This window comes from Rhodanobacter sp. ANJX3 (assembly GCF_014200755.1).
GTDB lineage: Bacteria > Pseudomonadota > Gammaproteobacteria > Xanthomonadales > Rhodanobacteraceae > Rhodanobacter.
Window position 1 is genome coordinate 1 of record NZ_JACHCM010000013.1, and the last position, 57,671, is coordinate 57,671.

46 protein-coding genes, 4 tRNA genes and 1 riboswitch (1 of these 51 running past the window's edge) are annotated in these 57,671 nt (G+C 63.1%); of the genes, 25 read left to right on the forward strand and 25 right to left on the reverse strand.

The genetic code is table 11. The features are described from left to right. Positions 1-476: 476 nt before the first annotated feature. The gene (locus HDE76_RS20025) at positions 477-3,389 is read left to right on the forward strand and encodes a response regulator (protein WP_184510137.1); all 2,913 of its coding nucleotides are present in this window, start codon (positions 477-479) and stop codon (positions 3,387-3,389) included. 99 nt (positions 3,390-3,488) lie between these two features. Here HDE76_RS20025 and HDE76_RS20030 read toward each other — a convergent pair whose 3' ends face one another. The 4 genes from HDE76_RS20030 to HDE76_RS20045 form a co-directional block, all read right to left on the reverse strand. Continuing rightward, complete coding sequence (locus HDE76_RS20030) at positions 3,489-5,609, reverse strand: catalase (protein WP_184510139.1); 2,121 nt, start codon at positions 5,607-5,609, stop codon at positions 3,489-3,491. 193 nt (positions 5,610-5,802) lie between these two features. After that, on the reverse strand, positions 5,803-8,679 hold the full coding sequence (gene gcvP, locus HDE76_RS20035; protein ID WP_179482727.1) for an aminomethyl-transferring glycine dehydrogenase: 2,877 nt from the start codon (positions 8,677-8,679) through the stop codon (positions 5,803-5,805). Positions 8,680-8,719: 40 nt separating this feature from the next. Next, a riboswitch (glycine riboswitch) is annotated at positions 8,720-8,847 on the reverse strand. 170 nt (positions 8,848-9,017) lie between these two features. After that, a complete protein-coding gene (locus HDE76_RS20040) occupies positions 9,018-9,482 on the reverse strand; it encodes a nuclear transport factor 2 family protein (RefSeq protein ID WP_179482725.1) in 465 nt (154 codons plus the stop codon). 105 nt (positions 9,483-9,587) lie between these two features. After that, a tRNA-Leu gene (locus tag HDE76_RS20045) sits at positions 9,588-9,674 on the reverse strand. Positions 9,675-9,955: 281 nt separating this feature from the next. On the opposite strand from HDE76_RS20045, the gene rnr reads away from it, so the two are divergent. Genes rnr through HDE76_RS20060 form a run of 3 tightly spaced genes read left to right on the forward strand, consistent with a single transcriptional unit; the run spans position 9,956 to position 13,601 of the window. Next, complete coding sequence (gene rnr / locus HDE76_RS20050) at positions 9,956-12,568, forward strand: ribonuclease R (RefSeq protein WP_184510142.1); 2,613 nt, start codon at positions 9,956-9,958, stop codon at positions 12,566-12,568. Next, the gene (rlmB, locus tag HDE76_RS20055) at positions 12,565-13,311 is read left to right on the forward strand and encodes a 23S rRNA (guanosine(2251)-2'-O)-methyltransferase RlmB (RefSeq protein ID WP_179482721.1); all 747 of its coding nucleotides are present in this window, start codon (positions 12,565-12,567) and stop codon (positions 13,309-13,311) included. Before rnr ends, rlmB begins: the two co-directional genes overlap by 4 nt. Then, complete coding sequence (locus HDE76_RS20060; protein WP_179482718.1) at positions 13,308-13,601, forward strand: hypothetical protein; 294 nt, start codon at positions 13,308-13,310, stop codon at positions 13,599-13,601. The genes rlmB and HDE76_RS20060 overlap by 4 nt, the downstream gene beginning before the upstream one ends. A 111-nt stretch (positions 13,602-13,712) precedes the next feature. On the opposite strand, the gene phoU is transcribed toward HDE76_RS20060, so the two are convergent. The 6 genes from phoU to rnt all read right to left on the reverse strand — a co-directional run bounded on the left by phoU (position 13,713) and on the right by rnt (position 19,240). Beyond that, complete coding sequence (phoU, locus tag HDE76_RS20065) at positions 13,713-14,438, reverse strand: phosphate signaling complex protein PhoU (RefSeq protein WP_179482716.1); 726 nt, start codon at positions 14,436-14,438, stop codon at positions 13,713-13,715. A gap of 90 nt (positions 14,439-14,528) precedes the next feature. Continuing rightward, positions 14,529-15,299 (reverse strand): phosphate ABC transporter ATP-binding protein PstB, encoded by a 771-nt coding sequence (gene pstB, locus HDE76_RS20070; RefSeq protein ID WP_255457926.1) that lies wholly within the window; start codon positions 15,297-15,299, stop codon positions 14,529-14,531. Between the two features lie 31 nt (positions 15,300-15,330). Continuing rightward, positions 15,331-16,197: a phosphate ABC transporter permease PstA gene (pstA, locus tag HDE76_RS20075; protein ID WP_184510143.1), complete on the reverse strand. Its 867-nt coding sequence runs from the start codon at positions 16,195-16,197 to the stop codon at positions 15,331-15,333. After that, positions 16,197-17,216, reverse strand: coding sequence for a phosphate ABC transporter permease subunit PstC (gene pstC / locus HDE76_RS20080; protein ID WP_179482710.1), 1,020 nt, complete (start codon positions 17,214-17,216; stop codon positions 16,197-16,199). Before pstC ends, pstA begins: the two co-directional genes overlap by 1 nt. A gap of 165 nt (positions 17,217-17,381) precedes the next feature. After that, a complete protein-coding gene (gene pstS / locus HDE76_RS20085; protein ID WP_255457925.1) occupies positions 17,382-18,413 on the reverse strand; it encodes a phosphate ABC transporter substrate-binding protein PstS in 1,032 nt (343 codons plus the stop codon). Positions 18,414-18,577: 164 nt separating this feature from the next. Continuing rightward, the gene (rnt, locus tag HDE76_RS20090) at positions 18,578-19,240 is read right to left on the reverse strand and encodes a ribonuclease T (protein WP_179482706.1); all 663 of its coding nucleotides are present in this window, start codon (positions 19,238-19,240) and stop codon (positions 18,578-18,580) included. Between the two features lie 379 nt (positions 19,241-19,619). Between rnt and HDE76_RS20095 the strand changes: the two genes are divergently transcribed. Beyond that, the gene (locus HDE76_RS20095; protein ID WP_179482704.1) at positions 19,620-20,966 is read left to right on the forward strand and encodes a hypothetical protein; all 1,347 of its coding nucleotides are present in this window, start codon (positions 19,620-19,622) and stop codon (positions 20,964-20,966) included. A gap of 177 nt (positions 20,967-21,143) precedes the next feature. Here the strand turns inward: HDE76_RS20095 and HDE76_RS20100 are convergent, their stop codons facing one another. The 9 genes from HDE76_RS20100 to HDE76_RS20140 all read right to left on the reverse strand — a co-directional run bounded on the left by HDE76_RS20100 (position 21,144) and on the right by HDE76_RS20140 (position 32,231). Next, complete coding sequence (locus tag HDE76_RS20100; protein WP_255457922.1) at positions 21,144-22,649, reverse strand: efflux transporter outer membrane subunit; 1,506 nt, start codon at positions 22,647-22,649, stop codon at positions 21,144-21,146. Between the two features lie 4 nt (positions 22,650-22,653). Beyond that, complete coding sequence (locus HDE76_RS20105) at positions 22,654-23,847, reverse strand: efflux RND transporter periplasmic adaptor subunit (RefSeq protein ID WP_179482702.1); 1,194 nt, start codon at positions 23,845-23,847, stop codon at positions 22,654-22,656. After that, positions 23,837-27,079 (reverse strand): efflux RND transporter permease subunit, encoded by a 3,243-nt coding sequence (locus HDE76_RS20110; RefSeq protein WP_184510145.1) that lies wholly within the window; start codon positions 27,077-27,079, stop codon positions 23,837-23,839. The genes HDE76_RS20105 and HDE76_RS20110 overlap by 11 nt, the downstream gene beginning before the upstream one ends. 168 nt (positions 27,080-27,247) lie before the next feature. Further along, the gene (locus tag HDE76_RS20115) at positions 27,248-28,636 is read right to left on the reverse strand and encodes an ATP-binding protein (protein WP_184510147.1); all 1,389 of its coding nucleotides are present in this window, start codon (positions 28,634-28,636) and stop codon (positions 27,248-27,250) included. A gap of 65 nt (positions 28,637-28,701) precedes the next feature. After that, positions 28,702-29,367, reverse strand: coding sequence for a response regulator (locus HDE76_RS20120; protein WP_184510150.1), 666 nt, complete (start codon positions 29,365-29,367; stop codon positions 28,702-28,704). 98 nt (positions 29,368-29,465) lie between these two features. Further along, positions 29,466-29,867, reverse strand: coding sequence for a phosphate-starvation-inducible PsiE family protein (locus tag HDE76_RS20125; RefSeq protein ID WP_179482694.1), 402 nt, complete (start codon positions 29,865-29,867; stop codon positions 29,466-29,468). Between the two features lie 45 nt (positions 29,868-29,912). Continuing rightward, complete coding sequence (hflD, locus tag HDE76_RS20130; RefSeq protein WP_179482781.1) at positions 29,913-30,536, reverse strand: high frequency lysogenization protein HflD; 624 nt, start codon at positions 30,534-30,536, stop codon at positions 29,913-29,915. A 10-nt stretch (positions 30,537-30,546) separates the two neighbouring features. After that, positions 30,547-31,701 (reverse strand): tRNA 2-thiouridine(34) synthase MnmA, encoded by a 1,155-nt coding sequence (gene mnmA, locus HDE76_RS20135; RefSeq protein ID WP_184510152.1) that lies wholly within the window; start codon positions 31,699-31,701, stop codon positions 30,547-30,549. Beyond that, complete coding sequence (locus HDE76_RS20140) at positions 31,698-32,231, reverse strand: NUDIX hydrolase (protein WP_255481707.1); 534 nt, start codon at positions 32,229-32,231, stop codon at positions 31,698-31,700. The genes mnmA and HDE76_RS20140 overlap by 4 nt, the downstream gene beginning before the upstream one ends. 131 nt (positions 32,232-32,362) lie before the next feature. On the opposite strand from HDE76_RS20140, the gene clpS reads away from it, so the two are divergent. After that, entirely contained in the window at positions 32,363-32,689 is a 327-nt protein-coding gene (gene clpS, locus HDE76_RS20145; protein ID WP_184510156.1) for an ATP-dependent Clp protease adapter ClpS, read from the forward strand. Between the two features lie 66 nt (positions 32,690-32,755). Beyond that, entirely contained in the window at positions 32,756-35,032 is a 2,277-nt protein-coding gene (clpA, locus tag HDE76_RS20150; protein ID WP_179482688.1) for an ATP-dependent Clp protease ATP-binding subunit ClpA, read from the forward strand. Between the two features lie 126 nt (positions 35,033-35,158). On the opposite strand, the gene infA is transcribed toward clpA, so the two are convergent. Next, entirely contained in the window at positions 35,159-35,377 is a 219-nt protein-coding gene (infA, locus tag HDE76_RS20155) for a translation initiation factor IF-1 (RefSeq protein WP_007508585.1), read from the reverse strand. A gap of 120 nt (positions 35,378-35,497) precedes the next feature. Continuing rightward, positions 35,498-35,773, reverse strand: coding sequence for a polyhydroxyalkanoic acid system family protein (locus tag HDE76_RS20160; RefSeq protein WP_179482686.1), 276 nt, complete (start codon positions 35,771-35,773; stop codon positions 35,498-35,500). Positions 35,774-35,888: 115 nt separating this feature from the next. Here HDE76_RS20160 and HDE76_RS20165 point away from each other — a divergent pair, with 115 nt between their 5' ends. From HDE76_RS20165 to kdsB, 5 genes are all read left to right on the forward strand, one after another. Continuing rightward, on the forward strand, positions 35,889-36,656 hold the full coding sequence (locus HDE76_RS20165) for an FHA domain-containing protein (protein WP_179482684.1): 768 nt from the start codon (positions 35,889-35,891) through the stop codon (positions 36,654-36,656). A 99-nt stretch (positions 36,657-36,755) separates the two neighbouring features. Continuing rightward, entirely contained in the window at positions 36,756-37,841 is a 1,086-nt protein-coding gene (gene serC / locus HDE76_RS20170; RefSeq protein ID WP_179482682.1) for a 3-phosphoserine/phosphohydroxythreonine transaminase, read from the forward strand. Positions 37,842-37,916: 75 nt separating this feature from the next. After that, positions 37,917-39,005, forward strand: coding sequence for a prephenate dehydratase (gene pheA, locus HDE76_RS20175; RefSeq protein ID WP_179482680.1), 1,089 nt, complete (start codon positions 37,917-37,919; stop codon positions 39,003-39,005). A 60-nt stretch (positions 39,006-39,065) separates the two neighbouring features. Continuing rightward, positions 39,066-40,373 (forward strand): 3-phosphoshikimate 1-carboxyvinyltransferase, encoded by a 1,308-nt coding sequence (aroA, locus tag HDE76_RS20180; protein WP_179482678.1) that lies wholly within the window; start codon positions 39,066-39,068, stop codon positions 40,371-40,373. Positions 40,374-40,435: 62 nt separating this feature from the next. Then, positions 40,436-41,212 (forward strand): 3-deoxy-manno-octulosonate cytidylyltransferase, encoded by a 777-nt coding sequence (kdsB, locus tag HDE76_RS20185; RefSeq protein ID WP_179482676.1) that lies wholly within the window; start codon positions 40,436-40,438, stop codon positions 41,210-41,212. A gap of 87 nt (positions 41,213-41,299) precedes the next feature. Here the strand turns inward: kdsB and fabV are convergent, their stop codons facing one another. Then, positions 41,300-42,502, reverse strand: coding sequence for an enoyl-ACP reductase FabV (fabV, locus tag HDE76_RS20190; RefSeq protein ID WP_179482674.1), 1,203 nt, complete (start codon positions 42,500-42,502; stop codon positions 41,300-41,302). 161 nt (positions 42,503-42,663) lie between these two features. Here fabV and HDE76_RS20195 point away from each other — a divergent pair, with 161 nt between their 5' ends. The 8 genes from HDE76_RS20195 to HDE76_RS20230 all read left to right on the forward strand — a co-directional run bounded on the left by HDE76_RS20195 (position 42,664) and on the right by HDE76_RS20230 (position 50,121). Beyond that, positions 42,664-43,170: a low molecular weight protein-tyrosine-phosphatase gene (locus HDE76_RS20195; protein WP_184510158.1), complete on the forward strand. Its 507-nt coding sequence runs from the start codon at positions 42,664-42,666 to the stop codon at positions 43,168-43,170. An 8-nt stretch (positions 43,171-43,178) separates the two neighbouring features. After that, on the forward strand, positions 43,179-45,023 hold the full coding sequence (uvrC, locus tag HDE76_RS20200; RefSeq protein WP_184510161.1) for an excinuclease ABC subunit UvrC: 1,845 nt from the start codon (positions 43,179-43,181) through the stop codon (positions 45,021-45,023). A 98-nt stretch (positions 45,024-45,121) separates the two neighbouring features. Next, complete coding sequence (pgsA, locus tag HDE76_RS20205; RefSeq protein WP_179482668.1) at positions 45,122-45,742, forward strand: CDP-diacylglycerol--glycerol-3-phosphate 3-phosphatidyltransferase; 621 nt, start codon at positions 45,122-45,124, stop codon at positions 45,740-45,742. A gap of 96 nt (positions 45,743-45,838) precedes the next feature. Continuing rightward, positions 45,839-45,914, forward strand: a tRNA-Gly gene (locus tag HDE76_RS20210). A 147-nt stretch (positions 45,915-46,061) separates the two neighbouring features. Further along, positions 46,062-46,137, forward strand: a tRNA-Gly gene (locus HDE76_RS20215). Between the two features lie 94 nt (positions 46,138-46,231). Then, a tRNA-Cys gene (locus tag HDE76_RS20220) sits at positions 46,232-46,305 on the forward strand. 723 nt (positions 46,306-47,028) lie between these two features. Then, positions 47,029-47,778 (forward strand): hypothetical protein, encoded by a 750-nt coding sequence (locus HDE76_RS20225; protein ID WP_184510163.1) that lies wholly within the window; start codon positions 47,029-47,031, stop codon positions 47,776-47,778. A gap of 204 nt (positions 47,779-47,982) precedes the next feature. Then, positions 47,983-50,121 carry a glycoside hydrolase family 3 protein gene (locus HDE76_RS20230; protein WP_184510165.1) on the forward strand — a complete coding sequence of 713 codons (2,139 nt, stop codon included), beginning with the start codon at positions 47,983-47,985 and terminating at the stop codon, positions 50,119-50,121. Here the strand turns inward: HDE76_RS20230 and HDE76_RS20235 are convergent. Continuing rightward, complete coding sequence (locus tag HDE76_RS20235; RefSeq protein WP_179482664.1) at positions 50,090-50,254, reverse strand: hypothetical protein; 165 nt, start codon at positions 50,252-50,254, stop codon at positions 50,090-50,092. The two genes, HDE76_RS20230 and HDE76_RS20235, sit on opposite strands and share 32 nt — an antisense overlap. Positions 50,255-50,393: 139 nt before the next feature. On the opposite strand from HDE76_RS20235, the gene HDE76_RS20240 reads away from it, so the two are divergent. From HDE76_RS20240 to eat, 5 genes are all read left to right on the forward strand, one after another. Beyond that, positions 50,394-51,275 carry an alpha/beta hydrolase gene (locus HDE76_RS20240; protein ID WP_184510167.1) on the forward strand — a complete coding sequence of 294 codons (882 nt, stop codon included), beginning with the start codon at positions 50,394-50,396 and terminating at the stop codon, positions 51,273-51,275. Between the two features lie 420 nt (positions 51,276-51,695). Continuing rightward, positions 51,696-52,061 carry a hypothetical protein gene (locus tag HDE76_RS20245; protein ID WP_179482660.1) on the forward strand — a complete coding sequence of 122 codons (366 nt, stop codon included), beginning with the start codon at positions 51,696-51,698 and terminating at the stop codon, positions 52,059-52,061. 105 nt (positions 52,062-52,166) lie between these two features. Next, complete coding sequence (locus HDE76_RS20250; protein WP_184510169.1) at positions 52,167-53,558, forward strand: ethanolamine ammonia-lyase subunit EutB; 1,392 nt, start codon at positions 52,167-52,169, stop codon at positions 53,556-53,558. Next, the gene (gene eutC / locus HDE76_RS20255; RefSeq protein ID WP_184510171.1) at positions 53,555-54,373 is read left to right on the forward strand and encodes an ethanolamine ammonia-lyase subunit EutC; all 819 of its coding nucleotides are present in this window, start codon (positions 53,555-53,557) and stop codon (positions 54,371-54,373) included. Before HDE76_RS20250 ends, eutC begins: the two co-directional genes overlap by 4 nt. After that, positions 54,339-55,715, forward strand: a complete 1,377-nt coding sequence (eat, locus tag HDE76_RS20260; RefSeq protein ID WP_184510173.1) for an ethanolamine permease — start codon at positions 54,339-54,341, stop codon at positions 55,713-55,715. The genes eutC and eat overlap by 35 nt, the downstream gene beginning before the upstream one ends. Here the strand turns inward: eat and HDE76_RS20265 are convergent. Next, positions 55,699-57,525, reverse strand: a complete 1,827-nt coding sequence (locus tag HDE76_RS20265) for an alpha/beta fold hydrolase (RefSeq protein WP_255457920.1) — start codon at positions 57,523-57,525, stop codon at positions 55,699-55,701. The genes eat and HDE76_RS20265 overlap by 17 nt on opposite strands. 91 nt (positions 57,526-57,616) lie before the next feature. Beyond that, positions 57,617-57,671, reverse strand: partial view of a hypothetical protein gene (locus HDE76_RS20270; RefSeq protein WP_179482650.1) — the end only. It continues 326 nt past the right edge of the window; only the last 55 of its 381 coding nucleotides appear in the window; its start codon lies off the right edge, out of view; the stop codon is at positions 57,617-57,619.

The following is a 57,671-nucleotide window of genomic DNA, read 5'->3' on the forward strand; positions in this document are numbered from 1 at the left end:
GAAGAACTGCGAGCGCCAGCTCAACACTAGCCTACAGTTCATCCATTTGGCCTTCCTGGCCCTCCTACTCAGAAGATCGTAAACAGGCTCTTAGAGCCTGTTCAAAGTCTCCGCGTGGCCCGCGCAGGGAGCTGTTTGCACGCAGGCCAAGGAAGAACGAGGGAGTGGACGTCCGTCCACGACCGAGTGATGACGCCGGATGGCGGGCAAACAGACCCGGCCCTGCGGGTTGCCGCGCCGTGGCCGCCAGGCGGCAGCGCGCGGTTTAACTTGCCAGCCAGGCAAGTGCTGCACCACGCACCACCATCTGGCGGCCACGGCGAGGCAACGCGAGCTACGTGGAGACTTTGAACAGGCTCTTAGTCGGCTTCGTCGCCATGCGCACGACATCGACGGGCCATCGTGTGTGAAAAGGGATTGACGAATACCCCGCTAGACTAGGGGACAGATCACACCCTGTGGACGAGACCGGATCGATGCACGATGTAAACCCTGAGCTCACCCGCGAGGTGATGTCCGCCATGCTGGCGGCCAGCCCGGACTGCGTGAAAATACTTTCCGCCGAGGGGGAGATTCTGTATGTGAACGCGCGGGGTGCCGAGCTTATGGGGCTGGACTCTGTCGGCGACATCACCGGGCTCCATTACCTCGACCTGTGGCTGGAACAGGACCGTGAGCGGATCGATCACGCGGTGAGGCAGGCGGCGTCCGGGCGAACGGCGCGTTTTGAGGCCTGCTGCAATAACGCAAAGCACGAATTGATGTGCTGGGAAGTGAGCCTGGCGCCGTTTCAGGCCGAAGGGATGCCGGCGCAGATCGTTGGCATTTCCCGCGATATCTCCGAGCATCGGCAGAGCAAAATCGCACTGAGCGCGAGCGAAAGCGAGCGCCAGCAGGCGGAGCTGCGCCACCAAGCACTCAGCGAGTTGAGCACCAGACTGTTCGATCTGGACGACACGTCCGACTTGGCCTACGCCTCGGCCGAAATTCTCGGTCGCACGCTCAACGTCAGCCGGGCCGGCTACGGCACCATCGATCCGATAGCCGAAACGATTACCATCGAACGTGACTGGAATGCGCCGGGCATCCAAACCATCGCCGGCACGCTGCATTTTCGCGACTACGGCTCGTATATCGAAGATCTCAAGCGCGGCAGCACGGTGGTCTTCGCCGACGCGTACAAGGATCCGCGCACGGCTGAAAACGCAGACAAGCTCAAAGCCATCAGTGCCCAGTCGGCGGTCAATATGCCGATTACCGAGCAGGGTGGCTTTGTGGCCATCATCTATACCAATCATGAAAGCGCGCGGGAATGGACCAGCGCGGAGCTGATCTTCATGCGCGATGTCGCCAATCGCACGCGGGTAGCCATCGAGCGGCGTCGCGCCGAGCAGGAACTGCGCGAAGTCGCGGCATCGCTGGAACAGCAGGTGGCGGCGCGTACTATCGAGCGCGACCGCATTTGGCGCCTGTCGATCGACCTGATCCTGATCGTGCAGATCGACGCCCGCATCGTAGCCACCAACCCAGCGTGGACACGCATTCTTGGATGGCACGAAGACGAACTGATCGGCAGCAACCTGTTCGATCTGCTTCATCCCGACGATGTGGAATCGACCCGTAACGAAGTCGGCCGCATGTCGGAAGGGCATGTGGCCATTCAGTTCGAGAACCGCTACCGTCGGCGTGACGGGAGCTACTGCTGGATATCGTGGAACGCGTTTCCGAACGATGGTCTGATCCACGCGGTCGGCCGCGACGTAGGCAGTGAGAAAGAGCATGCCCACGCGCTGGCGCTGGCGCAGGAGCAGCTGCGCCAGGCACAGAAAATGGAAGCTATCGGCAAGCTGACCGGCGGCATCGCACACGACTTCAACAATCTGCTGCAGGTCATCAGCGGTAACCTGCAGCTGCTCAGCAATGACGTGGCCGGCAACGAACGCGCCGAGCGCCGCGTGGTCAACGCCATGGCCGGCGTCTCGCGCGGATCGAAGCTGGCCTCGCAGCTGCTGGCCTTCGGCCGTCGCCAGCCGCTGGCACCCAAAGTGGTGAACCTGGGGCGGTTGATTCGCGATCTGGATGATCTGTTGCGTCGCGCGCTCGGCGAGGCGATCGAAATCGAAACCATTGCCGCCGGCGGCTTATGGAACACCTTGATCGATCCGGCCAACGTGGAAAATGCCTTGCTCAATCTGGCGATCAACGCGCGCGACGCGATGAACGGCCGCGGTCGTTTGACCATCGAGGCAGGCAACGCCTCGCTCGACGATCATTACGTGCAGACTAATCCCGATGCGATGCCGGGTCAGTACGTGATGCTGGCGGTGAGCGACACCGGCTGCGGCATACCCGACGACATCATCAGCCAGGTGTTCGAGCCGTTCTTCACGACCAAGCCGGAAGGCCACGGTACCGGGCTTGGGCTGTCGATGGTCTACGGCTTCGTGAAGCAGTCTGGCGGCCACATCAAGGTGTATAGCGAGCTGGGGCAGGGAACCACGATCAAGCTGTATCTGCCGCGCTCGGTGCAAACCGAGGACGTGATCATCGACCACGATTCGGGTGTCGTGACGGGCGGTACGGAAACCATTCTTGTCGCCGAGGATGACGACGCGGTGCGCGACACCGTCGTCGCGCTGCTGTCCGACCTCGGCTATCGGGTGCTCAAGGCACGCGATGCGCAGGGTGCACTGACCGTCATCGAAAGCGGCATTCCGATCGACCTGCTATTTACCGATGTGGTGATGCCCGGCTCGCTGAAAAGCCCGGAAGTGGCGCGCAAGGCGCGCGAGCGGCTGCCGCATCTGGCGGTGCTGTTTACCTCGGGCTACACGGAAAATTCGATCGTGCACGGTGGGCGCCTCGACGAAGGCGTGGACCTGCTGACCAAACCGTATACGCGTGAGGCGCTGGCGAAAAAGCTGCGTCAGGTGCTGGCCGCCCAGGCGCTGCGCAACGAAAAGGCGACCATGGCGATCGAGTCACCGTTGGCCGTATCCAGCCCTGAGGACGTTTCCGGGTCGACCGGCAAGCGGCGCATTCTGGTGTGCGAGGACGACTGGATGATTCGCGTAAGTATCGTGGATATTCTCGAGGCGAAAGGGTATGCGGTCATCGAATCGGGCGATGCGGCGCAGGCGATCAATGCGTTCGACGAGCACCCGATCGATCTGCTGCTGACCGACGTCGGCCTGCCCGATATGTCCGGTGTCGACTTGGTCAAGGCCCTGCGCGAAAAGCAGCCGCATCTGCCGGTTATTTTCGCGACGGGTAACGACATGGTGAGCGGTATCGATCTGGACGCTCGGACGCGCATTCTGCAGAAGCCGTACGGTTCCGATGCGTTGCATCAGCTGATCGTGCATTCCTTCGAGGAACAGCGGTCGTGAGTTGCGGCTGTTGATGTCTTCGGTCATCGGCAGCCGTCACATCTCGAAAGAAAGGCCGCCCCGTAACGGGCGGCCTTTCTAGTTTCATGCTTCACATGCTCAGGCAAGCGTGCGCAGCTTGGCCTCGCGTTCCCATTGGCGGGTTTTCGCTGCCTTGATAAAGCCCTTGGTGTCGTCGGTATCGACCACGCCCGCATCCTTACCGACGCCACCGGCTGCCAGCACGGCCTGCGCGCCTTCGTCGGCAGCGATGGCCTTGAGATGACCGAACGCTTCACGGGAAAAATCCACGGCGGCCGCCACGCCGGCCAGCTGTTTACCCGCTGCCGGGGACAGCACCAATGCCAGCGCGTCGAATATCAGCGACGGTGTGCCGTCGAGCTGGCCATCGGCTGCGGTGCTTTTTCCGTCGCTGAGCTTGATGCCGCCCACGCGGGTGGCAACGAGTTTCGTCGCGCCTCCCGCAGCTTCGACGGCTTTCTTCACCGATTTGATCGTGGCCGCATCGGAGCCGTCGTGAATGAGGATGCCGACGGTACGGCCTTTGAGCGTGTCCTTCATCTTGCCGATGATCTGCAGCGCCGGCGACACCTTGGTATCCTGCGTTTCCACCGCGGCTGCCGGTAGGGCAGGGAGATCGTCCAGTCCCAGTCCGTCGGCAACGCGGCGGGCAAGGTCTTCGCCGATATGCCGCAGATGGCCGACCACAGCCTCGCGCACATGCTGGGTCTCCACCTTGGACAGTTCGAACACTAGTGCCGAAGCGATATGCGCCTGCTCGTACCTGGTCTGGCTGCGGAAAAACTGGCGCGCCTGGCTGTAGTGGTCGGCGAAGCTTTCCGGGCGAACGCGGCCCTTGGCGCCGTCGGCGTCGGCGACCGCGGCGCTACGAAAACCGGCCAGCGTTTCGCGCGGCGAGGTGGGATCGAGCGAGCTCGGCTCGTAGCTCACGCGGCCCTTCGGTACCTGCATCTGCATATGCCCGTCGCGCTGCTGATTGGCGAACGGGCACTTGGGCGCATTGATCGGCAGTTGATGGAAGTTCGGCGAACCCAGGCGCGATAGTTGGGTATCGAGATACGAGTGCAGGCGACCCTGAAGCAACGGATCGTTGGAGAAGTCGATGCCGGGCACCACGTGCGACGGGCAGAACGCCACCTGCTCGGTTTCGGCGAAGAAATTATCCGGGTAACGATCGAGCACCATGCGGCCGATCACCGTGAGCGGCACCAGCTCCTCCGGAATCAGCTTGGTCGGGTCGAGATGGTCGAATGGGAAGGCATCGGCCTCTTTTTCGGTGAACAGCTGCACCGCCAGTTCCCATTCGGGATACTCGCCGGCCTGGATCGACTCGAACAAATCGCGACGGTGGAAATCCGGATCCGCGCCGGCCAGTTTGACCGCTTCATCCCACACCGTGGACTGCAGGCCGAGCTTGGGCCGCCAGTGAAATTTCACAAAAGTCGATTTGCCTTCGGCGTCGAGCAGACGAAAGCTGTGGATGCCGAAGCCTTCCATCATCCGCAACGAGCGCGGGATCGTGCGGTCGGACATCGCCCACATGATCATATGCATCGATTCGGGCGTGAGCGAAATGAAATCCCAGAACGTGTCGTGTGCCGACGCGGCCTGTGGAAAGCCGCGGTCCGGCTCCATTTTCACGGCGTGGATCAGGTCCGGAAACTTGATCGCGTCCTGGATAAAGAACACCGGGATATTGTTGCCGACCAGATCCCAGTTGCCCTCCTTGGTATAGAACTTCACCGCAAAGCCGCGCACGTCGCGCGGCGTGTCGATCGAGCCCGCACCACCGGCCACAGTGGAGAAGCGCGTGAATAGCGGCGTCTTCTCGCCGACCTCCGTGAGAATTTTTGCCGTGGTGTATTTCTTCAGCGACTTGGTCAGCTCAAAGTAGCCGTGCGCGGCCGAGCCGCGCGCATGCACGATGCGCTCGGGAATGCGCTCATGATCGAAATGGGTAATTTTTTCGCGCAGAATGAAGTCTTCCAACAGCGTCGGACCGCGTGGCGAAGCCTTCAACGAATTCTGATTGTCCGACAGCGGCAGACCTTGATTGGTCGTCAGCAGCGGGTGTTGGCCGCCGGCGAGCTGGTGCAGCTCGTCGCCGTTGCCGCGTCGATCTTTTGACTTGACTGCCGGCTGCCTGCTGGGGACAGATTTTTTAGATGAAGCACTGGAATTTTTTTTGGCGTTGGCCATGGGTTCTCCGAAGCGATCGATGGTGGAGGTCTGAGGACGTCTATCAACGGTGCGCTCCGGCAAGTGAATTGCCCGTGCTTCAAATGTTTGTGAAGAGATCGATGAATGGCGCAATGGTCGATCGCCGCTAAACGATGGCAAAAAAAGCCCCGCGACGCGGGGCTTTTTATCGAGCAATAGTCAGTCGATCAGATCAGGCGTCGGCTTCTTCCTTGTACGCGTCGATCGGAATGCAGGCGCACATGATGTTCTTGTCGCCGTACACGTTGTCCACGCGGGCCACCGGGGACCAGTACTTCTGCAACTTCAGGCTGGGCAGCGGGAAAGCCGCCAGCTCGCGCGGATAAGCATGCTTCCATTCGCTGGCGCTGACCTTGGTCGCCGTGTGCGGTGCGTTTTTCAGCGGGTTGTCTTCGCGATCGAGCTTGCCTTCCTCGACCGCGCGGATTTCCTCGCGGATCTGGATCATCGCGTCGATGAAGCGGTCGAGCTCGTGCTGCGATTCGCTTTCGGTCGGCTCGACCATCAGCGTGCCGGAGACCGGGAAGCTCAGCGTCGGCGCATGGAAGCCGAAATCGATCAGGCGCTTGGCGACGTCCTCGGCACCGATGCCGGTGGCGTCCTTCAACGGGCGCAGGTCGAGAATGCACTCGTGCGCGACCAGGCCGTTGCGTCCGGTATACAGCGTCTTGTAATGCGGCGCCAGCCGCTTGGCCACATAGTTGGCGTTGAGCAGGGCGACCTGGGTCGCCTTGCGCAGGCCTTCGCTGCCCATCAGGGTGATGTACATCCACGAGATCGGCAGGATCGAGGCCGAGCCGTTGCTGGCCGCGCTGACCATGCCGACCGCGCCTTCTTCGCCGAACTTCTTCGGCAGAAACGGGGCGAGATGGGACTTGACCGCGCACGGGCCGACACCCGGTCCGCCGCCGCCGTGCGGAATGCAGAAGGTCTTGTGCAGATTCAGATGCGACACGTCCGAGCCCCACTTGCCGGGCTTTGCCACTCCGACCAGCGCATTCATGTTCGCGCCATCGGTGTAAACCTGGCCGCCGTGCTGATGGATGACGTCGCAGATCGCCACGATGTCTTCCTCGAACACGCCGTGCGTGGACGGGTAGGTGATCATCAGTGCCGCGAGGCGATCGGAATACTTCTCTGCCTTGGCGCGGATGTCGTCGACGTCGACGTTGCCATTGGCGTCGCACTGGGTCACCACGACCGTCATGCCGCACATCTGCGCGGACGCCGGGTTGGTGCCGTGGGCGGATTCGGGAATCAGGCAGATATCGCGATGGCCTTCGTTGCGCGAGCGGTGATACGCGCGGATCGCCAAGAGGCCGGCGTATTCGCCCTGCGCACCGGAGTTGGGCTGCAGGCTCACCGCGTCGTAGCCCGTGCATTCGACCAGCATCGCCTCGAGCGTATCGATCAGCTGGGTGTAGCCCTGCGTCTGCGCCGAAGGCGCCAGCGGGTGGATATTGCCGAACTCCGGCCAGGTCACCGGGATCATCTCGGCGGTGGCGTTGAGCTTCATGGTGCAGCTACCCAGCGGGATCATCGTGCGATCCATCGCCAGATCCTTGTCGGCCAGCGCGCGCATGTAGCGCAGCAGTTCGTGCTCACTGTGATGCGTGTTGAACACCGGATGCGTGAGGAAGGCGCTGGTGCGGCGCAGGCCGGCGGGCAGGGCGTCGTCGGTGCTGGCATCCAGCGCGTCGATGTCGTCGATGGCCACACCGGCGCCGAACAGCTTGGTCAGTGCGATTACGTCCTCGCGCGTGGTGGTTTCATCCAGGCTGATGCCGAGACTCCGGCCGTCGATGCGACGAAGGTTGAGCCGCGCCGATTCGGCCTTGGCGTGGATGGCCTCGGCGTCGATGTCGACCACGTGCAGTGTGTCGAAGAAATCCGGCCCGACGGTGATGCCGGCCTTGCCCAGCGCATTGGCCAGGATCGCGCTGAGGCGGTGCACGCGACGGGCGATGCGGGTCAGGCCTTCGGGACCGTGATACACCGCGTACATGCTGGCCATGACGGCGAGCAGCACCTGCGCGGTGCAGATATTCGACGTGGCCTTCTCGCGGCGGATGTGCTGCTCGCGAGTCTGCAGGGTGAGCCGATACGCCGGCTTGCCTTCCGCATCGATGGATACGCCGATCAGGCGGCCCGGCATCGAGCGCTTGTACGCATCGCGGCAGGCCATGAAGGCCGCATGTGGGCCGCCGTTGCCGAACGGTACGCCGAAGCGCTGCGAGTTGCCGACGACGATGTCGGCGCCCCATTCGCCTGGCGCCGCGATCAGGGTCAGCGCCAGCAGGTCGGTCGCCACCGCGACGAGCGCGCCGCGCGCATGCGCGGCATCAGCCAGCGCCTTGTAGTCATGGATCTGGCCGAAGGTGTTGGGGTACTGCAGCAGCACGCCGAAGCTGTCGACGCTGGCGGCTTCGGCGTCATCGCCGATATGCAGCTGCAGGCCCATCGCTTCGGCGCGGGTGTGCAGCACTTCCAGCGTCTGCGGATGCACGCCGCGCGACACGAAGAAGACATTGGACTTGGACTTGCACGAGCGCTTGGCCAGCGTCATCGCCTCGGCGGCGGCGGTGGCTTCGTCCAGCAGGGACGCGTTGGCGATCTCCATGCCGGTGAGGTCGGCGCATAACGTCTGGAAGTTGATCAGCGCTTCCATGCGGCCCTGCGATATCTCCGCCTGATACGGCGTGTAGGCCGTGTACCAGGCCGGATTCTCGAGGATATTGCGCAGGATCACGTTCGGCGTGTGCGTACCGTAGTAGCCCTGGCCTATAAAACTGCGGAACACCTGGTTCTTGTCGGCGATGGCGCGGATCTTGGCCAGCGCTTCGACCTCGGTGATCGCCTGCGGCAACGCCAGCGGCGCCGACGATTTGATCGAGGCCGGCACGATCGCGTCGGTCATCGTTTCCAGCGACTCATGGCCGATCACGTGCAGCATCTGCGCGATCTCGGCATCGTTCGGGCCGATATGGCGCTCGACGAAGGCGTGGTGATGCTCGAGTTCGCGCAGGGAAGGGGAATGTTTGTGGCTCATGACTGGAGGCATCCAAAGGCAACGTGCCGTGCCGCACGTCGGGCGCCCCTCTGTCCTTTTGCCTGAGAGTTTGGAAACGCGCCAGTCGAGATCAACGTCGATGTCAACAATGTGGCGTTTCGTGCACCTTCGGCGCCGGATCGAACCGGTCTCTCCAGAGTGTTTGCGCGTGGTGGTACAGGAGCCTGAGCGATTACGGGCGTTGCGTCTTCGGCAGCGGAATGGCCGGTCTGGCGCCATCCGCTTCTCCCACCATGCGTTTACCGCCCGAATTATACAGGGAGAGCGACGCGATATTCGTTAGCGCAGCGGATGCTGCGACAGTGTGGCCGGCCGGTTCAAAGCCCCAGATCGCTCAGTTCGGGCGCGTCATCGGGCCGGCGACCCAGCGGCCAATGAAACTTGCGGTCGGTTTCCTTGATCGGGTGTTCGTTGATGCTGGCCAGACGCCGCCGCATCAGGCCGTCCTCATCGAATTCCCAGTTCTCGTTGCCGTAGGCGCGAAACCACTGGCCGCTGTCGTCGTGATACTCGTAAGCAAACCGCACGGCGATGCGATTGCCGGCGAAGGTCCATAGTTCCTTGGTCAGCCGGTAGTCGAGTTCCTTCGCCCACTTGCGCGTGAGGAAGGCTTCGATCTCTGCGCGGCCGTGGATGAATTCCGCACGGTTGCGCCATTGGCTGTCCGACGTATAAGCCAGCGCGACCTTGGCCGGGTCGCGGCCGTTCCATGCATCTTCGGCCATGCGCACTTTCTGGATCGCGGTGGCTTCGTTGAACGGCGGCAGCGGCGGACGCGACATGTTGAACTCCGTAGGTGGCGAGTTCGTATCGTATCGCCGATCGACGCCGTCGCGGATTCCCCAAAAGACGAAGGCCGCCTTTGTGGGGCGGCCTTCGTTTACAATTGGTGCCCGGGAGAGGACTCGAACCTCCACGGAGTTGCCCCCGCTAGCACCTGAAGCTAGTGCGTCTACCAATTCCGCCACCCGGGCAGGGTCTCACTGGGCTGTACAAGCTGCGTGAGCCGCGTAATGTAGGCACCTGCCGGTGGCTTGTCAACACTTTTCACCCTATTCATCGCGTCGTGTCATCCTTCGCGCCGCGAACAACTCAAGGTAACTTAGTGACTAGAAAAACATCCTCCCCGTCTGGCAAGGGCCAGTCCGGAAACGGACAAGAGTCCGGCCCGACCCAAGGTCGCGCAAAACCTGCCGGCCGAGCGCCGCGAAATGGCGGTGCTTCGGCACCTCGCAACAAAGCTTCTGGCGGCGCCGTGCGTGATCCGCATGCGGCTCGCGAAGCGCAGAAGTACGACCGTCCCATTCCCAGCCGCGAGGCGATTCTTGCGCTGCTCGAAGAGCGCGGCGAGCTGCTGACCGAGGTGCGCATCGCCGAAGCGCTGGCGATCGACGACGAGACCGATCTCGAGGCGCTGCGCAAGCGGCTTGGCGCGATGGTCCGCGACGGCCAGCTGCTGCTTGGACGTCGCGGCGGCTACGCGCCGACGCAAAAGCTCGACCTGATCGCCGGCCTGGTGATCGCCAACGCCGAGGGCTACGGTTTTCTGCGTCCTGACGCGGGCGGTGATGATCTCTATCTCTCGCCGCAACAGATGCGCGCCGTGATGCACGGCGATCGCGTGCTCGCCAGCGTGGTCGGCATCGATCGCCGCGGGCGTCGCCAGGGCGCGATTGCCGAAGTGCTGCAGCGGCGCTCATCGCGACTGGTCGGCCGCGTCATCGTTGAAAACGGTGTCACTTCGGTAACGCCGGACGACCGACGCATTCTGCAGGAAGTGGTCATCAAACCCGGCGAAGAACAGGGCGCAACCTCGGGGCAAATCGTGGTGGTCGAAATTACCGATCCGCCCACCTCGCAGCGCGGTCCCAAAGGCGTGATCAAGGCGGTGCTGGGCGAACGCCTGCAGCCGTCGCTGGTGGTGGAGATGGCGATCGCCAGCCACGACCTGCCGCACGAATGGCCGGCCGAAGTGCTGCGCGAAGCCGCGCAGGTCGAACCTCAGGTCAGCGCGGCCGAGCGCGAAGGCCGCATCGATATCCGCTCGCTGCCGCTGGTCACGATCGACGGCGCCGATGCACGCGACTTCGATGATGCGGTATATGCCGAACCGCGACGCGGTGGCGGCTTCCGACTCACCGTGGCGATTGCCGACGTGTCGCACTACGTGCGCCTCGGCAGCGCCTTGGACAGAGAGGCCTACGAACGCAGCACGTCCACTTACTTCCCCGGTTTCGTCGTGCCGATGCTGCCGGAAACCCTGTCCAACGGCATCTGCTCACTGATGCCCAAAGTCGAGCGGATGTGCATGGTCTGCGATATGCAGGTCGATGCCGAAGGCAATGTGGTCAAGTCGAAGTTCTACGACGCGGTAATGCTGTCCCACGCGCGGCTGACCTACGACAAGGTGTGGCAGGCGGTGGGGCTGCGCGAGGAAGAAGCGCTGCAGGAAGTGGCCGACGTGCTGCCGCAGCTGGAGAACCTGCACGCGCTGTACAAGGCGATGGCGGCCCAGCGCAAGCGGCGCGGTGCGATCGATTTCGAGACGCCGGAAGTGAAGTTCCGCCTCGACCAGACCGGCAGCGTCGAATCGATGGGCGCGACCGAGCGCAACGACGCGCACAAGCTGATCGAGGAGTGCATGATCGCGGCCAACGTGCAGGCGGCGCTGTATCTGGAGAAAAAGAAAATCCCCGCGCTGTTTCGCGCGCACGAGCCGCCGCCGGCGGAAAAGTACGAGGACCTGCAGCAGTTCCTGCGCGAGTTCAAGCTGAGCATGCCGTCGGTCGATCGAGTCACGCCGGCCGATTTCTCCGAAGTGCTGCGTATGGTCAGAGATCGTCCCGAGCGCGAGCTGATCCAGTCGGTGCTGCTGCGCTCGCAGAGCATGGCAGCGTATCAGCCGGACAACCGCGGCCACTTCGGTCTGGCGTTGACGGCCTACGCGCACTTCACCTCGCCGATCCGCCGCTATCCCGACCTGCTGGTCCATCGCGCGATCCGTTTTGCGCTGACCGGCCGCAAGCCGAGCGATTACAGCTATACGCCGGCGGAAATGGCCGCGATGGCGATCCACTGTTCTCAGCGCGAACGCCGTGCCGAGGAAGCCGAGCGCGACGTCGACGAGCGCTTCAAGTGCGCATGGATGGAAAAGCATATCGGCAGCGAGTTCGATGGCGTGGTCACCGGCGTCACCTCGTTCGGCCTGTTCGTGGAGCTGAACGAATCCAAGGTCTCCGGCCTGGTACATATCAGCCAGCTCGCCAACGATTACTACCACTTCGATGCGATCCGCAAACTGCTGAAGGGCGAGCGCACCGGCACGCAGTTTCGTCTCGGCGATCATGTGCGCGTGCAGGTGCTGCGTGCCAGCCTGGAAGATCGCAAGATCGATTTCCGACTGGTGCCCACGCGTGCTGCGGCAGCTCCGCCGCAGGCGGCCGGCAAGGCTTACAACTACGCCGCTGCGGGCGAGCGTTATTCGCTGCCGAAAAAGCCGGTGGCCGAAGCGAAGGCGCCGGGTATGTTCGGTCGTGCCGCTAAGGCCATCGGTCGTGCCTTCGGTCGTAAGGATGTCGCCGTGGTGGAGGCGCCCGCACACGTTGACCACGACGAAAATCCGCCGTCGCGGCGTTCCTATGCGTCGAACAAGCCGGCCGAGTCCGGCCAGCGTCCGCGGCGCGGTTCGGCATCGACGGATGCATCGCCCAGCCGCTCCGGCAGCGGCTCCCGCGGTAAAGGGCAGGGGCAGAATCGCTCGGGGCGTGCCGCACAGGCTCCCGTGGCGACACCATCCAACGCGGCGCCATCCGGCGGCAACCGCAACAAGCGCGGGCCGCGTAAACCGAAACCGAAAGGTAAACCATGAGTGAGAGCTGGATCGTCGGGATCAACCCGGTCGAAGGTGCATTGAGTAACGACGCGGAGCGCGTGCGCGAGCTGGTGGTGGAGCAGGGCCAGCGCAATGCGCGCGTGCTCGAGCTGGCCGAGCGGGCGAAGGCGCTGAAGATCACGGTCAACCATCGTCCGCGCGAGCAGTTGGACAAGCTCGCCGGCGAGGCGCGCCATCAGGGCGTGGCTGCGCTGTACGAGCCACCGCCGATGGCGCATGAAAACGATCTGGCGGCGCTGATGGAGCGCGACGGCAGCGGCACCCTGGTGCTGGTGCTCGACGGCGTCACCGATCCGCACAACCTCGGCGCCTGCCTGCGCAGTGCGGCCGCCGCCAAGGTTACCGCGGTGATCGTGCCGAAGGATCGCGCGGTCGGCCTGACGCCGGTCGTGCGCCGTGCGTCGGCCGGTGGCGCCGATCGCGTGCCGCTGATTGCGGTGACCAATCTGGCTCGCACGCTGCGCGAGTTGAAGGATGCTGGCGTGTGGATTACCGGCTTGGACGGCGAGACGGAAACGTCGATCTACACGGTCGATTTCAAGGGGCCGGTGGCCATCGTGCTCGGCAGCGAAGGCGAGGGCATGCGACGGCTGACGCGTGAGCTGTGCGATTTCGTGGCGAAAATTCCGATGCCGGGCACGATGGAGAGCCTTAACGTCTCCGTCGCTACCGGTGTGGTTTTATTCGAAGCCTTGCGTCAACGGAGTGCAGTGAAATGACTTTTTTTTGGCACGACTGGGTGGGTTATATCGGCGTGTTCTTTGTGCTGCTGGCCTATCTACTTTTGCAGGCACACAAGATCCGTGGCAACGGGCTGACTTACCAACTCTTGAATGTGCTGGGCGCGATCGGCGTGATCCTATCGCTGGTTTTCGGGCTGGGGCCGATCAACTGGCCGGCGTTCCTGATGGAACTGGCCTGGGTCATCATCGGCGTGTTCGGTATCGTGCACGGAACGCGGCTTCGCCAGCGCGCCCGTGAAAAAGGCCAGAACATGCCGATATGGTGAGCGACGTCGTGCGATGGTTCTTACCTAGGTACAGCTAGGGCGAACGACGGTTAGTCGGAAAAAAGAAGCGCGTGATGCGCTTCTTTTTTTGCGTCAATGGTCCAGCTCGGCTTATTCGCCGAGCTTGCCGAGCTCAGGATTCGACGTGAAATCGCGCTTGGTGCGCTGCTTGTTCAGCGGCTCGCCGGTGACCTGGAACCACACGTTTTCGGCGATATTGGTGGCGTGGTCGCCGATCCGCTCGATGTTTTTCGCCATGAACAGCAGATGCGTGCACGGGGTGATATTGCGCGGGTCTTCCATCATGTAGGTCAGCAGCTGGCGGAAATAGCCGGTGTAGGCGTCGTCGAGTTCCGCGTCGTCCTTCCAGACCTGGTAGGCCTTCTCGGCGTCCTGGTCGCGATAGGCCAGCAGCACGTCGCGCACTTCGGTGGCGGCCAGCTCGGCGAGGTAGTTCAGTCCGGCCGTCGGCGCCACCGGCGCCACCATCGATAGCGGGATCGAACGCTTGGCCACATTGGCCGCGTAGTCGCCGATGCGCTCGATGTCGGCCGCAATGCGCAGCGCGGCGAACACGTTGCGCAGGTCGCCGGCCATCGGCGCGCGCAGCGCGAGCAGGCGCACTACATCGTGGCTGATTTCCTGTTCGAGTTGGTCGATGGCCTCGTCGTTGCCGACGACGCGCTGGGCGGCGCGTTCGTCGCGGCGGTCGATCACGTCGATGGCCGCTTCGAGCTGGCTCACCGACAACTCGCCCATGCGCACGATTTCGCCGGTCAGCCGGGTCAGTTCGCCGTCATAGCTCTTGATGATGTGTTCTTTGCCGGTGCTGCTCATAGGTGTTCTCTCATGCATCAAGTAGGGAGTGCGCGCAGCTCGCCCGTTCGCGCAGACCTCTCCATCAAGGGAGAGGCATCGGTTATACGCTCAGCCGAACCGACCGGTGATGTAATCCTCGGTCTGTTTCTTGCCGGGCTTGGTGAAGATTTTTTCGGTGCGGTCGAACTCGATCAGCTCACCCATGTACATGAAGGCGGTGAGATCGGAGCAGCGCGCCGCCTGCTGCATATTGTGCGTGACGATGACGATGGTAAATTCGTTTTTCAGCTCTTCGACCAGCTGCTCGATTCGACTGGTGGCGATCGGATCGAGCGCCGAGGTCGGTTCGTCGAGCAGCAGCACCTCGGGCCGCAGCGCGATGGCGCGGGCGATGCACAAACGCTGCTGCTGACCGCCGGAAAGGCCGAGCGCATTCTGCTTCAGCTTGTCCTTCACCTCGTCCCACAGCGCCGCGCTGCGCAGTGCCTGTTCGACCCGACCGTCCATATCCGGCTTGGACAGCTTTTCGTGATGACGAATGCCGTAGGCCACGTTCTCGAAGATGGTCATCGGAAACGGCACGGGTTTCTGAAACACCATGCCGACCTTGCTGCGCAGGCGATTCATCGAATAACCGGGGTCGAGAATATTCTCGCCGTCCAGCACGATTTCGCCCTTCGCCTCCAGCTTCGGATAGATGGCGTAGATTCGATTGAAGATACGCAGCAGGGTCGACTTGCCGCAGCCGGAGGGCCCGATGATGGCGGTGACCTTTTTCTCCGGTACTTCCATGTTGATGCCTTTCAGCGCATGGAAACCGTTGTAGTAGAAATGCAGGTCGCGCACCGTCATTTTGGTGCTGGCCAGGGGAGCGGCCATGGTCTGCGCCAGGTGGTTGGCGACGGCAGGATCAGTCATGGGAAACCTTGTTGCGCGAGAAAATCAGGCGGGAGCCGAGGCTGAGCAGCAGCACGAACATGGTGACCACGAAGGCGCCGGCCCAGGCCATCGCGTGCATCGTGTCGCCCGGATCGTTGGCGTACTGATAAATGATCTGCGGCAGGCTGGACATCTTGTCGATCGGGTTCAGCGTCATATAGTTGTTGCCGAACGCGGTGAACAGCAGCGGTGCGGTTTCACCGGAAATGCGCGCCAGTGCCAGCAGCACGCCGGTGATGATGCCCGAGCGCGCCGCGCGGACCAGAATTTGCATGGTCAGCTTCCACTGCGGCACGCCGAGCGACAGCGCCGCTTCGCGCAGCGTCGAGGGGACCAGCCGCAGCATTTCGTCGGTGGTGCGCACGATCACGGGCAGGGCGATCAGAGCCAGCGCCACGCCGCCGGCGAAACCGGAGAAGGTGGTCGAACCGTGGGTCAGCACCGTGCTGGGCAGCACGATGATGGTGTAGACGAACAGGCCCATCACGATCGATGGCGCGGACAGCAGAATGTCGTTGAGGAAGCGGATCGTCTCGCCCAGCTTGGTGCGATTGGCATATTCGGCCAGCCAGGTGCCAGCCATCACACCGATGGGTGTGGCGATGGCGATGCCGAGAAAGTTGATGATCAGGCTGCCGACCATGGCATTGGCCAGTCCGCCGTCTTCGCCGTTGGCCGTGATGCTGGTGAACAGCTTGAAGTTCAACGCGCTGATGCCCTGGCGCAGCGTTTCCCACAGAATCCAGGCGAGAAACACCAGGCCGACCAGGGTGGCCAGCGTGCTCAGCGCGATGGCGATCCAGTTGGTGACGCGGCGGCGTAGATAGATCGCACTCATCAGTTGCCTTCCTTGCGCTTGAGCTGGCGGAGCATCAGCCGGGCGATCAGCAGCACGATAAAGGTGACCACGAACAGCAGAAACGCCAGCGCCATCAGCGAGGACTTCTGCAGGCCGCTGGCTTCGCTGAACTGGTTGGCGATGGTCGAGGCGATCGATGTGCCAGGGTCGAGCAGCGACGCCGAAAAGGTCATCGAGTTGCCGATGATGAAGGCCACTGCCATCGTTTCGCCCAGCGCGCGTCCGAGGCCCAGAAAGATGCCGCCGATCACGGCCGATCGCGTATACGGCAGCACGATGTCCCACGACACTTCCCACGTGCTCGAACCGAGCGCGTACGCGGACTCCTTCAGCCGCGTCGGCACGGTCTGGAACACCTCGCGCATCACCGAGGAGATAAACGGGACGATCATGATCGCCAGCACGATTCCGGCCACCAGGATGCTGGCGCCAAAGGGATAGTCGCTGCCGAACAGTTTGCCGATGAACGGCACGTGCTGGGCCACCCACGACAGCTTGCCGTCATCGGGCTTGTTGCCCAGGTTGTTGGTCAGCCACGGCTTGATGTGCGCGGAAAAGAACGGTGCGAAGACGAACAGCCCCCACATACCGTAAATGATCGAGGGTATGCCCGCCAGCAATTCGATCGCCGAAGATACCGGCGTGCGCAGCCAGGCAGGCGCCACTTCGGAAAGGTAGAGCGCGATGCCGAAGCTCACCGGTACGGCGATCAGCAGCGCAATGAGCGAGGTGACGATGGTGCCGTAAACCGGAACCAGTGCGCCGTAGACATCGTTGCCTGGATCCCATGCCGTGCTGACCAGAAAGTGCCAGCCGAACTTGGCGAAGGCTTCGCGGCCGCCCCACAGGGTGGCGCCGGCAGCGCCGAGCAGCGAGGCGAGCACCAGCAGGGCGCAGCCCTTGAGCAGCCATCGGAAAAAGAGTTCCTGCCGCGCGTCGCGTCGCGTGCGTTGCTCCACGACCATGGGAGGCGCGATGGTGCCGGGTTGCGCTGACATGTGCGATGCGATCCTCAAACTGACAGGTAGCAGGGTGCGGCGGTGGTGTTACCGATGCGGCCACCGCTTTCAGCGAAAAGCCGCCCTTTCGAAAAAGGGCGGCATGGTGTCTAGCCTATCCACAGCGTGCGGCGGAAGCATGACTGCTACCGCCGTCAGGTCGCTTCAATGCTTGTAATCGGACGCCCAGTAAGCCTCGATCTGCGCCACCAGCGGTGCCGGCAGCGGCACGTAGTCGAGCGCGCTGGCGTCGGCCTGACCCTGCTCCAGCGACCACTTGAAGAAGTCGAAGGCGACCTTGCTGTTGGCGGCGTTCTTCGGCGTCTTGTACATGATCACCCAGGTGGTGGCGGTGATCGGCCAGGCCTGCGCACCGGGTGCATTGGTCATGACCAGGTTGAAATCCTTGGCGCTCTTCCAGTCGGCGGTGGCAGCAGCGGCGGCGAAGGCAGACGCGTTCGGCTTGATGAAGTTGCCGCTGGCGTTCTTCAGGTCGACCCAGGCCAGCTTGTTCTTCACCGCATACGCGTATTCCACGTAACCGATCGAGCCCGGAATCTGGCGCACGTACTGCGATACGCCTTCGTTGCCCTTGCCGCCCACGCCGGTCGGCCATTCGACGGCCGTGCCGAACTTCACTTTGGTCGCCCAATCCGTGTTGACCTTGGACAGATAGTTGGTGAAGTTGAACGAGGTGCCCGAACCGTCCGAACGATGCACGACAGTGATCTTGCCGGCCGGCAGCTTGAGGCCGGCATTCAGCGCGGCGATCTTCGGGTCGTTCCAGTTGGTGATCTTGCCCAGGAAAATGTCGGCCAGGGTGGTGCCGTCGAGCTTGACCTGGTCTTCGGCAATGCCTTCGATGTGCACGACCGGTACGATGCCGCCGACCACGACCGGGAACTGGCCCAGGCCGAGCTGCTGCAGGTCTTCGGCCTTCATCGGCGCATCGGACGCGCCGAAGTCGATGGTGCCTTCCTTGATCTGCGCGATGCCGGCGCCGGAGCCGACCGACTGATAATTGAGATGGTTGCCGGTTTTTTCGGCGAACGCGGCGGACCACTTGGACATGACCGGATACACGAAGCTGGAGCCCGCGCCGGTGATATCGGTGGCCTGGGCGGCGACGGCAAACGTCGAGGACACGGCGATGGCCGCGACGGCGGCGAATCGGAACGAGGATTTGCGAGTGATCAACACGGTAGCTCCTAGGAGGGGCGGAGGATTGGACCCCGCCATTTCAGGCCTTTCGTGTTGCAATGAGATGAGATGAATGTTTCAAGGAGATGACAACGCAAGAAATTGTTGTCATGAATTGCGATCGGGCGCCTCCCATGCCCCTGTGAGTCGGTGAATACGGCTCAGGACAAGACGCCCAGACCGACGTGCTCCTGTTCGAGAAGCTCAAGCTGGCGCCAGCGGTTGACCACGGTGCAGAAAAGGTCGGCCGTTCGCTCGGCATCGTAGACGGCGGAATGTGCCTCGCGACCGTCGAACGTATGGCCGGCAGCCAGCACGGCCTTGCTCAACACGGTCTGGCCGAATGCCAGGCCGCCGAAGCTGACGGTATCGAAGCAGCTGAAGGGATGAAATGGATTGCGCTTGTTGCCACAGCGACGCACGGCCATATTCAAAAAGCCCAGATCGAACGCCGCGTTGTGACCCACCAGGATCGCGCGTTGGCACTCCGCATCGCGCACAGCCTGGCGCACCGCTTGAAATATATGGTCCAAAGCCAGCCGTTCGGCCAAGGCGCCGCGCAGCGGGTTGTAGGGATCGATACCGGTAATTTCCAGCGATCGTGGGTCGATATTGGCGCCGGGGAAGGGCTCGACATGGGTCGAGATGGTCTGGTGCGGGCGCAGGAAACCGTCGGCATCCATGCTGATGGTGACCGCGGCGATTTCCAGCAGGGCATCGTGCTCGGCATCGAATCCCCCGGTTTCGACATCGACGACCACCGGTAGAAAACCGCGGAAGCGTTCCGCCATGCGTGCGGGGGAGGTAAGCGGACTATAAGACATGATCGAAGCATAGCATTGGCGTTTTCCATGCCCGGTCGTTCGGCGACTGCGAAAGCGTTTTCGTTTTCATTAAGACGCTCAAAAAGCGCTTGGCCCTGCGGTACATGTCATAGAGCGGACATCTCGCTCGATCACTATGTGGCGAAGCAGCGGCGGTTTTTTGAGGTGCAGAACCGTTTCTCCATGGTTGCCATTTCCCGCAGACAACCAGCGTCAGTGGCGACCACTGTCATCTAAGTGTCATCATTCGTATACGTAAGCGTAACGCGTGCGCGGCATGCTGCGCTTCGAGATGGGGCGTTAAATCAATTTAACAGGCACTGGAACGTGTCGGCTCCGTCGCACGACTCTTTCTAACTTGATGCGGAGCTCCACAATCATGCGCAACAAAATTGTCGCTGCAGCCATCGCTGCCGTGCTTGGCACACTCAGCATCAGCGCGCACGCCGATGATGCCGACATCAACACTTTCAGTGACCTGTTCAAGCAGGGTCACGTCGACGGCGAGCTGCGCCTGTATGACTTCAACCGCACTTACGACTATAGCGTCGCGGCGAAGCCCAGCGCCCGTGCGTTCGGTGGCTCGATTCTGCTCAATGCACAGACCGCTTCGTTGAATGGTTTCAGTGCCGGTGCGTCGCTTGTCAGCGCCAATTCATTGGGTTCGCTGGCCGACAATCCGAAGCGGGTCGATACCACCCTGATGGGCGCCAGCGATTCGCTGACCGCGCTAAGCCAGGCCTACCTGCAGTACAAGAACGACTGGGTCCTGGCGCGTGCCGGTTACCAGTATTTGAATACGCCTTGGATGGGCAATAGCGACGGCCGCCTGATTCCCAGCTCTTATGAAGCGCTGAGTGCAGTGTTCACGCCGGTGAAGGGCTGGAACATCATCGGTATCCGTGAGCTCAGCTACCGCAGCCGCACGTCGGATGACTATTTCAACGACAACAACTATTACGCCAGCGCGTATCAGGGCGACACGCTCTACGGTGGTAACCAGGGCTTGCCGCTGACCGCAAAGCAGACCAGCGGTACGTGGGCGCTGGGCAGCACCTATGTGAACGGTGGCCTGAAGGCACAGGGCTGGTACTACGACTTCCTCGACTTTGCTCGCATGGGCTACGCCGACGGCAGCTACGTGTTCGACACCGGTACCGGCTTCAATCCGGTCGTCGGCCTGCAGGGCTTGACCGAAAGCGGTGGTGGCTCGGATAACGTGCTGGTGCAGAACAAGCTCAAGATCAACGGCATTGCCGGTACCAACGTGAAGGCCCGCGTCTGGGGTGCCGACCTCGGCGTGGTGATCCCGAACGGCCGTATCGACTTCATGTACAACAAGGCGGAGCAGGAGAGCGGTTCGACCATCGGCGATGGCGCGATCATTTCGCCCTATACCGCCAGCTACGCGACAGACCCCCTGTACACCACGTCGATGATTCGCGGTCTGGTGGAAACCGGTCCGGGCCATGCGGAGAAGGTCAAGTTCTCCTACGACCTGTTCGACAAGAAGCTGCAGCTGGTCGCTGCCTACGCCAAGTACAGCACCGTTCTCGACGGCAATTTCCACGATACCTACTTCGACATCATCTACAACTTCGACGGCTTCATGAAGGGTTTCCAGATTCGCGATCGCTGGGAGCGTTCGTCGGGTGGCATCAACAATCTGAACCCGGGCAACGAGGCGTTTACGTATAACCGCGTGATGCTGAGCTACAAGTTCTGATCGCATTTTTCGGAGAGCGGGCGATGACAGTCAATTTGTCATCGCCCCGATTCGAAAGTGTCATCTGTGCCTGCCACGATTGACCCGCATCGAGTTATCGGAAAGGAGTTCGACCCAAGGACGGAAAACGGCGGGCATGGCCCGCCGTTTGCTTTTGTGCGGTACCTCAAATGGAATTCATGGAACAGCCGCCACCGGTTGCCCGGCTGGCGGCTTTTTCATGTCGGCATCGCTCCAGCCGCCGCCTAGCGCGCGAATCAGATTCACGCTGGCCTGCAGCCGCCGCGTGCGCACCTGCTCGGCGTTGCGCTTGGCCTGGAGATAGCTGGTCTGCGCCGTGACCACGTCAAGATAGTTGACGATGCCTTCGCTGTAACGGTTGGTCGCAATCGCTGCTGCATCCTGCGCGGATGCGGCAGCGTCGTCTTCGTCGTGCGCCTCGCGGCTGAGATTGCTCAGCAGCGACAGGTTGTCTTCGACCTGCTGGAACGCGGCGAGTACGGTGACGCGGTACTGACCTGCGGCTTCATCGAAGTTCGCCTTCGCCTCGCGCTCCCGCGCGCGCCGCAAGCCGCCGTCAAAGAGGCTCAATGCGCCGATCGGGCCCAGCGCCCACATGCGGTTTCCCGCGGTGAGCAGGCTGCCGTTGCCGGTGTTTTGCCAGCCGAACATCGCCGAAAGACTGAAGCTGGGATAGAACGCCGCGCGCGCTACGCCGATATTGGCATTGGCGGCAAAGGTGAGCCGCTCGGCGGCTGCGATATCCGGCCGACGCTGCAGCAGAACGGACGGCACCTCGGCAGGAATGGCGGGCAGTCCGATCTGCACGTCCGACGCCGGCAGCGAAAACTTCGACGCCGGCACGCCGATCAGGGTCGCAATGGCGTGTTCAGTGAGCGCGCGCTGTGCGGTCACTTCGGCGGCCTGCGCTTGTGCATCCGAAAGCTGGGTCTTGGCGCGGGCTACCGACAGACCTGAGGCGATCCCGCCCTCCATGCGATTTTGTGTCAGCACCAGACCCTTGCGATAAGCCTCTAGTGAATCGCTAAGAATATGTGCCTGGATGTCGTAGCCGCGCAGCTGGATATAAAGATCGGCGAGCTGCGATTGCAGGCTCAACTTGGCTGTGGCCAGGTCGGCGTTGGCTGCCTGCGCTTCAGCGTTGCCGGCGGCGACTTCGTTACGTACGCGGCCCCAGAAATCGAATTCATAGCCCGCCGAAAACTGCGCCGTGTCGGCGTCGTACTCGTTGGGCTGATTGCTGCCGCGCAGTGGACGATTGTTCGACTGGCGATTGTCGGAAGGGCCGCCATCCACGCCCACGTGCGGGAACAGTCCGGAACGCAGCTCGCCCTCGTAGGCATGCGCGCGGTTGTAGTGGGCCAGCGCCACGGCCAGCGACGGGTTGTCGGCGTCGAGCTTTCGTTCCAGTCCATCGAGCGTGCCGTCGTTGAAGATATGCCACCAGTCGCCGCGTGCCTGCGTATCGGCCGGCGCGGCCGGTGTCCACAATCCGGATGCTTCCTTGTAATTAGCCGGCATGTCGACGGTCGGCCGATGATAGGTGGGCGCCAGCGAACAGCCGCTCAGCGCGATGAGCAGAGCCGCAGCCAGAGCGTGTTTCACGCCGCTGCGTCGAGGCATCTGCTGTTTGTGTTTGTGCATCAAGGAATAAGTGCGCATGACTTCAACCCTGCTTCGGCTGAGCTTGCGTGCTTTTTGCCGGTGTCGCCGCGCTGGCCAATTGCACCTTGTCACCCTGCGACAGCGAGTCCGGCGGATGGTCGATGATGCGATCGCCAGGCTGCAGGCCGTGATCTATCTCCAGCGAATCGCCCAGGTCCATGCCGATGTGAACATTGCGCAGCTGCACGCGGTTGTCCGCGCCCAACACGGCGACCTGTGGACCGGCGGCGCGGAAAATCAGCACGGTCGACGGTACCGTAGTCACGTGCGTGTTGACGGTTATAGGCAGGCTCACTTCCGCATAGTCGCCCGGCAGCAGTTCGCCGTTGGGGTTGGGCGCCTCGAACTGTGCCAGCAGCGCGCCGGACTCCTGATTGACCGATCCCGACGAGCCGATCAGCGTCGCCTTGTAGGTCTGCCCCGGGTGCTCAAGTACGCTGAGGTCGACCGTCATGCCGGGCTTGATCGATGCGGCATAGCCCTGCGGAATGCGCACATAGAGACGCATCTTGCTGGTATCGGCCACGGTGAACAGGGCCGGGCTGCTCTCGCTGGTGGAGGAGATCAGATCGCCGATATCGGTATTGCGGCTGGTCACCGTGCCGCTGAAGGGCGCGGTGATGTGCTTGAACGATTCCAACGCGGCGAGCCGGTCCACGTCGGCCTGCGCCGAGAGCACGTTGGCGGCTGCCACTTCGGCTTCACCGCTTTTTTCGTCGGCCTCCTGTTTGGACACCGAGTTGGAGCTCAGCAGATGCTGCCATCGCTGGCTGGTGATCTGTGCCAGATGCTGTGAGGCCTTGGCACGCACCAGCACGGCCTTGGCCTGGTCGAACTGCTGGTCCAGCTCGGGCGTGTCGATGATGCCCAGCGTATCGCCGGCGTTGACCGTGCTGCCGATATCCTTGTCCCAGCTTTTCAGATAGCCGCTGACCCGCGCGTGGATCGGAGCGCTGATCCACGCGTCGATGCGGCCGGGTAACGTCATCGCATGGCTGTCTGCCTTACCGGAGACTGGCGCCAACTGCACCGTAGGTAACTCTTGCGCGTCGGTCCAGCTGACCACCTGATGATAGTCATGCGCACGCACGGCCAACCCGATCACCGTGGACAGAACAGCCACGACAACAACGATGGCGATCGGACGGCCCAGGCGCAGCGGGCGCTGCGCTGGGGCTTCGTGATTAGGCGACATGGGGATTTTCTCCGGGCAACAGAACGGGGTCAGTGAAAGCGGCGTGTTCTTCGCCCGCATGGACGAGGCTGAAAATCACCGGCACAAAGAGCAGCGTGGCAAAGGTGGCGAACAGCAGGCCACCGATCACGGCGCGGCCCAGCGGCGAGTTTTGTTCGTGGCTCAGCGCCATCGGCAGCATGCCCATGATCATCGCCAGCGCGGTCATGCAGACCGGGCGGAAGCGCGTGAAACCCGCTTCCATCGCGGCCTTCACCGCGTCGCCGTGAATCGCCAGCCGCTCGCGACAGAAGCTCACGACAAGAATCGAGTTGGCGGTAGCCACGCCCATGCACATGATGGCGCCGGTCAGTGCGGGAACCGACAGCGTGGTGTGGCTTATGAAGAGCATCCACACGATGCCCGCCAGTGCCGCAGGCAGGGCGGTGATGATCACGAAGGGATCGAGCCACGACTGGAAGTTGACCACGATGAGCAGGTAGATCATCACCACCGCACCGAGCAGGCCGAACAGCAGGCCGCTGAAAGCTTCGTTCATCGTGCCGACCTGACCGCGCAGCGTCACCAGGGTGCCCTTGGGTCGGCTCTTGGCGAACTGCGCCAGCACCTTGTTGACGTCGGTGCTGACTGCGCCGAGGTCGCGATCCTGCACGGCGGCGTAGATATCGAACGAGGGCAGGATGTTGTAGTGCGACACCACCGCAGCGCTGGGCTCACGCGTGAAGCTGGCGATACCGCCCAGCATCTGGCTGGCCTTGTCGCTGGAGGAGGTCACCGGCAGTCGCGCCAGGTCGGCCATCGAATCCATCTTGTACTGCGGCGTCGCGGCGACGATCGCGTACGACACGCCGTTCTTAGGGTTGAGCCAGAACGCCGGCGCCACCTGGCTGCTGCCGGCGAGCGAGGCGACCATGCTGTTGGTGACGTCGCGCTCGGTGATGCCGAGCGCATCGGCGCGGGTGCGATCGACGTGAACGTTCAACTGCGGGTAGCTGGTGCTCTGCTGCAGGCGCACGTCGGCGATGCCGGGCACGGCACGCAGCTTCTTCATGATCTGCATCGCATACGCTTCGTTTTCCTCGCTGTTGCGTCCGGTGATCGACACGTCCAGCGGTGCGGGGGCGCCGAAGTTCAGGATCTGGCTGGTCATGTCGGCCGGCAGAAACGCGAACTGGGTGCCGGGGAAAAGCTGTGGCAGCTTTTCGCGCAGCTGCTTGACGAACTTGGCCGTCGGCCCATGGCCTTCCTTCAGGGCAATCTGGATGTCGCCATCCTCCGGCCCGATCGTGCCGGTATTGCTGTAGACCAGGTTGACGCTGCTGAGCGGCAGGCCGATGTTGTCGATGACGGTTTCGAGCTGATCGGCCGGAATGATCTGGCGGATCGTCTGTTCGATGTGATCGAACTCGGCAGCGGTTTCTTCCACACGCGTGCCCATCGGTGCACGCACGTGCAGTGCGATGGCGCCAGCGTCGACATCCGGGAAAAAGTCGCGGCCCAGGAACGGCACCAGGGCGAACGAGATCAGCACAAAACCGAGGAAGCCCAGAATGAAGACTCGACGCCGAGCCAGTGCTGCACCCAGCAGCGCATAGTAGCCATCGCGAATCTGGGTGAAGCGGTGTTCGAACGCGAGCTGGAACGCGATCGCCTTGCGCACTACCACGTTCCGGTGCGCATGGTGCTGATCACCTTCGTGATGGTTGATGTAACCGTCTTCCGGATGATCGCCGCCGCCAGCTTCGGTGACGTGCGGCTTCAGCAGAAACATCGCCATGGTCGGCACCAGCGTGCGCGACAATACGAACGACGAGGCCATCGCGAAGATCACCGCCAGCGCCATCGGTCGGAACAGGAAGCCGGCGATGCCGTCGAGCATGAACATCGGCACGAACACGATGCAGATGCACAGCAGCGACACGAAGGCGGGCGTGACGATTTGCGCGGCGCCGTCGAGGATGGCCGACTTGACGTCCTTGCCCTGCTCGAGAAGCCAGTTGATGTTCTCGATGGTCACCGTGGCATCGTCGACCAGGATGCCGACGGCCAGTGCCAAGCCGCCCAGCGTCATCACATTGAGCGTCTGTCCGGTCGCGGACAGCAGCGCGATCGCCGAAAGGATCGACAGCGGAATCGACACCGCAATGATGACGGTGGAGCGCCAGCTGCCGAGAAAGATCAGAATCATCACCGAGGTCAGCAGGGCCGCAATGATGCCTTCGCGGGCCACCGAGGCGATCGCCTCTTTCACGAAGACGGACTGATCGTTGAGCTGGGAAATTTTCAGCGAAGGCGGCATCGTCTCTTCGATCAGCGGCATCAGCTTCTTGATGCCGGCGACCACGGCCAGCGTCGAAGCGCTGCCGGTTTTCAGGATCGGCATCAACACCGCGCGCTTGCCGTCCACGCGCACCAGATTGTTCTGCGGCGGCGAGCCGTCGCGCACGTGGGCGACCTGGCCGATGGTGATGGTCGCACCGTTGATCGTCTTGATCGGGAGATTGTTGAGATCTTCGAAGGCTTTGGGGCTGTTGTTGAGCTGCACGTGGTATTCGTAGGTGCCGATCTTGGTCGTGCCGACCGGAATGATCTGGTTCTGCGAGGCCAGCGCGTTGGCGACGTCCTGCGCCGATAGACCCTTGGCGTCGAGCGCCTGCGGGTCCAGATCCATCGTGATCTGGCGCTGCTTGCCGCCGTACGGGGTGGGGATCGCCACACCGTTGACCGAGACCAGCGTGGGGCGAACCTCGTTCTGCGCAATGTCACGAATTTTCGATTCCGACAGCGTCTTGCTCGATAGCGCCATCTGCAGCACCGGCACGGTGGACGCGTTGTAGTTGAGAATCAGCGGCGGCGTGATGCCGGGCGGCATCTGCTTGACCACCGTCTGCGAGATCGAGGTCACCTGCGCCGTGGCCGTGCGGATATCCGTGCCGGGCTGAAAGAAGATCTTGACCACGCCGGCGCCGGGCAGCGACTGCGATTCGATGTGTTCGATGTTGTTGACCGAGGTGGTCAGCGATCGCTCGTAGTAATAAATGACGCGACCGGACATTTGATCCGGCGGCAGGCCGTTGTAGGTCCACACCACGCTGATCACGGGAATACCGATATTGGGAAAGATATCCGTCGGTGTGCGTAATGCCGCCAGCGGGCCGGCGATGAGGATGACCAGCGCCAGCACAACGAAGGTATAGGGCCGCGACAGGGCTAAGCGGACGAGACCGAGCATGGATGTTTCCAGTGGGCAGTTGGTTCGCGCACCACCACGGACAGCGCCGAGGTCGTATCAACGATTGCCCGGGAGCATGGCAACCCAGCCTTTGCTAAACCTTTTTGGATGCCTTCGCGGCCTTCTGGCGCCTGAATGGCCGTCCATTTGAGCGACTTGACGTGCTGATCAGCCGTCGGCGCTCGTCATGCGGATTCGCACCTGCAGCCCGTGGCCGAACGGCGAGGCCAACAGCTCTATATGTGCCTGATGCAGCTGGATCGCACGCTGCACGATACTCAGGCCTAGGCCATAGCCGCGCGATTCGCTCCCCACCTCGCGGTGAAAGCGCTCGAACACCGCTTCGCGCCGGTCCGCTGGTATGCCTGGGCCGTCATCGGAGATGGCGATGATCACGGCGCTGGCCTCGCGCTGGATCGACACATCGACCCGACCACTCGATTCCGAGTAGCGCAGCGCATTCTCGATGAGGTTGCGGAACATGGCCGTCAGCGCCACTTCATGGCCACTGACCGGAATGCGTCCCGTATTGGTGGTAAGGCTGAGTTCGATATCTTTTTCGGCAATCAGCGGTGCCAGCTCTTCGATGACTTCGGTGGTCAGCCCGACCAGTTCGATGGTCGTTCGCTGCTCTGAGGCGGCGCCGGACTCAAGCCGTGCGAGTGCCAGAATCTGTTCGATGCGACGCGCCAGTCGCGCCAGGCTGAGCTGCGCGCTTCGCAGCATCGCATCGACTTCCGCGGCGCTGCCGGCGATCTGCGCGCTTTCCAGATGAATCATGGTGGCAGCCAGCGGCGTGCGCAGCTCGTGTGCCACGTCGCCGGCAAAACGGTGTTCGCGTTCGATGGTGTCTTCGAGTCGCTCGATTTGCTGGTTGAGGGTCAACAGCAGCGGCGTGATCTCGCGCGGGGCGTCGTCCACGGCGACCGGCTGTCGGCTGCCGGGTAGTCGGCGGGCCAAGTGTTCGGCAAGTCGGTCCAGCGGTCGCAGCCCGCGTCCAACCGCCCAACTGGCCAGCAATGCGAGCAGCGGCAAGCCGATGATCAGCGGCAGGGTGTGCTCCATCACCAGCGCACGGGTAATGGCGCGCCGGTTATCCGAACGTTCGCCGATGCGTATCACCAGGCCGGCCCGATTCTTCAGCGTAAAGATGCGCCAGGTTTGATCCTGCAGGCTCAGGTCGCGAAAGCCGCGCTCGGTGGTCGGCGGTGGCGGCAAGCTGGCGAGATTCGCGGTGGCGGCCAGTAGATGGCCATCGCCTGCGTAGGCCTGAAAGCCCACTTCCGGCTCGAAGTTGCGCTCGTGTACGCGCACCATCACGCCGCGCAACGTGTCGTCCGGCAGAACGGCGTTACCCGCGCCGTGCGCGGACAGCGTCGAAACATGTTCGATCAAGTTGCCCAGGGTGCGTCCGGCCTGCGCCAAGCGGCCGTCCAGCAGGTGATCCATTTCGCTGAGTTCGCGCTGGTAGCTGAGCACGCCCAGCGGAATGAGCACACCGACTTGCACGGCGATGATCAGCCAGGTCAGACGCGTGCGCAGGCTGGCCGTTCTCATCGGGCCACCTTCATGGATGTGCGCTCGAGACCATGGCCTATGTTCGCATGTTCATCTGGACAGGTTTACTTGGCCTCGCGCGGCACCATATAGCCGATGCCGCGCACGGTGGTGATCACCTCCGGACTGAGCTTGCGCCGCAGCCAGTGCACCTGCACTTCGATCGCATTGCGTTCGACCACCGTATCCAGGCCGTAGACCGAGTTTTCCAGCGCATCGCGGCGCACGATGCGCCCGGCGCGCTCCATCAAGACCTGCAGCAGGGCGAACTCGCGGCGGGTCAGGCTGACCTTTTCACCGCGAAACTCGACTTCGGCGGTGGACAGGTCGAGCCGCATGCCGCCGGCTTCGATCAGGTTGTCGGCCAGGCCCTGCGCGCGGCGGGTCAGCGAGCGGATACGTGCCGCCAGCTCACCGAGGTGGAAGGGCTTCACCAGAAAATCGTCGGCGCCCAGATCGAGCCCGCGGATGCGCGTGTCGATGGCGTCGCGCGCGGTCAGCACCAGGATCGGCGTTTTTATGCCCTGGCGACGCGCTTCCAGCAGCACGTCCATGCCGTCCTTACCGGGCAGGCCGAGATCGAGCAGGACCAGATCGGCGGTGGGGTCGCGCAGCGCGCGCGCCGCCTCGTTGCCGTCGCGCAGCCAGGTCACCGCATAGGACTGCTGCTCGAGCGCGTGCCGAATCGCTTCGCCGAGCTGGATATCGTCTTCCACAAGCAAGATGTGCACGTCGGGCTACCAAGAGTTCAGCGGAAGCGGGCAGGGTTGCGCACCATGGTGGACGGGAATGCTTGTGCAGACCTTTTGGATTACCCGGCGCGGCACGATCAGCTGAGGTGCCTGCCGTCGATCGAGTCGTTGTAGGGCAGTTTCAAATGTCCGTAGCGGACCACGATCACCGACAGCGCCAGGATGAGCACGGCGCCGGCCGTACCCAACAGATCGAGCGCAGGCAGCTGCTGGTCGACCATCATGTGCCGCGCCAGCGCGACCATCGCGATATACAGCGGCATACGCACGGGCAGTTTGCCGGCGTGCCAGTACACCTCGACCATCGAGATCAGCTCGATGTACATGAACAAGAGCAGCAGATCGCTGACGGCGGAATGCCCTGCCGCAATCATCTGCCGCACTTCGCCGATGACGGCACACAGCGTGGCGATGAGGATCACCAGCAGGCCGATCCGTTCGATCACGGAAAACGAGCGTCTGACCAGCGTGCTTTGCATGGTATGTCCCGGCGCGGGGGTGATGCGTCGAGTGGACAGCACTCTTCAGCGATTGTCCAGCGTCGCTCCGGTCAGCATGCCGCGCGCCAGCATGCTGCACTGGCGCCGATACAGAATCAGCTGCCACTGCCGGCCGCCGACCTGGCGCCACAGCACGGCCGAGCGCACGGCCGCCAGCAGGTTGCTGCGCACCTTCTCCACCACGGCCGGCAGGGCCAGCTGCTGCGGATTGCCGCTGACCATCACGCGCGGCTTCAGCGTCGACAGCGTCGAGGCATACAGTTCGGCCAGGCGGCCGAACACCTGCGGTGAGCTCTGACCGAAGTGCTCGACCTGACGCTGCGCCGCGACGATGCCCTGCTGCAGTTTCTCCAGCAGCTCCGGTCGGCGCGACAGGCTGCGCTCCAGCCGCATCACGGTGACCACCATGCGGGTGATCGACATGTCGCGATCGCTCTCGTCGAGCTGCGCAATCAGGTTGCGCAGGCCCAGCCGCACGCTCGAAATCGAGCCGTAGACGCCAACCACCGACGGCGCGTCGATGCGGAAAATGCTGGCCACGCTTGCTTCCATGACCCCCTCGTCGCAGCGTCCTTCGTTGGCGAGCTGCTGCGCCAGTGCACAGGCCTGGAACAGGCCGGCGAGTGCGAGCACGCGCTCTTCATTCATGGCAAAAGTGTCAAACACGAGCTTGCGTTTCTCCGGAAACAGAGGGGGATGCCGCTGAGGGTGTGAAGGCCGGGAGCAGGCCACCGTAAGGCGCGTCGGTGGCGGCGATGATCGCGCCGCCGATGCAGGCCTCGCCTTCGTAGAAAACCACGGACTGGCCGGGTGTCACGGCGCGCTGTGGGTCGTCGAAGCGTACCTCAAGCCCGTTTTCGCGAATCTCGACGGTGCAGGGCTGATCGACCTGGCGGTAGCGAGTTTTGGCCGTGCAGCGAAAGTGCGCGGCCGGCGCTACCCCGGCGACCCACGTGGGTGCCTCGGTCTGCAGACGCTTGGAATAAAGCCAGTCGTTCTCGCCACCCTGGGCGATATAGAGCGTGTTGGCGGCCACATCCTTGCCCACCACATACCAGGCTTCGCCGCTGGCACCGTGGCGGCCGCCGATGCCCAGGCCGTTGCGCTGGCCCAGCGTGTAATACATCACGCCCTGGTGCTCGCCGATCAACTCGCCGCCCGGCGTACGCATCTCGCCGGGGCGGGCGGGAATGTACTGCGCGAGAAAGCTGCGAAAATCGCGCTCGCCGATAAAGCAGATGCCGGTGGAATCCTTTTTCGCGTGCGTCGGCAGGGCAGCCTCGCGCGCCATCTCGCGCACGCGCGGCTTTTCGATCTCGCCGACCGGAAACAGCGTGGCCGCCAGCTGCTGCTGGCCCAGGGCGTGCAGAAAATAGGTCTGATCCTTGGCCGTATCCACTGCACGCAGGAGGCGATAGGCGCCGTCCCTGCAGTCGACGCGCGCGTAGTGGCCGGTCGCAATTTTTTCCGCGCCGAGCGAGCGTGCCTCGTCGAGAAAGGTTTTGAACTTGATCTCGCGATTGCACAGCACGTCGGGGTTCGGCGTGCGGCCGGCGCGATATTCGGCGAGGAAATGTTCGAATACGCCGTCCCAGTAGGCCGCGGCGAAATTGCGCGCGTGAAACGGAATGCCGAGGCGGCCGCAGACGGCGACGGCATCCTTGCGGTCGGCGTCGGTGGTGCACGGGCCGCTGCGGTCGTCTTCCTCCCAGTTCTGCATGAACAGACCGTCGACCTCGTGCCCGGCTTGCTGCAGCAAAAGCGCCGCCACGGACGAGTCGACCCCGCCGGAGATGCCGAGCATGACCTTCATGCGGTGCTTTCCGCTGCCGGATGAGCGCCCTGATCGAGGCGGCCTCGATCAGGGACGTAGCCCAGGGTGTTCAGCGCAAGCCGCTGGCCGGCGAGCAAGGCGTCGATGCTCATCAGCACCAGCGGGCTGCGCAGACGATCGCCCAGTGCGGCGATTTCGCTACGGGTCAGCCACAGGGCGCGCTGGATGCCGGTATCCAGCGGACGGGCGGCATCGTGACTGAGCGCCTTCGCTGCAAAACTGAAACGGATCACCGCGTCGCCGTGTTCGGTGCTGCGCCACTGGTGAATGCCGATAAGGTGCTCCAGTGCCACGGTCCAGCCGGTTTCTTCCAGCGTTTCGCGCACGGCCGCTTCCAGCAGACTTTCGCCATCGTCCAGATGGCCGGCGGGCTGATTGTAAGCGAGCCGGCCCTTGACCTCCTCCTCGACCATCAGATAGCGGTCGCCGTCGACCACCACGCAGGCCACGGTGACATGGGGACGCCAAACGTCGGCATCGGTATCGGCAGGGGCGGCGGTCTCGATCATGGACACGTGACGACACTGGAAAAGTCGCCATTGTGCCATCACCTAGGGGTGTGTCCGAGCGGCCGCGGCGGGAAAAAGCCGCATCCGCGGCGGCGTATACTTCGTATCAAAGTTGAGCTACCTAAGAAACCATGGCCCAAGAATCCGAACACGAACAAGGCGGCAGTCGCGGTCTGGCGGTGGAAATCGCCAAGCCGGAAGTCGCTCGTCCGCCACTTTTTCAAGTCTTTTTGTTGAATGATGACTTTACCCCGATGGATTTCGTGGTAGAGGTATTGCGAAGCTTCTTCAATCTCGATCAGGAGCAGGCGGTGCAGGTGATGTTGCACGTACACACCCGGGGCAAAGGCGTGTGCGGTGTCTTCACCAGGGAGGTTGCCGAAACCAAGGTAACTCACGTCAACGAATACTCACGCTCACACCAACACCCGTTGCTTTGCACTATGGAAAAGCTCTGAGCGACCCCACTTCGTGATCATCGCGGCGCAACTGGCCGCTCAACTTTGCAAGCGGAGACGATCCGAATGTTCAGCAAGGATCTGGAAGTAACCATCGGCCATTGCTACAAGCAGGCTCGCGAACAGCGCCACGAGTTCATGACCGTGGAGCACCTGTTGTTGTCGCTGACCGAAAACCAGTCGGCCTTGGGCGCACTGCGCGCCTGCGGTGTCGACCTGCCGCGGCTCTCGTCCGAGCTCGAGCGCATCATTCTCGAAACCGTGCCCGTATTGCCGCAGGGCGACGAGCGCGATACGCAGCCGACGCTGGGTTTCCAGCGCGTGCTGCAGCGTGCCGTGTATCACGTGCAGTCGTCGGGTCGAAAAGAAGTCACCGGCGCGAATGTGCTGGTGGCGATCTTCGGTGAAAAGGACTCGCATGCGGTGTATTTCATGCATCAGCAGGAAATCACCCGGCTCGACGTGGTCAATTACATCTCGCACGGCATCGCCAAGATTGGCGATGACGCGGCGGCCGGCAGCCCGAACACCGAGCGCGAAGGCGAAGAGGGCGGCGAGCCGAAGGGCAATCCGCTGCACGAGTTCGCCAGCAATCTCAATGAACTGGCGCTGGAAGGCAAGATCGATCCGCTGATCGGCCGTGCCGACGAAATCGAGCGCACCATCCAAGTGTTGTGCCGCCGCCGCAAGAACAACCCGCTTTACGTGGGCGAGGCCGGCGTGGGCAAAACCGCATTGGCCGAAGGTCTGGCCAAGCGTATCGTCGACGGCGAAGTGCCCGAGGTACTCGAAAGCGCCACGATCTGGTCGCTGGATCTCGGCGCCCTGGTGGCCGGCACCAAGTACCGCGGCGATTTCGAGAAGCGTCTCAAAGCAGTGATCGGCCAGCTGAAGAAGCAGCCGGGCGCGATTCTGTTCATCGACGAAATCCACACCATCATCGGTGCCGGCTCGGCGTCGGGCGGCACGATGGACGCGTCCAACCTGATCAAGCCGATGCTGGCCTCGGGTGAGCTGCGCTGCATCGGTTCCACCACGTTCCAGGAATACCGCGGCGTGTTCGAGAAAGATCGCGCGCTGGCGCGTCGCTTCCAGAAGATCGACGTGGTCGAGCCGACGGTGGCCGACAGCTTGGAAATTCTCAAAGGCCTGCGTTCGCGCTTCGAGGAGCATCACCACGTCACCTATACCAACGAGGCGCTGAAGGCCGCGGTGGATCTGTCGGTGAAGCACATTCCCGATCGACTGCTGCCGGACAAGGCCATCGACGTGATCGATGAGGCGGGCGCGCGTCAGCGCCTGCTGCCGGAAGATCAGCGCACCGGCAAGATCGACGTGACCGAGGTCGAATACATCGTGGCCAAGATGGCACGTATTCCGGCTAAGCAAGTGTCGGCATCCGATCGTGACGTGCTGCGTAACCTCGAGCGCAATCTCAAGATGGTCGTGTTCGGTCAGGACCCGGCGATCGAGGCCCTGGCCGCGTCGATCAAGATGGCCCGTTCGGGCCTGGCCGACCCGTCAAAGCCTATCGGCTGTTTCCTGCTGGCCGGCCCGACCGGCGTCGGCAAGACCGAAGTGACCAAGCAGCTGGCCATGCAGCTCGGCATCGAAATGATCCGTTTCGACATGTCCGAGTACATGGAGGGCCACTCGGTGTCGCGGCTGGTCGGTGCCCCTCCGGGCTACGTCGGCTTCGATCAGGGCGGCCTGCTGACCGAAGCGGTGGTCAAGCACCCGCACGCCGTGCTGCTGCTGGACGAGATCGAGAAGGCGCACCCGGATGTGTTCAATATCCTGCTGCAAGTCATGGATCGAGGCGTGCTGACCGATACCAACGGTCGCGAGGCCAACTTCAAGAACGTCGTGGTGGTGATGACCACTAATGCCGGCGCCGCATTGGCCTCGCGTCGCAGCATGGGTTTTGTCGAGCAGAAGCACGATTCGGACGCGATGGAGGTGATTCGCCGTACCTTCACGCCGGAGTTCCGCAACCGTCTGGACGCCATCATCCAGTTCGGTGCGCTGGACTTCGAGCACATCCTGCGCGTGGTCGACAAGTTCCTGATCGAGCTAGAGAGCCAGCTCAGCGAGAAGCACGTCAGCCTGGACGTCGATGCCGATGCCCGCCGCTGGCTGGCGGACCACGGCTTCGATCCGCAAATGGGCGCCCGCCCGATGGCGCGCGTGATCCAGGAGAAGGTGAAGCGTGCGCTGGCCGACGAGCTGCTGTTCGGCAAGCTGGCCGAAGGCGGTCTGGTCCGACTCAGCGTGCGCGATGGCGAGCTGCAGGTGGACTGCGAGAGCATCGAGCCGGCTCAAGTGACCGAGTCGGCGGGTTGAGCTGGGCGGGTCTGGGATGGAAGTGCATCCCTGACTCGGTTCTCCACCAGCAATGCAAAAAGCCGCGCATGGCGCGGCTTTTTCTTGAGCCTTGAGGTCGCAGACCGAGGCTTATGCTGCTGTCACTTACTTCATGCGGTACGTAATGCGTCCCTTGCTCAGGTCGTACGGGGTCATTTCGATCTTGACCTTGTCGCCCGTGAGAATACGGATGTAATGCTTGCGCATACGACCGGAGATGTGGGCGATGATCACGTGCCCGTTCTCCAGCTGTACGCGAAACATGGTGTTTGGCAGGGTCTCCTGGACCGTGCCTTCCATTTCGATGACGTCGTCTTTGGCCATGTGTTCCGGTAGTCACGCACAGCCGTCATGGCTGCTAAGCCGCCGATTATGCCATGGATAAGCGTTTGGTTAAACAATCATCAGCAATGAAATCTCGGGCGCGGCGGTCAGCAACCGGCGTCAGGCGAAGTATTCATCCAGCTTGTTGCGGATTTCCTGCTCGATCATGCCTTTCATGGGCGACAGCATCAGCCCCAGTTCCGCGTGAACCACCACGGCATCGGCCGCCACCGCGATTGTGCCGTTCACGCCGGATCGGGAGAACTTCAGCGTGTCGCCCTGCCACTGGGTTTCCGTGGCGAATTTCTCGCGCAGCTTCACCGCGACCTTGTCGACCACGGTGCGAGCGTCGGCCATCGGCAGATTGTGTGGCCGACGAATATCGATTTTGGCCATGCAAGGGCTCCTTGAGTGAACAGCTATCTTAAACACCGGCATCTTAATGACGCCTGGGAGTCAGGACGTGACGGACTGCATGGTAAAGTTTTGACGTCTATTTACTGGTTGATCCATGCGCATCGAATTTCCCAATGTGGCCCGAGAGGATTTTCATTGGACGCAGGCGCAGCTCACCATCGGCAGCGCGCCCGACAATGACCTGGTGCTCGCGGCGACGCAGGCCGCTCCCAAGCATCTGCGCATTCAGCAGGATCGTCGCGGCCTGGTGCTGCAGGTGCTGCCCAGCGCCAGTCGCATTCACGTGAACGCGCGGCCGGTGCGCGAGAAGGCGCTTCTGCGCGCTGGCGATGTCATCAGCGTCGGCGATTGCCGCATGCTGCTGCGCGACGATCAGGATCCTTCGCAGCGACAGTCTCCAATACTGCCCAAGCAGGCCAGATGCACGGTGGCATTGCGTGCCGTATCCGGTCCTCTGTCGGGCCGGGTCTTGCCGCTGGAGTCCAGTCTCGAACTGGGCGCGCAGGGGCGCTATCCGCTGGAGTTGCCGCAGGGTGAGTCGGCTTCGCTGCGCATCCATTGGCAGGATGGTCAGCTGATGCTGGAGCCTATGCAGTCCTCCGAGCGCTTTCCGCTGCGTGTGAACGGCGTTACCGCACGCTCCGTGGTCCTGCAGCCCGGCGATCAGATCGGCGTAGCCATGCACCGTTTCGTGGTCGATGCGCCGGGCATGGAGCCCGAGCCGGAAATCGTAATGCCCGAGCCGTTGCCACCGACATTGCCCGAGGCCGCCGCGGGTCCAACCGGCGAGGTCTGGTGGCTGATTACCACCGCCGCGCTGATTGCCCTGGCTATTGCACTGGTGCTGCTGATCCATCGTTGAGCGTTTGTCGCGTGGGATTACCGTGCGTCTTATCGGTTAGCCATCACGTTCCGCGCCGCGTCATAATGCCGGTTCAACCCCTGATGGATGCCAGCGTACGTGAGCAGAATCTGGAATTTCAGCGCCGGTCCGGCAGCCATGCCGCAAGAAGTGCTCGAGCGCGCCCAGCGCGAAATGCTGGAGTGGAACGGCAGCGGTGCTTCGGTGATGGAGCAGTCCCACCGCGGCAAGCGCTTTGTCGAGATGGCTGCGCAGACCGAGGCGGATCTGCGCACGCTGGTCGGCATTTCCGACGACTATGCCGTGCTGTTTCTGCAGGGCGGGGCGACCCAGCTTTTCGCACAGATTCCGATGAACCTCGCGGCCGCCGGCGACACGGCGGATTATATCGACACCGGTCACTGGAGCCGCAAGGCGATCAGCGAGGCGGCGCCGTATATCCATGTGAATGTCGCGGCCAGCGCCAAAGCGGACGACTATCGCAGCATCCCGGCGCGCGATACCTGGCAGCTCGATCCAGGCGCTTCCTACGTTCACTACACGCCGAACGAGACGATCCACGGCGTCGAGTTCCACAGCGTGCCCGAGGTTGACTCGGTACCGCTGATCGCCGACATGTCGTCGAGCATTCTGTCCGAGCCGTTGGACGTATCCCGCTTCGGCCTGATTTACGCGGGCGCGCAGAAAAATATCGGCCCGTCCGGGCTGGTGCTGATGATCGTCCGCCGCGATCTCCTGGCCCGCGCCGGCCGGCCGATGGCGAAAATCTTCCGTTTCGCCGAGCAGGCCTCGAACGATTCCATGCTCAACACGCCCAATACCTGGGGCTGGTATCTGGCGGGGCTGACGTTTCAGTGGCTCAACGCGCTGGGTGGTCTTCCCGTGATGGCCGAGCGCAATCGTGCCAAGGCCGAACTGCTCTACGGCACCATCGACGGCTCCGGCGGCTTTTATCGCAATCCGGTGGCGGTGTCGGCGCGCTCGCGCATGAATGTGCCTTTTACCCTGCAGGACAGCGCGCTGGATGCCTCCTTCTTGAAGCAGTCCGAGGAGGCGGGCCTGCTTGCGCTCAAGGGCCACAAAGCCGTGGGCGGGATGCGCGCATCGCTGTACAACGCCGTGTCGCTGGAAGCCGTGCAGGCATTGACGACCTTTATGCGTGATTTCGCCAGACAGCATGGCTGAGTGGTCAAGAGATGGGTGTTTCAGGCAAGATGCCTGATGTAATTTGGACTTCTTTACTTCCAGGCGGCTAAATCGATGAGCGATGCAAAGACCCCGCTGTCCGAAATGCGCGAGCGCATCGACAGCATCGACCGGCAGATCCAGCAGCTGATTTCCGAGCGCGCCAGGCGCGCCCAGGAAGTGGCGAAGGTGAAGGGCGAGGGGCTTTCAGCCATCGACTATTACCGACCCGAGCGCGAGGCGCACGTGCTGCGCATGGTGGTGGACCGCAACGACGGCCCGCTGTCCGATACCGAAATGGTGCGGCTGTTTCGCGAGATCATGTCTTCTTGTCTGGCGCAGGAAGATCCGCTGAAGATCGGCTTTCTCGGTCCGGAAGGCACCTTCAGCGAGCAGGCCGTGCGCAAGCACTTCGGCCATGCCGCCTACGGCTTGCCGCTGGGCAGCATCGAGGAGGTGTTCCAGGAAGTGGCGGCCGGCCACGCCGACTTCGGCGTGGTGCCCGTGGAGAATTCCGGCCAGGGCATGATCCAGATCACGCTGGACATGTTCCTCACCTCCGAGGCCACTATCTGCGGCGAAGTGGAGCTGCGCGTCCACCAGTGCCTGCATTCGCTGGCCGGCAAGCTCGAGGATGTCAAGCGCGTCTATGCCCACGCGCAGTCGCTGCAGCAGTGCAAGACCTGGCTGCGCATCAATCTGCCCAACGTGGAATGCATCGCGGTCGGCAGCAACGCCGAGGCGGCGCGCATGGCGCGTCACGCGGATGACGCGGCAGCGATTGCCGGCGAAACCGCCGGCAAGATTTACGGGCTGAAGACGCTGGCTAACGGTATCGAAGATCGCGCCGACAACACCACGCGCTTTTTGGTTATCGGCCGCTCGCTGTTTCCTCCGTCGGGCAATGACCGCACCTCGCTGCTGGTCACCGTGAACGACCAGCCGGGCGCGCTCTACGCGGTGTTGAGCCCGTTCGCCAAGCATGACGTCAGCCTCAACCGCATCGAGTCGCGGCCCGCGCATACGGGCAAATGGCAGTACGCGTTTTTCATCGATGTGTCCGGGCATATCGATGACGGAAAGCTGCAGGCGGCGGTCGGCGAAATCAGCGAGACGGCGGCCACCGTTCGGGTGCTGGGTTCGTATCCGGTGGCGTTGCCCTGATATGACACGCTCTCGCTGCGTGGATGATCGTTGTCGAAATCTGTTTTTGGAGAACGTCGATTGAACGCTTTTGACTGGACCAGTCAGCCGGGTCAGGCGCTGCATGGCGATCTTCGCGTGCCGGGCGACAAGTCGGTCTCGCACCGCGCCCTTATGCTGTCTGCGATCGCCGAAGGGACGTCGCATATCCGCGGCTTTCTGGAGGGCGAAGATACCCGAGCCACCGCGGCCGTGCTGTCACGGCTGGGTGTGCGTATCGAAACGCCGTCGGCGGGCGAGCGCATTGTGCACGGCGCAGGCCTGCGTGGCCTGCGCGGCTCGTCGGAACCGCTCGATTGCGGCAATGCCGGCACCGGCATGCGCCTGCTGACGGGATTGCTGGCCGGGCAGGCGTTCGACAGCGAGCTGGTCGGCGATGCCTCTTTGTCGAAGCGGCCGATGCGCCGCGTCACCGATCCGCTGACGAAGATGGGCGCACTGATCGACACGCGCGACGGTCTGCCGCCGCTGATCGTGCATGGCGGTCAGCTTATGCGCGGCATCCATTACGAGCTGCCTGTGGCCAGTGCGCAGGTGAAGTCGGCGCTGCTGCTCGCTGGTCTTTACAGCGAAGGCGTCACCGAGATCATCGAGCCGCATCCGACCCGCGACTACACCGAGCGGATGCTGGCTGCGTTCGGTTGGCCGATCGACTTTTCGCCGGGTCACGCCAGTCTCGAAGGCGGCCACGCGCTGCACGCGACGGATGTCGAGGTGCCGGCCGACTTTTCCTCGGCGGCATTTTTCCTGGTCGCCGCCAGCATCGTGCCGGGTTCGCAGCTGCGGCTGCAGGCAGTAGGTTTGAACCCTCGCCGTACCGGCCTGCTGCACGCGCTGCGCCTGATGGGTGCGAATATCGCAATTGAGTCGCCGCGCGAGAGCGGCGGCGAGCCGGTGGGTGATCTGGTGGTCCGGTACGCGCCACTGCACGGCATTGAACTGCCTGAATCGCTGGTGCCCGACATGATCGACGAATTTCCGGTGCTGTTCATTGCGGCGGCGGTGGCGTCGGGAACGACCACGATCCGGGGTGCTGCCGAGCTGCGGGTGAAGGAGTCCGATCGCATTGCGTCGATGGCAAACGGCCTGCGCGCGCTCGGTGCTTCCATCGATGAGACGCCGGACGGCGCGATCATCCGCGGCGGCACGCTTGGCAGTGGTTCAGTGGAGACGCATCTCGACCATCGCATCGCGATGAGCTTTGCCGTCGCCGGCCTGGTCGCCGAGGCGCCGGTGCGTATCCACGATTGCAGCCATGTGGCCACGTCGTTTCCCGGTTTTCTCGAGTTAGCGAACGGCTGCGGCTTCGCGCTGCGTGCGGTTGGGTAGGCTATGCGAAGCGATGCGCCTCACACGATCATGTGGCGACGCGAACTTATCGGGAGACTCCCGTGACTGACGCCGCGCCTGATTTCATCGTCGCCATACCGGCCCGTTACGCCTCCACCCGCCTGCCGGGCAAGCCGCTGCGTGACATTGCCGGCGTGCCGATGGTGGTGCGGGTGGCGCAGCGCGCGCTGCAGGCGGGGGCGACTCAGGTCGTCGTGGCGGTGGACGATTCCCGCATCGCCGACGCGCTGGCCGGGTACGGCGTCGATATCTGCATGACGCGTGCGGATCACGCCTCGGGCAGCGACCGGCTGGCCGAATGCGCCGCCTATTACGGCTGGGCCGACGACGCCATTGTGGTGAACCTGCAGGGCGACGAACCGTTCGCGCCGGCGGCCGGCATTCGCGAGGTAGCGCAGGCGCTGGCCAAGGACGACGCGCCGATGGCGACGCTCGCTACGCCCATCAGTGACGCGCATGAGCTGTTCGACCCGAACGTGGTGAAGCTGGTGCGCACGGCGAGCGGTCGGGCGCTGTACTTCAGCCGTGCACCGCTGCCGTGGGCACGCGACGCGTTTGCCGTGGATCGCGACGTGCTGCCGCCGGATCTGCCTTTTCTGCGGCATATCGGCATCTATGCGTATCGATCGGGGTTCCTCAAGCAGTACACCACGCTGTCGCGCACGGCGCTGGAGCAGGCCGAGTCGCTGGAACAGCTGCGCGTGCTCGAACACGGCTACGCCATCGCAGTGCGCATGACACCCGAACCGTTTCCTCCGGGTATCGATACGCTGGACGACCTGCAGCGTGCGGAGCGGTGGCTGCAGCAACAGGCCTGATTCTTCAGCAGACTCGAAGCCGCTGCACCCCGGCATTGGCCGGGATGCAGCGCAGGCAGGTTTCAGCGCTGGCGCTGACTTGCCAAATCAGAGCTCGTCGCAGTCGAACGTCAGTACCGTCGGCACATCCGCTTCATAGTCGACGTCCGCGCGCTCAAAGCCGAACAGCTTCAGAAATTCGTGCTTGTAGCCGGCGTAGTCGCTGATCTCGAACAGGTTCTCGGTGGTGACCTGCGGCCACAGTTCCTTGCAGCGTGCCTGCACGTCGTCGCGCAGCTCCCAGTCGTCCAGTCGCAGGCGGTGCTCGTCGTCGGTCACCGGTGCCTTGCCGTCGGCGCGATACAGGTTGTCGCGGAAAAGGCGGTTGGCCTGTTCGATGGTGCCTTCGTGCAGGCCTTTTTCCTTCATCACCTTGAACACCAGCGCGATATACAGCGGCAGCACCGGAATTGCCGCGCTGGCCTGAGTGACGACAGACTTCATCATGGCCACGTTGGCGTCCAGACCTTTCGCCTTGTAGCGCTCGCGCAACTCGGCAGCGGTGCGATCCAGATGCTGCTTGGCCCGGCCCAGCGCGCCGTGCCAGTAGATCGGCCAGGTGATTTCGGTGCCGATGTAGCTGTAGGCCACGGTTTTTGCCTGGTCGGCCAGCACGCCGGCCTCGCTCAACGCGTCGATCCACAGCGCCCAGTCTTCGCCGCCCATGACGGCGACGGTGTCTTCCACTTCCTGTTCGGTGGCCGGCTCCACCGACACTTCGACCACCGCGTTCTTGTTGGTGTCGACCGTGGTGGCGGTATAGACCTCGCCGATGGTCTTCAGCGCCGAGCGCTTCAACTCGCCGCTGCCGGGCAGCTTGCGCACGGGCGAGGCGAGCGAATAGACCACCAGATCGATCTGGCCACCCATCTCGTTGCGGATGATGTCGATGGCGTGCTGCCGCGCTTCGTTGGAAAACGCGTCGCCGTTGATCGACTTGCTGAACAGGCCGGCCTGCTTGGCCAGCTTGTCGAAGGCGCCGGCGTTGTACCAGCCGGCCGTGCCGCATTTTTCGGTGCCGGGCTTTTCGAAAAACACGCCCAGCGTGGCGGCGCCGTAGCCGAACGCGGCCGTGATGCGGCTCGCCAGCCCATAGCCGGTCGAGGCACCGATCACCAATACGCGTTTGGGGCCGGTCGACGGCTTGCCGAGTGCTTCGGTGATCTGGATCTGCTCCTGCACATTCTTCTCGCAGCCCACGGGGTGCGCGGTAATGCAGATAAAGCCTCGAACCTTGGGATGAATGATCACTCGCTGTTTCCTTTGACGTGGGGCGATCCCCATTTTAGCCTGCCCGGTGCCGGCGATGTGCCGCATTGCGCCATGCTGTGGCATCGCGGCTGGCGGTCCTTGCCCGCGCCACGCATGGCCCCATCTAAAATCACACCGTCTGTCCCGAATACTTCCACGTCATGACCTCATCGATACTTTTTGTCTGTCTTGGCAATATCTGCCGTTCGCCGCTGGTGGAAGCCGTTGCTCGCCGGCGGTTCGCTGATGCGGGGCTGTCGATCGAGGTGGATTCATGCGGCACCGGCGGCTGGCACGTCGGGCAGGGCGCGGATGAGCGCTCGATCCGCGTGGCCGAGGAGGCCGGATACCGCCTGCGCGATCATCGCGTGCGGCAGCTGGCGGTCGATGACTTCCGCCGTTTCGATGCGCTGCTGGCGATGGATGACGACAATCTCGCCGTGTTGCGTGCAAGCAGCCCGCCTCAGTACAGGGATCGCGCGATCCTTTTTCTGGATGCGGCCGGTCTCGATGAATACGCGCCGCCGATCGTTCCCGATCCCTACTACGAGGATCTCGATGCGTTCCGCCATGTGTTGAAGCTGGCAGAGCAGGGCGTCGATGGATTGATCGAACGCCTTCGGCGCGGTGTGCCGTTGGTCGCACCATCACGCGCCGCGACGCGCTAGAGTCCGGCATGCAGGCCAACCTACCGCAGCCGTTCGACGGCAAGGTTTTTGTCCAGACGCTGACCTCGTCGTCGGGCGTCTACCGTTATTTCGATGCCGCTGACGAGCTGCTTTACGTCGGCAAGGCCAGCAACCTCAAGAAGCGCGTCGGCAGCTATTTTCTGAAACCGCGGATGGAGCCGCGTATCGCTGCGATGGTGTCGCAGATCGCGCGCGTCGAGATTACGGTAACGCGTACCGAGGGCGAGGCGCTGCTGCTGGAATCGCAGCTGATCAAGTCGCTCAAGCCGCGCTACAACATCCTGTTGCGCGACGACAAAAGCTATCCATACATTTACCTCTCGACAGGCGAGGATTACCCGCGGCTGGCGTTTCATCGCGGCGCGAAGAACCTCAAGGGCAAGTTCTTCGGTCCGTACCCGAGCACCTACGCGGTGCGCGAAAGCCTCAGCCTGATGCAGAAGCTGTTCAAGGTGCGCCAGTGCGAGGACAGCTATTTCCGCAATCGTTCGCGGCCCTGCCTGCAGCATCAGATCGGCCGCTGCACGGCGCCGTGCGTGCAGCTGATCGGCTCGGACGATTACGCCAGCGACGTGCGCCACGCGCAGATGTTTCTCGAAGGCCGCAGCAAGGCTGTGCTCGACGAGCTCGGCGAGGCGATGGAGCGGTCGAGCCGCGAGCTGCAGTTCGAGCGCGCGGCCATCCTGCGCGATCAGGTCGCCGCCCTGCGCCAGCTGCAGGCGCAGTATCACGTGCAGGGCGCCAATGCGGATATGGACGTGATTGCCTGCAGTATCGAATCGGGTATCGCCTGCGTCAGCGTGCTGTTTTTCCGCAATGGCATCAGCCTGGGCACGCGCGACTTTTTTCCGCGGCTGCCGTTGGAAGACGCCGAATCGCCGGACGTGTTGGCGCAGTTCGTGGCTCAGTACTATCTCGACCGGCCGGTGCCGCGCGAGCTCATTCTTAGCGAGCCGATCGCCGATCAGGACATTCTTGCCGAACTGCTGGCGCAGCAGACCGGTCACGCGGTGGAACTGAAGTCGAGCGTGCGCGGCGACCGCGCCCAGTTCCTGCAGATGGCTCAGCGCAATGCGCGGGCGTCGTTGACCGCGCGCCTGGCCAGCCGGCAGACCCTGGGCACGCGCTTCGAGGATCTGAAGAAAGTGCTCGAGCTGGATTTTTCGCCGCGACGCATCGAGTGCTTCGATATCAGCCACACGATGGGTGAGGCGACGGTGGCGTCGTGCGTGGTGTTTGGACCCGAAGGCCCGGAGAAGTCGCATTACCGTCGCTTCAATATCGCCGGCATCACTCCCGGCGACGATTACGCCGCCATGCATCAGGCGCTGACCCGGCGTTTTCGCAAGGTCGCCGATGGTGAAGGCGCCAAGCCCGACGTGCTGCTGATCGACGGCGGCAATGGACAGGTGGCCCAGGCGATGGACGTGTTGAGCGAGCTGGGCGTGAGCGGCATCGAGGTGGTCGGCGTGGCCAAAGGTCCGGGTCGACGCGCCGGCGAAGAAACCCTGGTGCTGGCACGCAAGGCCGCGGGAAGTCTCGGTCGCGAGCTGCATCCGGGCTCGTCGTCGCCGGCGCTGCATCTGGTCGCGGCCGTGCGCGACGAGGCGCACCGCTTCGCCATCAGCGGCCATCGCAAGCGGCGCGAGAAAGCGCGCGAGCGCAGTGTGCTGGAAGACGTGCCCGGCATCGGCGCCCGGCGCCGATCGGCCTTGCTGAAGGCGTTCGGCGGCCTGTCCGGTGTCGAAGCGGCCGGCGTCGAGGAGCTGATGTCGGTCAAGGGCATTGATCGCGGCTTGGCCGAGCGCATTTACGCCAGTCTGCACGCCTGACCTGCGCGTGTATTTTCACTTTCATTCGGCAGTCTGACGTTTTTGTTCATCCGCTGACTTCCTGCCATGCGACACTGCGGCCAACTATTGGACCTTTCATGCGTATCAACCTGCCAACCTGGCTGACCCTATTCCGCGTGGCGCTGCTGCCGGTGATGGTCGCGGTGTTTTATCTGCCGTTTCCGGGCCACAACATCACGGCCGCGATCGTCTTCGTGCTGGCCGCGATCACCGACTGGCTGGACGGTTTTCTGGCGCGCCGGATGAACCTCACTTCGGCCTTCGGCGCGTTTCTCGATCCGGTCGCCGACAAGCTGATGGTGGCGGTGACGTTGTTCCTGCTGGTGGAGTCCGATCCGACCAGCGGCTGGTCGAGCATTTTGCTGGCGTTGACGTCCGCCGTGATCGTGGGTCGCGAGATCAGCATCTCGGCGCTGCGCGAATGGATGGCTGAAATCGGTATGGGCGCGACGGTCAAAGTGGCGCTGGTCGGCAAGCTCAAGACCATCATGCAGATGGTGGCGCTGGTGGTATTGATCGTGCAGCACGAGAAGGAGGCCACGGCGCTGCGGCTGTATCACATCGGCGAAGGTCTGCTGGTGATCGCCGGTATCCTCACCATCTGGTCCGGCGTGTATTACCTGCGCGCGGCGTGGCCGATGCTGCGCGGCGATGTGCCTGCCCCGATCGTTTCCAGCAAGACGGATCCTGAAGCCTGAGAGGTCATGGTGGCTCTTCGAAAACTGTCGGCAGCGCGATATCGTGCTGCAGGGGTTGACGATCCGGCTTCACGTATTAGAATGCGCGGCTGCAATGCGGGAATAGCTCAGTTGGTAGAGCACGACCTTGCCAAGGTCGGGGTCGCGAGTTCGAGTCTCGTTTCCCGCTCCAGTTTTCAAGCAAAGCCCCGACTGGTTCGGGGCTTTGTCGTTGCAGGAGGCCTCATGACCTCCGAGGTTGAAAGCGAAAAATCGGCGGGATCATCGGCGTGTGGGTATTCACAGCCGGGATGATTCTGCTATGATTCTCCGCTCAGTTGCGGGAATAGCTCAGTTGGTAGAGCACGACCTTGCCAAGGTCGGGGTCGCGAGTTCGAGTCTCGTTTCCCGCTCCAGTTTCAGCGAAACCTCGGCCTACCGGGGTTTTGTTTTTTAGAGGCAACCTGCGATCATCGGCATGCGCCGATGATCGCAAAGCAAAGACGCAATGGCCTGGTGGCAGAGTGGTCATGCAGCGGCCTGCAAAGCCGCGTACGCCGGTTCGATTCCGACCTAGGCCTCCATTGCAAACAAAGACTTGGGCGCCTTCGGGCGCCTTTTTCTTTGCTGTCCCGTTCAAACTATTCAAATGTCCGCGCTGAGCTATCCGAGCTATGACGGTTTGACCGAGATTTGGTTTGACAACGGCTGAGATCATGACGCCTTCTTCAGTTCCAAGAACTATCTCGAAAAGGTGAAGCCTGACGAATCGACCTTCATCGACTTCGCATCTCTCGGGACCGTGGTGGTGGAAGAAATAATTGTCATCGAGTGATGAAAGACAGCATGGATGTCATGACTCGACCAGTCGCAGCTCATGCGACTGGCTGGGGTGATGCTGAGCCTGCCCGTCTATCGGAGTACGGCTCATGGCTATCCCAAGTGTTCGATTCCAGCGCAAAATCCAAAATCAGGGGGCACGGTGCACTTTTGGGGGTTTGAAGCCTTCGAACGCGGGCTCTCGTGCGCGATGGTTAACACCACCGACCCGCGATAGCAGGCTCGGTTTCAAGGCGTGTAGAAACTCCTCTAACAGTGGTGCCGCTCTGCGATAAACCGATGGATTTTTGTGCCTATGTCCTCTCTGCCTTCTCGGTGCAACCGACACGATGCCTGCGCCGCAAGGGCGGAGAACAAAGCACCTGCAAGGGAAACAAGCCCGCCATCGGTGTGCGGTTTCTAACTTCCCGACTTCCCGTTCGGCAGCACGCCGTGAATGGGCATTTTTATGGAACCAGGAGGCGACCATGTCGACGTTCGATGCGGACGATAGGGAAACGATGGGTTATTTTCTGCCGGAAGACAGCCAGCTCCGGCTGATGAAGCTGCGCGAGTACGCCGAGTTCCTTTCGCATATCGCGCAACCGCGCACGCCGGACGTGGCGCAGGAATGGATCCCGGAGATCTACGTGGGGCAGGTGGCGATCTGCCTGGAGTTGCTCGCGGAGCAGGTGGCTCTGGTGCTGGACGATCTCTCTTTTCCGGCCTACCGGTCCGAAAGCGAGGTCGCACATGTGGCCGGCGCGACACCGGAAGCCGCACAGGCGGTGCACGGCGACACGGATGAGCGCTACACCTTCGGCATGACGCTGGAGCAGGTCGATACGCTCAACCAGCTGATCGACATGATTTCGGCCCATGGCGATGTGGTGACCGCCAGCGATGACACCGAACTGGCCGACCACACGCTGTCACTGCTGGGGCATGCGATCTTCGGCGACGCGCGGGCCGTGCGCGAGATCATCCGCCAGGTCGAGTCGCAGAGGCTGGGGTCGGCGCGCTTTTCGCCCCCTGGCGTGGGCGAAGAGCGGGGTGCATACCACGTGGGGCGTGCGTGCTTGCCTGCGGCCGGCGTGGCGCCTCGTACCTATGCGGATACTCACGACACTCTGACAGCTAGCCTGTACTTCGCAGTGAAATCATGGCGCACCTTGTGGCGGGGCGTCTTTGCTCGGTGGCGGGACAGCGGTTGGCAGGCAAGTCATGGGCTCATTTGAGCGAGAGCCTGTTGTCGACGGCTTATGCCTGCCGTGGTTTGTTCACGGACGCGTCTGAGCGTGGCATGCTTGGCCGTGACTCGAACGAGAAAGGAAACGAATTTGGCTCGCGCTAAACACCCGGGAATGGGATGGATTCTGGCCGGTAGCGTTGCAACGATGACCTGCGCTACTGCCTCGGCCGAATCATCGACACGGCCATGGATGAACAGCTCGCTGTCGCCCGATCAGCGCGCCACGCTGGTGCTGAAGGCGATGACGCAGGATGAAAAATTCCGGCTGATTCGCGCGGATTTTGGCCAGCCCAGCGAGGGCCGGGCGATGCCCGCCGGCGCGCTGACATCGGCCGGTTATGTTCCCGCGATTGCACGGCTCGGCCTGCCGGCCTTGCAGGAAACCGACGCCGGGCTCGGTGTGGCCAAGGCGGATAAGAGCGGTGGCGCCATTTCGTTGCCGAGTGGTTTGGCGACCGCTGCCAGCTTCGATCCGCAGATCGCCTACGCCGGCGGCGCGATGATCGGCAGCGAAGCGCGCAAGAAGGGCTTCAACGTGATGCTGGTCGGCGGCGTCGACCTGGAGCGCGATCCGCGCAACGGTCGCAATTTCGAATACGCCGGCGAGGATCCGCTGCTGGCGGGCACGATCGCGGGCAACGCGGTGCGCGGCGTGCAGGATCAAAAAGTCATCGCCACGGTCAAGCACTACGCGCTCAATGCGATGGAAACCGGCCGCAATACGCTGAGTTCGCAGATCGACGAGCCGGCCGCGCGCGATGCCGACCTGCTGGCGTTCGAGATCGCCATCGGCATCGGTCATCCCGGTTCGGTGATGTGCGCCTATAACCGCTACAACGCCGTCTATGCCTGCGAGAACGACTGGCTGCTCAATGCCGTGCTGAAAGGCGACTGGGGTTATCCCGGCTATGTGATGTCCGACTGGGGTGCGGTGCATAGCGCGGGCAAGTCGGCGCTGGCGGGGCTCGATCAGGAATCGGCAGGCGAGGTGTTCGACCCCAAGGTGTTTTTCGATCAGCCGCTGCGTGCGGCGATCGCTTCCGGCGAGGTACCCCAGTCCCGCGTCGACGATATGGTGCGGCGGATTCTGCGCAGCCTATTTGCCGCGGGAATCATCGATCATCCCGCCAAAGCGGCGCCGATCGATTTTGCAGCCGATGGCGCAGTTGCGCAAAAGGCGGAAGAGGCCGGCGTCGTGCTGTTGCGCAATCAGCACGATCTGCTGCCGCTGTCGCCATCGCTCAAATCGATGGCGGTGATCGGTGGCCATGCCGACAAGGGCGTGCTCAGCGGCGGCGGTTCGTCGGTGGTATACCCGCCCGCGGGCAACGCCGTACCCGGCTTGCCGCCAGACGGCTGGCCGGGGCCGCGTGTCTATCAGCCGTCCGCGCCATTGGCGGCGATTGCGCGCCGTGTGCTGGGCAAAGTGCAGTTCAACGACGGGCGCGATGTCGCGGCGGCCGCGCAGCTGGCCTCGCATGCCGATGTGGCCGTGGTGTTCGTCGAGCAGTGGGACGCGGAGTCGTTCGATCGACCCGACATGACGCTTCCTGACCATCAGGACGCGCTGGTGGCTGCAGTGGCCAAGGCCAATCCGCACACGGTCGTGGTGCTGGAAAACAACGGTCCGGTAAACATGCCATGGCTCGATCAAACTGCTGCGGTGCTGGAGTCGTGGTATCCCGGCGCGCGCGGCGGCGAGGCGATCACCCGGCTGCTGTTTGGCGAAGTGCTGCCGTCGGGGCGTTTGCCGATGACCTGGCCGAAGGACGAATCGCAGCTGCCGCGGCCGCAGATTCCGGGCGCGGGACTGGCTTCGATCGGCGTGCCGCCACAGGGTCAGCCGGCCGACACGGTCGATTACCGTATCGAAGGGGCGGACGTCGGCTATCGCTGGTTTCAGAAGAAGCATATCGAGCCGCTGTTCCCGTTCGGCTACGGACTGACCTATACGCACTTCGGCTACGACAAGCTGAAGGCGAAGTGGGCGGACGGCAAGCTGGTCGTTGCGTTCGATGTCAGCAATCGCGGTTCTCGCGACGGCACCGATGTGCCACAGGTCTATGTCACGCTTCCAGGCGAAAATCACACGCGGCGCCTGGCCGGCTGGCGTCGACTCACCTTGAAAAAGGGCGCGACCCTGCACGTGGAAATCACCGCCGACCCGTGGATTCTCGCCGCGTTCGATGGCCAGCGGAAAAACTGGCAGCGTCCGGCTGGCAGCTACCGGATTCAGTTGGGGCATTCGGCGACGTCGTTCGAGGGCGAGGCGAACGTCGAGCTGCCCGCAGCCAGCTTCAGCGTCCGTCGCTCCCGCGCATCGCCTTGATCATGATGCCCATGCCGATCACGCCCACGACTAGCCCGATACCGGCGCCCCATAGCGCGCCGTGCTGGCCGTCGACCAGATAGCCGACGCCAAAGCCAATGAGAAAAAACAGCGGTACGGGTAGGCAGCCCATGCGAGGTTCCTGATGGCGGTATCGGCGAGAAAGTAGCCCGTATCAGGTGAAATGGCAGTGGTCGATGCTGTTCGCGGTGGCATCGGCAGGGCGCCTCGTAGCATGATGCGCCATCTTTGACTCGGGATCGGGCTCGACCATGGACGTAGCGGCAACCTCTGGCGCGTCTTCCGCCAGCGAACAGGACCAGGGGCGTATCGACGAACAGCGCATGGCCGATGGGCTCGCGCTGCGCCTTCGCCATTGGCCGCTGGCGGACGCCAGGCGGGCTGTGCTGATCGTGCATGGCCTGGGTGAGCACAGCGGCCGCTATGCGCACGTGGCCGGCTGGTTCCGCAAGCGGGGCTTCGACGTGCTCAGTTACGACCAGCGCGGACACGGCGAAACGCCCGGGCCGCGCGGCGCGCTGACGCATGCAGACGATCTGCTGACCGATCTCACGGCCGTCTATAAAAGCTATGCCGCCAAGCACGCGCGTCCGCCGCTGCTGCTGGGTCACAGCATGGGAGGGCTGGTCGCCGCGCGCACGGTGCTGGATGGCCGCATCCAACCCGGCGCCATGATGCTGACGTCGCCAGCACTGCGCAGTTGGGAAGGCGCCGGCATGCGCAAGCTCGCGCACGTGCTGGCATCGCTGTTGCCGAATCTGCCGCTGAGCAGCGGTCTCAAGGTCGACCATCTCTCGCACGACGCGTCGGTCATTGCGGCCTACCGCAACGACCCGCTGGTCTTCGGCAAGATTACGCCGCGTCTGGCCGACTTTATCTTCCGCGCCGGTGAGGCCAGCATTGCCGATGCCGCCAAGCTGCCTGTGCCGACCCTGCTGCTGGTTGCCGGTGCGGACAAGCTGGTCGATCCCTCCGGCAGCACTGCGTTCGCTACCGGCGCGTCATCGACCGGCCAGCTCACCACCCGCCATTTCGCGGCGCTGTATCACGAGCTGATGAACGAAGCCGAGCCCGCCCGTACCCAGGTGATGAAGCAGATGGGCGACTGGCTGGATCGCTTGCCTGCTCAGTAACCGTGCAGGATATGCGCCACATCGCAGTTACCTTCGGCCAAGATGCGACGTGGTTTTGCAAGCCAACGACTTGCAGGTGCCGCACCTTCTCGCCTTTGAGCCTGAAGAGACGGGCCATATCGAATAGCGTGATCGCTTTGCTTGTTCCTCAGCGGCGGCCATTGAACAAAGCACGCAGAAAGGTGGTGGGAGAGGCTATGGAAATCCCGTCTCGGGAAACGACTGGATCATGATCCGCTTCGGTCTGTGGAGCACGATTCTGTTGGTGGGTAGCGTCCACGGGGTGATTGTGGCAGTGCTGCTACTGAAGGCCGGGCGCAATCGTGTGGCCAACGGGTTTCTTGCTGCTCTTTTGCTCGCTGTCGTGTTGTTGATCACGCCTTTTACTATCGGCTACGCCGGCCTCTACGACGCGTATCCATGGCTTTCGTTCGCGCCGTTTTCTGGCGACTGGGTTTTGGGCCGCTGCTTTATTTTTATGTGCGGCGCCTGGCTACTGGCCGGCTGCCCACCGGTTGGGCTTGGCATTTCGTTCCCATGGCTCTGCAGGGCTTTTACTACATCTTCGCGTTTTGCCTGCCGATGGCGCTCAAGCTGAGCTGGAACCATGGTGGACACACGCATGTAGTGCTGCCCATCCAGGCGACGCTATCGATTCTGTCCTTTGCGATTTATTGGCTGGCTGATGCCGGGCTCGATCCCGATGTTCGTGTCAAGCCGCGCGCATCCGATATCGCCAGCTACCGCGATCCGGAAATGGAGGCCGCCAAGGCGTTGATGCGGTAGAACCGAACGGTAAGAGCCGGATTTTGCACATCGTTGCAGACGCCACCGTTGCGCAGTGCACAAAGCGGCCGCTAGTATCGAATCGACCGGCGAGAGGGCAAGTCGATGGCCTATACCGCGGCCGTGGGTTCAACGAACTATCGCTTTGACGACCTGCGCGCGCTGATGGCGTGCGCGTCGCCGCGTCGCTCGGGCGATGAACTGGCCGGCCTCGCGGCGGGGAGCGAGGAGGAGCGTGTCGCCGCCCGTTTCGCGCTGGCCGACCTGCCGCTGAAAACGTTCCTCGATCGCGTGATGGTGCCGTACGAGGACGACGAGGTGACGCGGTTGATCGTCGATACGCATGATGCTGCCGCGTTCGCCACCATCGCGCACCTTACCGTCGGCGAGTTTCGCGACTGGCTGCTTTCGTATGAAGCCGATGCCGCCGCGCTCACCGCACTGGCACCCGGGCTCACGCCCGAGATGGTGGCGGCGGTCTCCAAGCTGATGCGCAATGCCGACCTGATCGCGGTGGCCGCCAAGTGTCGCGTGGTCACCGCGTTTCGCAGCACCATCGGTCTGCCCGGCACGCTCGCCAGCCGGCTGCAGCCCAATCACCCGACCGACGATCCGGCCGGCATTGCCGCGGCGGTGCTGGACGGCCTGTTTTTCGGTATGGGCGACGCGGTGATCGGGATCAACCCCGCCGGTGACAGCCTGTCCGACTGCATCACCCTGCTCAAGCTGCTCGACGAGCTGCGCCAGCGCTTCGATATTCCGATGCAGTCGTGCGTGCTGTCGCACGTCACCACGTCGGTGCAGGCGATCGAGCGCGGCGCGCCGCTGGATCTGGTGTTTCAGTCGGTGGCGGGCACCGAAGGTGCGAATACCGGCTTTGGCGTCAACCTCTCGCTGCTGCGCGAGGCGCACGATGCGGTGCGCTCGCTCAAGCGCGGCAGCGTCGGGCAGCAGGCGATGTATTTCGAAACCGGGCAGGGCAGCGCGCTATCGGCCGGCCAGCATCACGGTGTCGATCAGCAGACGCTGGAGGTGCGCGCGTACGCGGTGGCGCGCGCGTTCGATCCGCTGCTGGTCAATACCGTGGTCGGTTTTATCGGCCCGGAATATCTCTACGACGCCAAGCAGATCATTCGCGCCGGGTTGGAGGATCACTGCTGCGGCAAGTTGCTCGGCCTGCCGATGGGCGTGGACGTCTGTTACACCAATCACGCCGAAGCCGATCAGGACGATATGGATGTGCTGATGCATCTCTTGGCCAACGCTGGCGTCAATTTCCTGATCGCGGTGCCGGGTGCGGACGATGTGATGCTCAACTATCAAAGCCTGTCGTTCCATGACGTGCTCGGCCTGCGCCACGCGCGCGGCCTGAGGCCTGCGCCGGAGTTCGAGCGCTGGCTGGCGCAGATGGGCATGCTTGATAGCCGGGGGCGTTTGCCGCCGCCGCAGCCGGGCGGTGCACCGCTGCGGCGACTGCTCGGAGCGCCAACCGCATGAGCGACGAGCGCGCCATCGACGAATCTGCCGTTGACGGACGCGTGGTCGACGATCTGGCGCGCGATCCGTTTGCGCGTCTGCGCCAGTTCACCCGCGCGCGCATTGGGCTGGGCCGCACCGGCGATGCGCTGCCGACAAAAGAACTGCTGAAATTCCAGGCCGCCGCAAGCCAGGCGCGCGATGCGGTGCACGCGGCGCTGGACGTCCCTGCGCTGCGCAAGGCGCTGGCGCCACGTGAATCCATCGACGTCGGCAGTCGCGCCACCGATCGCCAGACTTATCTCCTGCGGCCTGACTGGGGCCGCGAACTGGGCAACGGTGAAACCGAACTCGATGCTGAGCGCGGTGACTATGATCTGGTCTTTGTCATTGCTGACGGCCTGTCCGCGCGTGCGGCGATGCATCACTCGGTCGCGATGCTGGACGCCTGCACGGCGCGACTGAAGGACTGGGCCATTGCGCCGATCGTGCTGGCGACGCAGGCGCGCGTGGGGCTTGGCGATGCGATTGCACAGCGGCTCGGTGCGCGCATGGTGGCAGTGCTGATCGGCGAACGGCCGGGTCTCAGCGTGGCAGACAGTTTAGGCGTCTATCTGACATGGTCACCGCAGCCGGGGCAGGCCGATTCGCTACGCAACTGCATCTCGAATATCCATGCCGATGGACTCGACTACGAACGCGCCGCCACGCTGCTGGCGTGGCTGGCCCAGGAAGCGCGTCAGCGCAAGCTGACGGGTACCGCACTCAAACCTGATCTTTCATCACAGGCAGGCATCTCGGATGAACACAGCGGCAGGCTTGAAGAAAACACTTAGCGGTTTCCACCTGTGGGGCATTGCCGTAGGGCTGGTGATCTCCGGCGAATATTTCGGCTGGAGCTACGGCTGGGCCAGCGCGGGCACGCTGGGTTTTCTGGTCACGGCAGTATTCATCACCGTGATGTATGTGACCTTCATCTTCAGCTATACCGAACTGACCACGATGATTCCGTCCGCCGGCGGTCCGTTTGCCTACAGCTATCGGGCGTTCGGCCCCTGGGGCGGGCTGGTGGCCGGCTTCGCTACCGTGGTCGAGTTCGTCTTTGCGCCGCCGGCCATTGCGCTGTCGATCGGCGCGTATCTCAACGTGCAGTTTCCCGCGCTGGAGCCGAAGCTGGTCGCCGTTGGCGCGTACGTTGTTTTCATGGCGCTGAACATTGCCGGCGTGACCATTGCGGCCACGTTTGAACTGATCGTAACTTTGCTGGCAATTGTCGAGCTGCTGGTATTCATGGGCGTGGTCGCGCCGGGTTTTGCCTGGCAGCACTTCACCGCGAACGGCTGGGCCGGGCAGGCGACGCTCGACGGCAAGGCGCTGGGCGGCATCGTCGCGGCGATTCCGTTTGCGATCTGGTTTTATCTGGCGATCGAAGGTGCCGCAATGGCCGCCGAGGAGGTGCGCGATCCGCGGCGCACGGTGCCGATCGCTTATATCGCCGGGATCGCCACGCTGGCGCTGCTGGCATTCGGCGTGATGCTGCTCGCCGGCGGCGTGGGCGACTGGCGCGCGCTGGCGAACATCAACGATCCGCTGCCGCAGGCCATGCGCGTGGTGGTCGGCAGCCACAGCGGCTGGCTGCACATGTTGGTGGCAATTGGACTGTTCGGACTGATCGCGTCGTTCCACGGCATCATCATGGGCTATTCGCGGCAGATCTTTGCGCTGGCGCGTGCGGGTTTTTTGCCCACCATTCTGGCGCAGCTGGGCGCGCGTCGACGCACGCCGCACTGGGCGATCCTGGCCGGTGGCGTGATCGGCGTGGCAGCGATCTACTCCGATCGCTGGGTGCAGATCGGCGGTCAGCCGCTGACCGCCAATATCGTCACGCTGTCGGTCTTCGGTGCGGTGGTGCTGTATCTGATCTCGATGCTGGCGCTGCTGCGTTTGCGGCGCACCGAGCCGGCGCTGGAACGGCCGTTTCGTGCGCCATGCTATCCTTGGTTTCCCCTGATTGCGCTGGTGACCGCGCTGATCTGCCTGCTGACCATGGTGTTCTACAACGCCGTGCTGTTCGGCCTTTTCGTCGGCCTGTTTGTGCTGGCGGCGGGATATTACTGGCTGGTGGTACGCGGGCGCATCGCGCGCGGGCAGCCGGGCGAGTTCAGCGCCCGCTACTGAGCATCCCCGACCGCGCCGTCGTTTCCTGTAGCCGAAGAATCCGGCGCAGTTCGAGGATCGCTGCCGGTGTCTCCTGCACGCTGTGCCACGACGGAACGGCTAGCTCCGAATCGGCGCCGGCCAGATGCACGCTGCTATAGGGCACGACGCCGTCGCTGCTGGTGGCCAACGGGCCGTGCGATTTATACACGCCGACAATGGTGTGATAGCGCACGCGCGGCGAGATCGGCAAGTTCTCCGTCGCCATGATGAAGGGGTCCTTGTCACTGAGATTGTCGATGCTGTTGGGCAGGCGCAGCGGCTTACCCGGCGTCGAGGCATCTTTCAGCACATCGGACAGATTCGTCACTTCCGCCAGCAGGTTCGCCGGCAGCCGGATCAGGCCGCGAAACAGCAGCGCCAGCCGCCCTTGCGCCAGCGGCGTGCCGCGATGCGGCGAGGCCATGAACACCGCACGCGTCACCTGCGGCATCGGCGTGAACTGCAGATACGGCGCCAGTCGCTGGCGCAGCTTCTGCCGCTTGGCATCGGACAGGTTGGCGCGCACCGGCACCACCTTCCACAGCTGCTCGTTGCTGGTGGACACCAGCAACCGCGCGATCACGCCGCCCATGCTGTGGCCGACCAGCACCATGTTGTTCGACGCGCGCGCGTTGCCGGTGGGGTCGAAATGCTTCAGCGTGGCGTCGAGCGCCCTGCGAATGTTTGCCAGGTTCACCGCGAGTGGGGCGTTGGTCGGGTAGTAGACCTCCCATACCTGGTAGTTGCGGCGAAGGTTTTCATCGCCCATCACTTCGTTGGAGACGTTGATCCAGGCCTCCGGGCTGCTCGCCAGCCCGTGCAGCATGACCACGGTGAGCCGGTTGGGATCGTACGGCTGCATCAGCAGCACGCGCGGCGTGGTGATGCCGCCTTCGCGGCCGAGCAGCGAGCGGATCGACTGGCTGGCGAATCCCGAACGCGCCAGCCACACGCCATAAGCGGCCGTGAAGTTGGCGGCCAGCGGCACGTCCCGGTCGGCCAGCCGGATCGAGTCGTCGCGATAAGGATCTCTGGCCAGCAGTCGCACCTCCCGGGCGGCCAGCACGTCATTCAACGTGGCGCCGTCGAACACCAGCGCGCCGGTCATCGAGACGTAGTCCGGGTTGCGCCACGGCACGGCATCGGAGTCGGTATCCGGCGGCGCCACGGCGACAAACTCCGAACCAAAACCGTCACGCGTATAGGTGTCACGCAAGCCCTTGAACTGCAGGCCGGCCGCCGGAATCAGCTCGATAGGAACCCTTGCATCGCCCGATAGCCGCACGTCGGTTTGCGGATGCAGCACTGTCCAGCCGGCCAGCGAGGTCTGTGTCCAGTCAGTCCCGAGCCGCGGCAGCTCTTCGAAGAAGCGCGTGACCGCGCGCTGCACGGCGAAGTTGTAGAAGTCGATCACCTGCACCTGGCGCAGCTCGAACGCCCGGTCGGCCGGCTTGCGTGCGGTATAGAAGAGATAGGCGTAGGCGTAGCGCGCCGACTGCAGGTAGGCATCGAGCGTCGCGTCGTCCATCGACGCCGCGGCGCCTTTGCTGCGCAAGGCTTTCGCCAGCCACAGCTCGGACAGCGCCGACAGCCGCTGCTCCTCGTCGAGGCCCGACGAGTGGAGCAGGGTATCCGAGCAGGGGGCGAAGGCTTTTTCGCAGCCATCCGCGGTCAACGCCACTACGTTCAGTGCCTGCTCTGTGTTGTCGCTGAGGTGTCCGGAAGCCAACACGTCGGCGCGGCGCTCGGTGACGTAATCGCGCGAGTTGACATGCTTCACGTCGACCATGGCGCAGGCGCTGAGGCCGAACAGAGCCGCAAGAGCGATCCCTCGCTGTATCCGTTTGCGCACTCGATGGTTGATCGACATATCGCTGGAGTTAAGCGGCAGCGAAGCCTTCCGCCTTTGACGAGGCGTTAAGCTGCGGCCGGATA

Excerpts from the sequence above, each read along its gene's own strand:
- HDE76_RS20025 (WP_184510137.1), top strand. The coding sequence starts at position 477 with ATGCACGATGTAAACCCTGAGCTCACCCGCGAGGTGATGTCCGCCATG.
- HDE76_RS20030 (WP_184510139.1), bottom strand. The coding sequence starts at position 5,609 with ATGGCCAACGCCAAAAAAAATTCCAGTGCTTCATCTAAAAAATCTGTC.
- gcvP (WP_179482727.1), bottom strand. The coding sequence starts at position 8,679 with ATGAGCCACAAACATTCCCCTTCCCTGCGCGAACTCGAGCATCACCAC.
- HDE76_RS20040 (WP_179482725.1), bottom strand. The coding sequence starts at position 9,482 with ATGTCGCGTCCGCCGCTGCCGCCGTTCAACGAAGCCACCGCGATCCAG.
- rlmB (WP_179482721.1), top strand. The coding sequence starts at position 12,565 with ATGAGTGAGAGCTGGATCGTCGGGATCAACCCGGTCGAAGGTGCATTG.
- HDE76_RS20060 (WP_179482718.1), top strand. The coding sequence starts at position 13,308 with ATGACTTTTTTTTGGCACGACTGGGTGGGTTATATCGGCGTGTTCTTT.
- phoU (WP_179482716.1), bottom strand. The coding sequence starts at position 14,438 with ATGAGCAGCACCGGCAAAGAACACATCATCAAGAGCTATGACGGCGAA.
- pstB (WP_255457926.1), bottom strand. The coding sequence starts at position 15,299 with ATGGCCGCTCCCCTGGCCAGCACCAAAATGACGGTGCGCGACCTGCAT.
- pstA (WP_184510143.1), bottom strand. The coding sequence starts at position 16,197 with ATGAGTGCGATCTATCTACGCCGCCGCGTCACCAACTGGATCGCCATC.
- pstC (WP_179482710.1), bottom strand. The coding sequence starts at position 17,216 with ATGTCAGCGCAACCCGGCACCATCGCGCCTCCCATGGTCGTGGAGCAA.
- rnt (WP_179482706.1), bottom strand. The coding sequence starts at position 19,240 with ATGTCTTATAGTCCGCTTACCTCCCCCGCACGCATGGCGGAACGCTTC.
- HDE76_RS20095 (WP_179482704.1), top strand. The coding sequence starts at position 19,620 with ATGCGCAACAAAATTGTCGCTGCAGCCATCGCTGCCGTGCTTGGCACA.
- HDE76_RS20100 (WP_255457922.1), bottom strand. The coding sequence starts at position 22,649 with ATGCGCACTTATTCCTTGATGCACAAACACAAACAGCAGATGCCTCGA.
- HDE76_RS20105 (WP_179482702.1), bottom strand. The coding sequence starts at position 23,847 with ATGTCGCCTAATCACGAAGCCCCAGCGCAGCGCCCGCTGCGCCTGGGC.
- HDE76_RS20110 (WP_184510145.1), bottom strand. The coding sequence starts at position 27,079 with ATGCTCGGTCTCGTCCGCTTAGCCCTGTCGCGGCCCTATACCTTCGTT.
- HDE76_RS20115 (WP_184510147.1), bottom strand. The coding sequence starts at position 28,636 with ATGAGAACGGCCAGCCTGCGCACGCGTCTGACCTGGCTGATCATCGCC.
- HDE76_RS20125 (WP_179482694.1), bottom strand. The coding sequence starts at position 29,867 with ATGCAAAGCACGCTGGTCAGACGCTCGTTTTCCGTGATCGAACGGATC.
- hflD (WP_179482781.1), bottom strand. The coding sequence starts at position 30,536 with ATGAATGAAGAGCGCGTGCTCGCACTCGCCGGCCTGTTCCAGGCCTGT.
- mnmA (WP_184510152.1), bottom strand. The coding sequence starts at position 31,701 with ATGAAGGTCATGCTCGGCATCTCCGGCGGGGTCGACTCGTCCGTGGCG.
- HDE76_RS20140 (WP_255481707.1), bottom strand. The coding sequence starts at position 32,231 with ATGATCGAGACCGCCGCCCCTGCCGATACCGATGCCGACGTTTGGCGT.
- clpS (WP_184510156.1), top strand. The coding sequence starts at position 32,363 with ATGGCCCAAGAATCCGAACACGAACAAGGCGGCAGTCGCGGTCTGGCG.
- clpA (WP_179482688.1), top strand. The coding sequence starts at position 32,756 with ATGTTCAGCAAGGATCTGGAAGTAACCATCGGCCATTGCTACAAGCAG.
- infA (WP_007508585.1), bottom strand. The coding sequence starts at position 35,377 with ATGGCCAAAGACGACGTCATCGAAATGGAAGGCACGGTCCAGGAGACC.
- HDE76_RS20160 (WP_179482686.1), bottom strand. The coding sequence starts at position 35,773 with ATGGCCAAAATCGATATTCGTCGGCCACACAATCTGCCGATGGCCGAC.
- HDE76_RS20165 (WP_179482684.1), top strand. The coding sequence starts at position 35,889 with ATGCGCATCGAATTTCCCAATGTGGCCCGAGAGGATTTTCATTGGACG.
- pheA (WP_179482680.1), top strand. The coding sequence starts at position 37,917 with ATGAGCGATGCAAAGACCCCGCTGTCCGAAATGCGCGAGCGCATCGAC.
- HDE76_RS20195 (WP_184510158.1), top strand. The coding sequence starts at position 42,664 with ATGACCTCATCGATACTTTTTGTCTGTCTTGGCAATATCTGCCGTTCG.
- uvrC (WP_184510161.1), top strand. The coding sequence starts at position 43,179 with ATGCAGGCCAACCTACCGCAGCCGTTCGACGGCAAGGTTTTTGTCCAG.
- pgsA (WP_179482668.1), top strand. The coding sequence starts at position 45,122 with ATGCGTATCAACCTGCCAACCTGGCTGACCCTATTCCGCGTGGCGCTG.
- HDE76_RS20225 (WP_184510163.1), top strand. The coding sequence starts at position 47,029 with ATGTCGACGTTCGATGCGGACGATAGGGAAACGATGGGTTATTTTCTG.
- HDE76_RS20230 (WP_184510165.1), top strand. The coding sequence starts at position 47,983 with ATGAACAGCTCGCTGTCGCCCGATCAGCGCGCCACGCTGGTGCTGAAG.
- HDE76_RS20235 (WP_179482664.1), bottom strand. The coding sequence starts at position 50,254 with ATGGGCTGCCTACCCGTACCGCTGTTTTTTCTCATTGGCTTTGGCGTC.
- HDE76_RS20240 (WP_184510167.1), top strand. The coding sequence starts at position 50,394 with ATGGACGTAGCGGCAACCTCTGGCGCGTCTTCCGCCAGCGAACAGGAC.
- HDE76_RS20245 (WP_179482660.1), top strand. The coding sequence starts at position 51,696 with ATGGCTTTCGTTCGCGCCGTTTTCTGGCGACTGGGTTTTGGGCCGCTG.
- HDE76_RS20250 (WP_184510169.1), top strand. The coding sequence starts at position 52,167 with ATGGCCTATACCGCGGCCGTGGGTTCAACGAACTATCGCTTTGACGAC.
- eutC (WP_184510171.1), top strand. The coding sequence starts at position 53,555 with ATGAGCGACGAGCGCGCCATCGACGAATCTGCCGTTGACGGACGCGTG.
- eat (WP_184510173.1), top strand. The coding sequence starts at position 54,339 with ATGAACACAGCGGCAGGCTTGAAGAAAACACTTAGCGGTTTCCACCTG.
- HDE76_RS20265 (WP_255457920.1), bottom strand. The coding sequence starts at position 57,525 with ATGGTCGACGTGAAGCATGTCAACTCGCGCGATTACGTCACCGAGCGC.